At 74.4% G+C, this 57,671-nt stretch carries 43 protein-coding genes, 2 tRNA genes and 2 pseudogenes; 16 read left to right on the top strand and 31 right to left on the bottom strand.

Annotated features, from left to right (window positions below; all coding sequences use genetic code 11):
* The 9 genes and pseudogenes from GA0070558_RS21655 to GA0070558_RS21695 all read right to left on the bottom strand — a co-directional run.
* On the bottom strand, nt 1-1,066 hold a 1,066-nt coding region (locus tag GA0070558_RS21655), incomplete at its 3' end, for a sulfate adenylyltransferase subunit 1 (RefSeq protein WP_091283122.1).
* Nucleotides 1,066-1,977, bottom strand: a complete 912-nt coding sequence (gene cysD, locus GA0070558_RS21660) for a sulfate adenylyltransferase subunit CysD (protein WP_091283124.1) — start codon at nt 1,975-1,977, stop codon at nt 1,066-1,068. The genes GA0070558_RS21655 and cysD, both read right to left, overlap by 1 nt.
* A 78-nt stretch (nt 1,978-2,055) precedes the next feature.
* Entirely contained in the window at nt 2,056-2,874 is an 819-nt protein-coding gene (locus GA0070558_RS21665) for an inositol monophosphatase family protein (protein WP_077936058.1), read from the bottom strand.
* A 173-nt stretch (nt 2,875-3,047) separates the two neighbouring features.
* Nucleotides 3,048-3,638, bottom strand: a complete 591-nt coding sequence (gene pth, locus GA0070558_RS21670) for an aminoacyl-tRNA hydrolase (protein ID WP_091283127.1) — start codon at nt 3,636-3,638, stop codon at nt 3,048-3,050.
* Nucleotides 3,639-3,752: 114 nt separating this feature from the next.
* Complete coding sequence (locus tag GA0070558_RS21675; protein ID WP_043961799.1) at nt 3,753-4,445, bottom strand: 50S ribosomal protein L25/general stress protein Ctc; 693 nt, start codon at nt 4,443-4,445, stop codon at nt 3,753-3,755.
* Between the two features lie 298 nt (nt 4,446-4,743).
* Complete coding sequence (locus GA0070558_RS21680) at nt 4,744-5,724, bottom strand: ribose-phosphate diphosphokinase (protein ID WP_077936056.1); 981 nt, start codon at nt 5,722-5,724, stop codon at nt 4,744-4,746.
* A 54-nt stretch (nt 5,725-5,778) separates the two neighbouring features.
* Nucleotides 5,779-7,259: pseudogene (gene glmU / locus GA0070558_RS21685) on the bottom strand (bifunctional UDP-N-acetylglucosamine diphosphorylase/glucosamine-1-phosphate N-acetyltransferase GlmU).
* Between the two features lie 170 nt (nt 7,260-7,429).
* Nucleotides 7,430-7,501 (bottom strand) — tRNA-Gln (locus GA0070558_RS21690).
* Between the two features lie 29 nt (nt 7,502-7,530).
* The gene (locus tag GA0070558_RS21695; RefSeq protein ID WP_091283300.1) at nt 7,531-8,376 is read right to left on the bottom strand and encodes a helix-turn-helix domain-containing protein; all 846 of its coding nucleotides are present in this window, start codon (nt 8,374-8,376) and stop codon (nt 7,531-7,533) included.
* A 134-nt stretch (nt 8,377-8,510) separates the two neighbouring features.
* On the opposite strand from GA0070558_RS21695, the gene GA0070558_RS21700 reads away from it, so the two are divergent.
* Both GA0070558_RS21700 and GA0070558_RS21705 read left to right on the top strand, forming a co-directional pair.
* Nucleotides 8,511-9,485, top strand: a complete 975-nt coding sequence (locus tag GA0070558_RS21700; RefSeq protein ID WP_091283129.1) for an acyl-CoA desaturase — start codon at nt 8,511-8,513, stop codon at nt 9,483-9,485.
* Nucleotides 9,486-9,607: 122 nt separating this feature from the next.
* Complete coding sequence (locus GA0070558_RS21705) at nt 9,608-10,300, top strand: TetR/AcrR family transcriptional regulator (protein ID WP_091283302.1); 693 nt, start codon at nt 9,608-9,610, stop codon at nt 10,298-10,300.
* A 23-nt stretch (nt 10,301-10,323) separates the two neighbouring features.
* Here GA0070558_RS21705 and GA0070558_RS21710 read toward each other — a convergent pair whose 3' ends face one another.
* The 7 genes from GA0070558_RS21710 to GA0070558_RS21735 form a co-directional block, all read right to left on the bottom strand.
* On the bottom strand, nt 10,324-10,794 hold the full coding sequence (locus GA0070558_RS21710; protein WP_077936052.1) for a DUF4383 domain-containing protein: 471 nt from the start codon (nt 10,792-10,794) through the stop codon (nt 10,324-10,326).
* A 117-nt stretch (nt 10,795-10,911) separates the two neighbouring features.
* Nucleotides 10,912-11,367, bottom strand: a complete 456-nt coding sequence (locus tag GA0070558_RS21715; RefSeq protein ID WP_091283131.1) for a DUF4383 domain-containing protein — start codon at nt 11,365-11,367, stop codon at nt 10,912-10,914.
* A 95-nt stretch (nt 11,368-11,462) separates the two neighbouring features.
* Nucleotides 11,463-13,274, bottom strand: a complete 1,812-nt coding sequence (locus GA0070558_RS21720) for an ABC-F family ATP-binding cassette domain-containing protein (protein WP_091283133.1) — start codon at nt 13,272-13,274, stop codon at nt 11,463-11,465.
* A 117-nt stretch (nt 13,275-13,391) separates the two neighbouring features.
* Nucleotides 13,392-14,348: a 4-(cytidine 5'-diphospho)-2-C-methyl-D-erythritol kinase gene (locus tag GA0070558_RS21725; protein WP_077936049.1), complete on the bottom strand. Its 957-nt coding sequence runs from the start codon at nt 14,346-14,348 to the stop codon at nt 13,392-13,394.
* Nucleotides 14,345-14,473, bottom strand: a complete 129-nt coding sequence (locus GA0070558_RS34510) for a hypothetical protein (protein WP_256092059.1) — start codon at nt 14,471-14,473, stop codon at nt 14,345-14,347. The genes GA0070558_RS21725 and GA0070558_RS34510 overlap by 4 nt, the downstream gene beginning before the upstream one ends.
* Before the next feature lie 9 nt (nt 14,474-14,482).
* Nucleotides 14,483-15,355, bottom strand: coding sequence for a 16S rRNA (adenine(1518)-N(6)/adenine(1519)-N(6))-dimethyltransferase RsmA (rsmA, locus tag GA0070558_RS21730; protein WP_091283304.1), 873 nt, complete (start codon nt 15,353-15,355; stop codon nt 14,483-14,485).
* Nucleotides 15,352-16,266: a TatD family hydrolase gene (locus GA0070558_RS21735; RefSeq protein WP_091283135.1), complete on the bottom strand. Its 915-nt coding sequence runs from the start codon at nt 16,264-16,266 to the stop codon at nt 15,352-15,354. Before GA0070558_RS21735 ends, rsmA begins: the two co-directional genes overlap by 4 nt.
* Before the next feature lie 148 nt (nt 16,267-16,414).
* On the opposite strand from GA0070558_RS21735, the gene GA0070558_RS21740 reads away from it, so the two are divergent.
* Both GA0070558_RS21740 and GA0070558_RS21745 read left to right on the top strand, forming a co-directional pair.
* A complete protein-coding gene (locus GA0070558_RS21740) occupies nt 16,415-17,662 on the top strand; it encodes a hypothetical protein (RefSeq protein WP_091283306.1) in 1,248 nt (415 codons plus the stop codon).
* 125 nt (nt 17,663-17,787) lie between these two features.
* Nucleotides 17,788-18,639, top strand: a complete 852-nt coding sequence (locus GA0070558_RS21745) for an alpha/beta fold hydrolase (RefSeq protein WP_091283137.1) — start codon at nt 17,788-17,790, stop codon at nt 18,637-18,639.
* A 192-nt stretch (nt 18,640-18,831) separates the two neighbouring features.
* On the opposite strand, the gene metG is transcribed toward GA0070558_RS21745, so the two are convergent.
* A complete protein-coding gene (gene metG, locus GA0070558_RS21750; protein WP_091283139.1) occupies nt 18,832-20,634 on the bottom strand; it encodes a methionine--tRNA ligase in 1,803 nt (600 codons plus the stop codon).
* Between the two features lie 146 nt (nt 20,635-20,780).
* Here metG and GA0070558_RS21755 point away from each other — a divergent pair, with 146 nt between their 5' ends.
* Entirely contained in the window at nt 20,781-21,740 is a 960-nt protein-coding gene (locus GA0070558_RS21755; RefSeq protein WP_256092060.1) for a hypothetical protein, read from the top strand.
* 133 nt (nt 21,741-21,873) lie between these two features.
* On the opposite strand, the gene rsmI is transcribed toward GA0070558_RS21755, so the two are convergent.
* On the bottom strand, nt 21,874-22,713 hold the full coding sequence (gene rsmI / locus GA0070558_RS21760) for a 16S rRNA (cytidine(1402)-2'-O)-methyltransferase (protein WP_439709622.1): 840 nt from the start codon (nt 22,711-22,713) through the stop codon (nt 21,874-21,876).
* A 92-nt stretch (nt 22,714-22,805) separates the two neighbouring features.
* On the opposite strand from rsmI, the gene GA0070558_RS21765 reads away from it, so the two are divergent.
* The 5 genes from GA0070558_RS21765 (at nt 22,806) to GA0070558_RS21785 (ending at nt 29,019) form a co-directional block, all read left to right on the top strand.
* A complete protein-coding gene (locus GA0070558_RS21765) occupies nt 22,806-24,587 on the top strand; it encodes a dolichyl-phosphate-mannose--protein mannosyltransferase (RefSeq protein ID WP_091283143.1) in 1,782 nt (593 codons plus the stop codon).
* A 366-nt stretch (nt 24,588-24,953) separates the two neighbouring features.
* Nucleotides 24,954-26,282 carry a VWA domain-containing protein gene (locus tag GA0070558_RS21770; protein WP_091283145.1) on the top strand — a complete coding sequence of 443 codons (1,329 nt, stop codon included), beginning with the start codon at nt 24,954-24,956 and terminating at the stop codon, nt 26,280-26,282.
* 2 nt (nt 26,283-26,284) lie between these two features.
* Nucleotides 26,285-27,070 carry a peptidase gene (locus tag GA0070558_RS21775; protein ID WP_091283147.1) on the top strand — a complete coding sequence of 262 codons (786 nt, stop codon included), beginning with the start codon at nt 26,285-26,287 and terminating at the stop codon, nt 27,068-27,070.
* Between the two features lie 155 nt (nt 27,071-27,225).
* Complete coding sequence (locus GA0070558_RS21780) at nt 27,226-27,882, top strand: 4'-phosphopantetheinyl transferase family protein (RefSeq protein ID WP_091283149.1); 657 nt, start codon at nt 27,226-27,228, stop codon at nt 27,880-27,882.
* Nucleotides 27,883-27,963: 81 nt separating this feature from the next.
* A complete protein-coding gene (locus GA0070558_RS21785) occupies nt 27,964-29,019 on the top strand; it encodes a DUF4352 domain-containing protein (RefSeq protein ID WP_091283150.1) in 1,056 nt (351 codons plus the stop codon).
* 87 nt (nt 29,020-29,106) lie between these two features.
* Here GA0070558_RS21785 and GA0070558_RS21790 read toward each other — a convergent pair whose 3' ends face one another.
* Genes GA0070558_RS21790 through GA0070558_RS21810 form a run of 5 tightly spaced genes read right to left on the bottom strand, consistent with a single transcriptional unit; the run spans nt 29,107 to nt 40,721 of the window.
* Nucleotides 29,107-29,607 carry a nuclear transport factor 2 family protein gene (locus tag GA0070558_RS21790; protein ID WP_077936039.1) on the bottom strand — a complete coding sequence of 167 codons (501 nt, stop codon included), beginning with the start codon at nt 29,605-29,607 and terminating at the stop codon, nt 29,107-29,109.
* A 5-nt stretch (nt 29,608-29,612) separates the two neighbouring features.
* A complete protein-coding gene (locus GA0070558_RS21795) occupies nt 29,613-30,584 on the bottom strand; it encodes an SDR family oxidoreductase (RefSeq protein ID WP_091283154.1) in 972 nt (323 codons plus the stop codon).
* On the bottom strand, nt 30,581-32,152 hold the full coding sequence (locus tag GA0070558_RS21800; RefSeq protein WP_176734302.1) for a phthiocerol/phthiodiolone dimycocerosyl transferase family protein: 1,572 nt from the start codon (nt 32,150-32,152) through the stop codon (nt 30,581-30,583). The genes GA0070558_RS21795 and GA0070558_RS21800 overlap by 4 nt, the downstream gene beginning before the upstream one ends.
* Nucleotides 32,149-33,390, bottom strand: a complete 1,242-nt coding sequence (locus GA0070558_RS21805) for an FAD-dependent monooxygenase (RefSeq protein ID WP_091283156.1) — start codon at nt 33,388-33,390, stop codon at nt 32,149-32,151. The genes GA0070558_RS21800 and GA0070558_RS21805 overlap by 4 nt, the downstream gene beginning before the upstream one ends.
* Complete coding sequence (locus GA0070558_RS21810; RefSeq protein WP_256092061.1) at nt 33,387-40,721, bottom strand: non-ribosomal peptide synthetase; 7,335 nt, start codon at nt 40,719-40,721, stop codon at nt 33,387-33,389. The genes GA0070558_RS21805 and GA0070558_RS21810 overlap by 4 nt, the downstream gene beginning before the upstream one ends.
* A gap of 328 nt (nt 40,722-41,049) precedes the next feature.
* Here GA0070558_RS21810 and GA0070558_RS21815 point away from each other — a divergent pair, with 328 nt between their 5' ends.
* Nucleotides 41,050-42,357 (top strand): cytochrome P450, encoded by a 1,308-nt coding sequence (locus tag GA0070558_RS21815; protein WP_091283161.1) that lies wholly within the window; start codon nt 41,050-41,052, stop codon nt 42,355-42,357.
* 11 nt (nt 42,358-42,368) lie between these two features.
* Complete coding sequence (locus GA0070558_RS21820) at nt 42,369-43,712, top strand: glycosyltransferase (protein WP_091283163.1); 1,344 nt, start codon at nt 42,369-42,371, stop codon at nt 43,710-43,712.
* Here the strand turns inward: GA0070558_RS21820 and GA0070558_RS21825 are convergent.
* Nucleotides 43,689-46,607: an AfsR/SARP family transcriptional regulator gene (locus GA0070558_RS21825; protein ID WP_091283165.1), complete on the bottom strand. Its 2,919-nt coding sequence runs from the start codon at nt 46,605-46,607 to the stop codon at nt 43,689-43,691. The genes GA0070558_RS21820 and GA0070558_RS21825 overlap by 24 nt on opposite strands.
* 186 nt (nt 46,608-46,793) lie before the next feature.
* On the opposite strand from GA0070558_RS21825, the gene GA0070558_RS21835 reads away from it, so the two are divergent.
* From GA0070558_RS21835 to GA0070558_RS32940, 3 genes are all read left to right on the top strand, one after another.
* A complete protein-coding gene (locus GA0070558_RS21835) occupies nt 46,794-47,648 on the top strand; it encodes a hypothetical protein (protein ID WP_141722279.1) in 855 nt (284 codons plus the stop codon).
* Between the two features lie 150 nt (nt 47,649-47,798).
* Complete coding sequence (locus tag GA0070558_RS21840) at nt 47,799-48,557, top strand: class I SAM-dependent methyltransferase (protein ID WP_091283170.1); 759 nt, start codon at nt 47,799-47,801, stop codon at nt 48,555-48,557.
* A gap of 527 nt (nt 48,558-49,084) precedes the next feature.
* Nucleotides 49,085-49,621 carry a hypothetical protein gene (locus GA0070558_RS32940; RefSeq protein ID WP_141722280.1) on the top strand — a complete coding sequence of 179 codons (537 nt, stop codon included), beginning with the start codon at nt 49,085-49,087 and terminating at the stop codon, nt 49,619-49,621.
* Between the two features lie 4 nt (nt 49,622-49,625).
* On the opposite strand, the pseudogene GA0070558_RS21850 reads toward GA0070558_RS32940, so the two are convergent.
* Nucleotides 49,626-51,494: pseudogene (locus GA0070558_RS21850) on the bottom strand (AfsR/SARP family transcriptional regulator).
* Between the two features lie 171 nt (nt 51,495-51,665).
* Between GA0070558_RS21850 and GA0070558_RS21855 the strand changes: the two are divergent.
* Entirely contained in the window at nt 51,666-52,529 is an 864-nt protein-coding gene (locus GA0070558_RS21855) for an alpha/beta hydrolase (RefSeq protein WP_091283174.1), read from the top strand.
* 111 nt (nt 52,530-52,640) lie between these two features.
* On the opposite strand, the gene GA0070558_RS21860 is transcribed toward GA0070558_RS21855, so the two are convergent.
* The 6 genes from GA0070558_RS21860 to GA0070558_RS21885 all read right to left on the bottom strand — a co-directional run bounded on the left by GA0070558_RS21860 (nt 52,641) and on the right by GA0070558_RS21885 (nt 57,669).
* A complete protein-coding gene (locus GA0070558_RS21860; RefSeq protein ID WP_141722281.1) occupies nt 52,641-53,099 on the bottom strand; it encodes a hypothetical protein in 459 nt (152 codons plus the stop codon).
* A gap of 227 nt (nt 53,100-53,326) precedes the next feature.
* Nucleotides 53,327-53,400: transfer RNA gene (locus tag GA0070558_RS21865), tRNA-Ala, on the bottom strand.
* Nucleotides 53,401-53,677: 277 nt separating this feature from the next.
* Nucleotides 53,678-54,475 carry a divisome protein SepX/GlpR gene (sepX, locus tag GA0070558_RS21870; RefSeq protein WP_176734303.1) on the bottom strand — a complete coding sequence of 266 codons (798 nt, stop codon included), beginning with the start codon at nt 54,473-54,475 and terminating at the stop codon, nt 53,678-53,680.
* Nucleotides 54,476-54,654: 179 nt separating this feature from the next.
* Complete coding sequence (locus GA0070558_RS21875; RefSeq protein ID WP_091283309.1) at nt 54,655-55,296, bottom strand: GNAT family N-acetyltransferase; 642 nt, start codon at nt 55,294-55,296, stop codon at nt 54,655-54,657.
* A 61-nt stretch (nt 55,297-55,357) separates the two neighbouring features.
* Nucleotides 55,358-56,671: a molybdopterin molybdotransferase MoeA gene (locus GA0070558_RS21880; RefSeq protein ID WP_043961769.1), complete on the bottom strand. Its 1,314-nt coding sequence runs from the start codon at nt 56,669-56,671 to the stop codon at nt 55,358-55,360.
* Nucleotides 56,668-57,669 carry a UTP--glucose-1-phosphate uridylyltransferase gene (locus tag GA0070558_RS21885; RefSeq protein WP_091283177.1) on the bottom strand — a complete coding sequence of 334 codons (1,002 nt, stop codon included), beginning with the start codon at nt 57,667-57,669 and terminating at the stop codon, nt 56,668-56,670. Before GA0070558_RS21885 ends, GA0070558_RS21880 begins: the two co-directional genes overlap by 4 nt.
* Nucleotides 57,670-57,671 lie beyond the last annotated feature (2 nt).

Below are 57,671 nucleotides of genomic sequence, written 5' to 3' on the forward strand. Positions count from 1 at the left end.
CGGAGCGGGTGGTGTGTTTGATGGCGTAGCGGCCGCCGACGGTCAGGGGGCGGGTCTCGTCCATCCAGCAGACCATCGCCTCGATGTCCTGCGCGACCGTGGGGGCGTTGTGGGGGCGGCAGATCATGTCTCCGCGGGAGATGTCGATCTCGTCTTCGAGGCGGACGGTGACCGACATCGGGGGGAACGCCTCCTCGACCGGCCCGTCGGCGGTCTCCACCGCCGCGATGCGCGAGGTGAACCCCGACGGCAGCACCATCACCTCGTCACCGGCCTTCAACACCCCCGAGGCGACCTGACCGGCATACCCCCGGTAGTCCGTCACCGTGGTCGACTGCGGCCGGATCACGTACTGCACCGGGAACCGCACGTCCTGCAGGTTCCGGTCCGAGGCGATGTGCACCCGCTCCAGATGGTGCAGCAACGACGGCCCCTCGTACCACGGCATGTTCTCCGACCGGGACACGATGTTGTCACCCTGCAACGCCGACACCGGCACCACCGTCAGGTCCGGCACGTCCAACTTCGCCGCGAACGCCGTGAACTCGTCCGCGATCGCCTCGAACACCTCCCGGTCGAAGTCGACCAGGTCCATCTTGTTCACACACAACACCAGATGCGGCACCCGCAACAACGAACACAGAAACGCGTGCCGCCGCGACTGCTCCACCAGGCCCTTACGCGCGTCCACCAGGATCAACGCCAGGTCCGCCGTCGACGCCCCCGTCACCATGTTCCGCGTGTACTGGATGTGACCCGGCGTGTCCGCGATGATGAACTTCCGCCGCGGCGTCGCGAAATACCGGTACGCCACGTCGATCGTGATGCCCTGCTCCCGCTCCGCCCGCAAACCGTCGGTCAACAACGCCAGGTTCGTGTACTCGTCCCCCCGCGCCGCGGACACCGCCTCCACCGCCGCCAACTGATCGGTGAACAACGACTTCGTGTCATACAACAACCGGCCGATCAACGTCGACTTACCGTCGTCCACACTCCCGGCCGTGGCGAACCGCAACAGATCCATCGGCCGCGTCTCCACCTCGACCGGCGCCATGTCGATGCTCATCAGAAGTAACCCTCCCGCTTACGGTCCTCCATCGCGGCCTCGCTGACCCGGTCGTCGCCCCGCGTCGCGCCCCGCTCGGTGATCCGCGTCGCGGCCACCTCCTCGATCACCGCCGCCACCGTGCCGGCATCCGACCGCACCGCCGCCGTGCACGACGCGTCACCCACCGTCCGGTACCGCACCACCTCCACGAACGGTTCCTCACCCGCCCGCGGGGTGAAGAACTCGTTCACCGCATACAACATGCCGTCCCGCTCCACCACCTCACGCTCGTGCGCGAAGTAGATCGACGGCAACGGAATCCGCTCCCGGGCGATGTAGTGCCACACATCCAACTCGGTCCAGTTCGACAACGGGAACACCCGGATCGACTCACCCGGATGATGCCGACCGTTGTACAACGACCACAACTCCGGCCGCTGGTTCTTCGGATCCCACTGCCCGAACTCGTCCCGGAACGAGAACACCCGCTCCTTCGCCCGCGCCTTCTCCTCATCCCGCCGCGCCCCACCGAACAGCGCGTCGAACCGGTGCTTCTCCACCGCGTCCAACAACACCGGCGTCTGGATCCGGTTCCGCATCCCGTCCCCGGACTCCCGCACCAACCCCCGCGTCAACGCCTCCGGCACCGACGCCACGATCAACTGCAACCCCAACTCCGCCACCCGACGATCCCGATACTCCAGAACCTCGGGAAAGTTGTGCCCCGTATCCACATGCATCACCGGAAACGGCACACTCGCCGGCGCAAATGCCTTCTGCGCCAACCGCAACATCACGATCGAATCCTTACCACCCGAGAAGAGCAGCACCGGCCGCTCCATCTCCGCAACCACCTCACGCATCACGAAGATGCTCTCCGCCTCCAGGGCATCGAGGTGGGAGACCTGGTACGTGGCGGGGGCGGTCATGACCCGGCCTCGATCCGCTCGGCTGCGCTCATGGATTCCAGACCTTTCCGGTCGGACACGTGAAGAAGACTGCTCAGGCTACCCGGAATGCCTCTGCAGCGCTGCAAGCAACCGGCTGGCGAGATCCTTGCGGCAGACCAGCAGATCCGGCAGGCGCGGGTCGGCCTCGTTGTATTTCAGCGCAGAACCGTCGATCCGGGAAGCATGCAGGCCGGTGGCCGTCGCCACAGCCACCGGAGCGGCCGAGTCCCACTCGTACTGGCCGCCCGCGTGGACGTACGCGTCGACCTCACCCGTCACCACAGCGGCGATCTTCGCCCCCGCCGAGCCCATCGGCACCAGATGAGCGCCCACATCGTCCGCCAGATCGGTCAGGAAAACCGGCGGACGGCTACGACTGGCCGCCAACCGGATGGTCCTTCCGCCGCCCGAGGTCGCCGCCTCCAGGGTCATCGGCGGGTACGCCGGCGGATGGTCCGTGCCCAGCACCCGGTGCTGCGCCGGCAACCCCACCGCCCCCGCCACCAGGCGGTGCGGCGTCGACGCCGTACGCGCCCACAACGCCACGTGCACCGCCCAGTCCGAACGGCCCTCCTCGGAGAACTCCCGGGTCCCGTCCAACGGGTCGACGATCCAGACCCGGTCGGCGGTCAGCCGGGACACCGCCCCGGCGCTCACCTCCGCCGCCCACGCCAGCCGCGACCCCTCGTCCTCCTCCGAGAGAACCGCGTCCCCCGGCCGCCACTTCGCCAGCTCGGTGCGGATCAGGTCGTGCGAGACCTTGTCCCCGGCCGACCGCAACGCCCCCGGGTCGGCGAACCCCAGATCGGCCCGCACGCCCAGCAGCGCCTGCCCGGCCTGGGCCGCCAACCACCGGGCGAACGCGCCGTCGATCATCGGAGGACTGCCCACCACTTACTCCCGTCGCCTCGCCGCGACCCACCTCGCCGGCCGCGACCCACCTCGCCGGCCGCGGCCACCTGCCGACCACGCCCACCTGTCGGCCGTGGTCCGCCGGAAAGGCGCAGACTACCGGCCGTACGACCGTCAGCCGCGCCGCCCCGCCCGGCTCAGGCCCCGTGATAGAGGTTCTGGGTCGGCTCCACACCCCGGGTGACCACCGACTCGACCACGTCCGCCGCCCGGTCCACCAGGAACTCCAGCTCCTTGCGCTCCGCCGCCGAGAAGTCCGACAGCACGTAGTCGGCCGGGTCCTGCCGCCCCGGCGGCCGGCCGACGCCGAACCGCACCCGCACGTACTCCTTCGTCCCCAACGACTTCGACATCGAACGCAGCCCGTTGTGCCCGCCCTCGCCGCCGCCGCACTTCACCCGCAGCTGGCCGTAGCCGATGTCCAGCTCGTCGTGGACCGCGATCACCCGCCCCGGCGGCACCTTGTGGAACTGCGCCAACCCGGCCACCGGCCCCCCGGAGAGGTTCATGTACGTCAGCGGCTTCATCAGCACCAGCTTCGGCCCGCCCAACCCGAGCCGGCCCTCGGCCACCTCGGCCACCGCGCGCCGGTGCCGACCGAACTTCCCGCCCACCCGGGCGGCCAGCAGCTCGGCCACCATGAAGCCCACGTTGTGCCGGTTACCCGCGTACTCCCGGCCCGGGTTGCCCAGGCCGACCACCAGCCACGGCCCCGCCTCGTCCGTCACGCCACACCCCTCCCGCTCGCCCGCCGCACCCGGCGGCCGGCCCAGACCCGGTCCCGACACGACGACAGGCGCCCCCGGGGTCGGGGGCGCCTGTCGCACGGAAAGACGGACCGGTCAGGCCTCGGTCTTCGCCTCGGCCGGGGCCTCCTCGCCCTCGGCGGCCGGCGCCTCGGCACCCTCGGCGGCCTCCTCGCCAGCCTCGGCCTCGGCCTCCTCGGCGGGGGCCTCGACCTCGGGCAGCGTGGCCTCCAGCTGCTCGGCGGTCGGGGCCGCCGTCACGGCGGCGACCGGCAGCTCCGGGTCGGCGGCCAGCTCGACGCCCGACGGCAGCTCCACGTCGGCGGCGGTGACCTGCGTGCCGGCCTCCAGGCCCTCGATCGACGCCTCCAGGTGGTCCGGCACCTTGGTGGCGTCGGCGGTCACCGAGAGGGTGTCGTGGTCGTGCACGATCAGGGTGTCCTTCGCGGCCTCGCCGGTCAGCTGGACCGGGACCTCGACGGTGACCTTCTCGCCGCGGCGGACCAGCAGCAGGTCGACGTGCTCGAAGGTGTCCTTGATCGGGTCACGCTGGATCGCCTTCGGCAGCGCCAGCACCTGGGTGCCGTCGCTGACCTCGATCGCGAACAGCTGGTTGGCGCCGCCCTTACGGATCGCGGCGGCGAACTCACGCGCGGGCAGCGCGATGTGCTTCGGCTTCTCGGCGTGGCCGTACAGCACGGCGGGCACCATGCCGGCCCGGCGGGTACGACGGGCACCACCCTTGCCGAACTCGGTACGGGGCTCGGCGCTGATCTTTACCTCGGACACGGGGAAACTCCTGATGCTTTTCGCTGCGGCGGCTTGTCGTCTTGCGGTGCTGGGGCGAGGGGCTCGCTGGGGCTCATGCGTCATGAACGACTGCCCGGAGCACCGCGTCGATCACGGTGCCTCCGTGCGGTGCTTTTCAGCGGCCCGCCGGGCACCCTCGCCGTGGCAACCGCAACAGTCTACCCGAGCTGAATACGCGCCCGACGGCAGTCCCCGCCCCGCGCGCTGTCAGGAGCGAAAACGCCCAACACCGCCGTGCGCCGGCCGCCGCGACGACGGCCGGCGCACGACGATCACCTCAGCTCAGGCCACCGAAGAGGGTCGTCACCGAGCCGTCGTCGAAGACCTCCCGGATCGCCCGGGCCAGCAGCGGCGCGATCGACAGCACCGTGATCTTGTCGAGCTGCTTCTCCGGCGGCAACGGCAACGTGTTCGTCACCACGACCTCGGTGATCGGGCTGTTCTTCAGCCGCTCGGTCGCCGGATCCGACAGCAACGCGTGGGTCGACGCCACCACGATCTCCGCCGCGCCCGACTCCCGCAGGATGTCGGCGGCCTTGGTGATCGTCCCACCGGTGTCGATCATGTCGTCGACGATCAGGCACACCCGACCCTCGACCTCACCGACCACCCGGTTCGCCACCACCTGGTTCGGCTTCAACGGATCCCGCGTCTTGTGGATGAACGCCAGCGGGCAACCGCCCAGCCGGTCGGTCCACCGCTCCGCCACCCGCACCCGGCCCGAGTCCGGCGCCACCACCGTCATCGGCCGCCCGGCGAACTTGCGCTCCACGTACTCGGCCAGCACGTCCATCGCGAACAGGTGGTCGACCGGGCCGTCGAAGAAGCCCTGGATCTGCGCGGTGTGCAGGTCCACCGTGAGGATGCGGTTCGCCCCCGCCGTCTTCAGCAGGTCCGCCACCAGCCGCGCCGAGATCGGCTCCCGGCCCCGGTGCTTCTTGTCCTGCCGCGAGTACGGGTAGAACGGCAGGACCACGGTGATCCGCTTGGCCGACCCACGCTTCAGCGCATCGACCATGATCAGGGTCTCCATGACCCAGGTGTTGACCCCGTGCGTCACGGACTGCACCACGAAGGCGTCCGAACCACGCACCGAGTCCTTGAAACGCACGAAGATCTCGCCGTTGGCGAACTCGTACGCGTCGGCGGGCGTCGGCGCGATGCCGAGGACCTCACCGATCTCCCTGGCCAAGTCCGGGAAACCACGTCCGGAGAAGAGCATCAGGCTCTTGCGGTTTTCGGCGACGATGCTGCCCATGGGCCCGTCTGCTCCCGTTGGTCGGTTTGCCCGGCTGCGGTGTGGGGCCGGGGACTATCGGTTTGCAGTATCTCCCCCGCCTGGCGGCCCCCGAACCGCCTCGGCGCCCTCGTGGATTGCCTCACCTTCCCTTGCGCCCACTATGCCCCAGGCGCATCCTCCGCCGCAGCCCGCAAAGCCCGCTCCGCAGCCTCCGCCGACGCCGTGCCGGCCCGCCTCCGGGCCACCCATCCCTCGATGCTGCGCTGCGGCGCGCGGGTCACCCCGAGTGCCCCCGGCGGCACGTCCTGGCTGATCGCGCTGCCCGCCGCGACGTACGCGCCCGGCCCCACCTCCACCGGGGCGATCAGGCTGGTGTCGCAGCCGATGAAGGCCGCCTCCCCCACCGTCGTGCGGTGCTTGTTCACCCCGTCGTAGTTCACGAAGATCGTCGCCGCGCCGATGTTGGCCCGCGCCCCGATCGTCGCGTCGCCCACGTACGACAGGTGCGGCACCTTCGCGCCCGCCCCGACCTCGGAGTTCTTCACCTCGACGAACGTGCCGACCTTGGCCTTCTCGGCCAACCGCGCCGCCGGCCGCAGGTACGCGTACGGCCCGACGCTGGCCCCCGCGCCGACCTCGGCGTCGACGGCGTGGCTGCGCAGCACCGTCGCACCCGGCCCGACCACCGTGTCGATCAGCGTCACGTCCGGGCCCACCACCGCCTCCGCGCCCACCACGGTCCGGCCGCGCAGCTGCGTGTTCTGGTCGATCACCGCGTCCCGGTCCACCGCGACCGTCACGTCGATCCAGGTCGTCGCCGGGTCCAGGATGCTCACCCCGGTGCGCATCCACGCCTCGTTGACCCGGTCGCGCAGCAGCCGGCGCAGCGCCGCCAACTCGACCCGGTCGTTGCAGCCCAGCGTCTCGACGTGGTCGGTGGCCACGTGCACCCCGACCGGCTCACCGGCGGAGACCAGCAGGGCGAAGACGTCCGTCAGGTACTCCTCGCCCTGGTCGTTGTCGGTGGAGAGCTTGCCCAGCGCGTCCCGCAGCCGCACCGCGTCGAACGCGTAGCTGCCGGCGTTGATCTCCCGCAGCGCCCGCTGCTCGGCGGTGGCGTCGCGCTCCTCGACGATCTGCCGCAGCCGGCCCGCCTCGTCCCGGACGATCCGCCCGAGCCCGGTCGGGTCGGGCACCTCGGCGGCGAGCACGGTCGCCGCCGCACCGGCCGCCTCGTGCGCGTCGACCAGCGCGGCGACCGTCTCGGGGCGCAGCAGCGGCACGTCTCCGTTGATCACGACCACGGTCCCCGCGGCGTCAGCGACGGCGTCGAGCGCGATCCGGACCGCGTGGCCGGTGCCGCGCTGCTCGGCCTGGAGCACCGGCACGGCCTCCGGGGCGACCTCGGCCAGGTGCGCCCGGACCCGGTCCGCCCCGTGGCCGACCACGACGACGGTACGGTCCGCCCGCAGGGGCCCGGTGGCGGTGAGCACGTGGCCGAGCAGGGTCCGGCCGAGCAGGGGATGCAGCACCTTGGGCAGCGCCGACTTCATCCGCTTGCCCTCCCCGGCGGCGAGCACGACGACGGTGCGGAGGTGGGGCTGGGACACGACGTGGCTCCCGTCGGGACGGCGACAGTCTCGCGGCCATGCTAACCACGCAAGGGCGGCGATCCGCATCCGCCTGGCGAAAGCCGGCATTCCTCCAGCACGGAGAACGCGAGCTGGGGTGCCTGGATTCGAACCAGGAGCTCAAGGCTCCAAAGGCCTGCGGGTTGCCGTTACCCCACACCCCATCGCCCGCCCAGCCTAGCGGTACGTCGATCTAGTCGGGTGTACCGCCTGCCGTCCGGAACAGCTCGGCGATCATACCCTCGATCCGCCAGTAGAGCTCGCGACTGCGCGGCACGGTGATCACCAGGCAGCCTCGGTAGTCGTCGCCCGTGTTGCGGCGGACGGTGGCCGGATTGTGGCGCTTCAGCACCGACCGGCTGAACCGACCCACCGGCAGGCCCAGCCGGTCCGCCCACCATCGGACCGCCGCGTCCGCATCGGCCGACTCGTGGATGCTGACCCGGTAGTCGGGCACCTCCCGAGCGACCCCGCACTCGTCGAGAAAGCGGAGGAACAACGCGAGCAGGCCCGGATCACTGTTGATGAACTGAAGGCGGTCCTGCGCCCGCCACGGCTTGGACTTGGCACCTTCGCACCAGTAGATGGCCGCACCGAGGAGCAGACAGTCACGCCGGTCGAGGGAACCGACCACCCGTGCGGCGGCGACCATCGTCTCCGCCCGGGCGCGCTCGCGGGCCCGCCGTTGCTCCGCCCACCGGGCTTCGGTCATCCGTTGCGAGTGGGCCCGGCGGCGCTGCGCGGTCGCGTCGTCCGGGTCGAGCGGCAGGTGCTTCACCCACTCGTACGCCGTCGACTTCGCCACCCCGAGCTGCCGCGCGATGTCGTTCACCGACTGCCCCCGGGCGCGCAGTTGCGTCGCCTCGGCCCGGAGGGCGTCCTTGGCGTTGGGCCGGCGGGTCCGCTCCGGGGCGGGCACCCCGCGCAGCAGCTCCTGGACCCGGTTGCGGCCGAGGCCGGTGCGGGCCCTGATCTCGCGCACGCTGAGCTGCTCGACGGTGCGCAGTCGACGGACCTCTGCCGCCCGGGAGTCCTCCACGAACAGCAGGTTAGGAGGGACGTACGACAGCGGACGCATCCACGCCGGAAACTGTCCCGTGCGTTCCCCGACGGCCTAAGTTACGGTGACGTAGGCGTAACTTCGTGATCTCTGCCGTCCCGCTGCGAGGTGCCATGTCGACCGCTCTGACCGAGTCCCACTCCACCGGTCCGAAGCCGCTGACCCAGGGCCCGCAGTCGCGGGGCATCCTGGTCGCCCTGTGGGCGTTCGTGGTCGTCCCGTTCCTGGCCCTGGTCGCCGCGGTGCCGGTCGCCTGGGGCGGCTGGCTGGGCTGGACCGACGTGGCGGTGGCCGCGTTCTGGTACGTCGTCTCGGGGCTGGGCATCACGGTCGGCTACCACCGCTACTTCACCCACGGCTCCTTCAGGGCGCGGCCGTGGCTGCGGGTGGCGCTGGCGGTCGCGGGTTCCCTCGCGGTGCAGGGCGAGATCATCCAGTGGGTCGCCGACCACCGCCGGCACCACGCGTTCTCCGACCTCGACGGCGACCCGCACTCGCCGTGGCGGTTCGGGCAGAGCGTCCGGGGGCTGGTGAAGGGGCTGTTCCACGCGCACGTCGGCTGGCTGTTCGGCCGGGAACTGTCCAACCGGGAGCGGTTCGCCCCGGACCTGCTCGCCGACCGGGCGACGCGGAGGGTGGACCGGCTCTTCCCGGTGCTGGTGGTGGTCACGGTGCTCGGCCCGGCGCTGATGGGCGGCCTGCTCACCTGGTCGTGGCAGGGCGCCCTGACGGCGCTGTTCTGGGGTGGGCTGGTGCGGATCTCGCTGCTGCACCACGTGACCTGGTCGATCAACTCGGTCTGCCACGTCTACGGCGAGCGGCCGTTCGCGATGCGCCAGGGCGACCGGGCGACCAACTTCTGGCCGCTGGCGATCCTGTCGTTCGGCGAGAGCTGGCACAACCTGCACCATGCCGAGCCGACGAGCGCCCGCCACGGCGTGCTGCGCGGGCAGGTCGACATCTCGGCCCGGGTGATCTGGCTGTTGGAGCGGACCGGGGCCGCGTGGGCGGTGCGCTGGCCGAAGCCGGAGCGCATCGCGGCCAAGCTGGCCCACCCGGAGCCGCCGGGGCGGGGTCGGCTGCGGTAAACGGGTCGGTCGGGCCGGCCGCCACCTGGCAGGATGGCCGGATGACCGACGACGGCGGCGCGACCAACGACGGCGGCAGCATCCCACGACAGGGCGTCACGGCGCGCCGGCGAGGTGACGGCATGGCAGATGGTCCGGTCGGCGGAGGCGGGACGGGCGGCGGGCGGCGGCGCGCGGTGCCGGCGGCGGGCAAGCCGCCGTCGCGGGTGCGGATGTCGGCGGCCCAGCGGCGCGAGCAGTTGATCTCGATCGGTCGGCAGTTGTTCGCCGAGCGGGGCTTCGACGCGACCTCTATCGAGGAGGTGGCGGCCCGGGCGAAGGTCTCCAAGCCGGTGGTCTACGAGCACTTCGGCGGCAAGGAGGGGCTCTACGCGGTGGTGGTGGACCGGGAGGTCCGGGCCCTGCTGGACCGGATCACCACGGCGTTGACGGCCGGTCACCCCCGGGAGTTGCTGGAGCAGGCGGCGCTGACCCTGCTGAGTTACATCGAGGAGGAGACCAGCGGTTTCCGGGTGCTGGTCCGGGAGTCGCCGCTGATGTCGGCGACGGGCAACTTCAGCAGCGTGATGAACGACGTCGCGCACCAGGTCGAGCACATTCTCGGGGCCGAGTTCAAGACCCGGGGGTACGACCCGAAGCTGGCCGAGCTCTACTCGCAGGCGCTGGTGGGGATGGTGGCGTTGACGGGGCGCTGGTGGCTGGAGGTGCGCAAGCCGCGTAAGGAGACGGTGGCGGCGCACCTGGTCAACCTGGCCTGGAACGGGTTGTCGCACCTGGAGGCGAAGCCGACGCTGATCACGTTGCGGGGCCGCTGACGGCGCGGTCGGTCGGCGGCGGGTCAGCGGGTGCCGGGGACGGGGTCGCGGCGGCGCCGGTCCTCGGCCTCGGCGTGGTCGGCCGGGCCGACCTTGTCGTAGAGGCCGGTGGCGAGCAGCACCAGCCCGAACAGCAGCGACACGATGACGGTGGACATCGAGAAGTTGAGGAAGTTCGCGGGGGTCTGCAGGACGGCCATCATCAGGGTGCCGGTGACGAGGAAGACCACGCCGGCGGTGAGGTTCATGTAGTGGCCGAGGTTGGTGCGCCGGGACGCCCCGATCAGCAGCACGATGCCGAAGGCCACCGAGACGAGCGAGAACGCCAGGTTGGTGCGGAGCCCGAGGGCCCAGTGGCTGCCCCGGTCGAAGAGCCCTTCGCCCCAGGTCTCGGCGGTGCCCCACACGCCGAAGAGCAGGATGTAGAGCCCGACGAGCCCGGCGAGGACGCGGTAGAGCGGCCGGGCCGGGTGGTTGACCGGAAAGTGCGCCATGACCCCTCCGTCCGATTGACACCATTCGGAAGGATTGTCACCCCGCCGGCCGTCGGACGCGGGCCGAACCGCCGCAGCGGGGGCCGGCGCGTGCCGACCCCCGCTGCGGTGTGCGGGCTACAGGACGAGCCGGGCCTTCTGCCAGGCCTCGTTCTCCTCGTCCGTGCCGACCTTGCCGTACATGCCGGCCATCAGCAGGACCATGGAGAGGGTCAGCACCACGATGTCGGTGGTGATGGTGAAGTTGAAGATGTTGGCGTCGGTCTGGAGGAAGGCCAGCTCGGCGAGGCCGAGGACCATGAGGGCGTACGCCAGCCACTGGTTGATCGCGACGTCGAGGTTGCGGCCGATCACGGTGCCGGCGACGATCGCGATGCCGAGCACGATGCTCAGCAGCGAGAAGCCGAGGTTGGTGCCCTGCCCGAGCACCTTGGTGTCGTCCTGGGCGAGGAAGTCGTTGCCGGCGCTGGCGACGAGGCCGAGCACGCCGAAGACCAGGAAGTACAGACCAACGAGCCCGCCGATCGCCCGGTAGATCGGCCGCGCGGGGTGGTTGACGGGGGTGTGGGCCATGTCTGAGTCTCCAAGACCGTGCGGGTGAGGGGTCGCCTGCGATTGTCCCGCACGGCGGGCTGTGACGCCGCACACCCCCCGCCCGGTTGCCCTGGTCAGCTGCCGGGCACCTGCTCGGCGAGGGCCAGCCAGCTCTCCTCGACCTGCTCCCGTTCGGCCCGGACGTCCTTGAGCTGGGCGTCCAGCTCGGCGACCTTGGCGTAGTCGGTGGCGTTGGCGGCGAGCTGGTCGAGGAGGGTGACCTCCCGCTGGTCCAGCTTGGCGATCTGGCGTTCGAGCCGGGTGAGTTCCTTCTTGGCCTGCCGGGCCTCGGCGGCGGACATGCCGCCCGTGGCGGCGGCGGGCGTGCCGTCGGCGGTGGGCCCGGTGGGGGCGGCCGGGGCGGCGGGCTGCCGGTCGGCGGCGCGGGCCAGGTACTCGTCGACGCCGCCGGGCAGGTGCACGAGGCGGCCGTCGCCGAACATCCCGTACGCGACGTCGGTGACCCGTTCGATGAGGTACCGGTCGTGGCTGGCCACGATGATCGTGCCGGGCCAGGAGTCGAGGAGGTCCTCCAGCGCGGCGAGGGTGTCGGTGTCCAGGTCGTTGGTGGGCTCGTCGAACAGCAGCACGTTGGGCTCGGCGGCGAGCAGCCGGAGCATCTGCAGGCGGCGGCGTTCCCCGCCGGAGAGGTCGCCGACGGGCGTCCAGAGCCGGCGGTCGTCGAAGCCGAAGACCTCGGCGAGCTGGGCGGCGGAGACCTCCCGGTCGCCGAGCTGCACCCGGCGGGCGACCTCCTCGACGGCTTCGAGGACGCGCAGGTGGCCGGGGAGTTCGGCCAGCTCCTGGGAGAGGAAGGCCGGCTTGACCGTGGAGCCGGTGTGGAAGCGTCCGCCGTCGGGGCGGGTGATGCCGGCGAGCAGCCGCAGCAGGGTGGTCTTGCCGGCGCCGTTGCGGCCGAGGATGGCGATCCGGTCGCCGGGGCCGACCTGCCAGGTGGTGTCGTGCAGGATCTCCTTGGGGCCGGCGTGCAGCCGGACGTGCTCCAGGTCGTACACCTGCTTGCCGAGCCGGGCGGTGGCGAGCCGTTGCAGCGACATGGTGTCGCGCGGCGGTGGCACGTCGTCGATGAGCGCGTTGGCGGCGTCGATGCGGAACTTCGGCTTGGAGGTGCGGGCGGGCGGGCCGCGCCGCAGCCAGGCGATCTCCTTGCGGAGGAGGTTCTGCCGGCGGGCCTCGGTGGCGGCGGCGACGCGTTCGCGTTCGGCGCGGGCGAGGGTCCAGGCGGCGAAGCCGCCCTCGTAGGCCCGGACGGTCTGGTCGGCGACCTCCCAGGTGGTGGTGCAGACGGCGTCGAGGAACCACCGGTCGTGGGTGACCACGACGAGCGCGCCGCGCCGGCCGACGAGGTGCTTCGCGAGCCAGTCGACGCCGCCGACGTCGAGGTGGTTGGTGGGCTCGTCGAGGATGAGCAGGTCGGACTCGCGGACCAGCAGGGCGGCCAGGGCGACACGGCGGCGCTCGCCGCCGGACATGGGGCCGACGGGCTGGTCGAGGCCGAGGTGGGGCATGCCGAGGCCGTCGAGGATGGCGCGGACGCCGGCGTCGCCGGCCCACTCGTGTTCGGCGCCCATGCTCTGGTCGAGCCAGGCGGTGCCGAGGACCACGTCCCGGACGGTGGCCTCGGGGGCGAGGGCGAGGGCCTGCGGCAGCCACAGGACGCGCAGGTCGCGGCGGTGGGTGACGCGGCCGTCGTCGGGGTCCTCCTGCTTGGTGAGCATCCGCAGCAGGGTGGACTTGCCGGCGCCGTTGAGGCCCACGACGCCGATCCGGTCGGCGTCGTCGAGGCCGAGCGAGACGTCGGTGAGCAGCGGCCCGGCGGCGCCGTACCCCTTGGACACCCGGTCCAGGTTGACGATGTTGGCCACTGGCCCACCTTCCATGATCAAGGCGTCCCGGTGCCGGCGGGCACCTGGGGACGCCTGGCTCCCAGGGTACGCGGACGCGCCCGGCCCGCCCCGGGGGGCGGGTCGGGCGCGGGTGGGTCAGCCGATCCGGGCGCCGGCCACCGGGCCGTGGGCGGTGCGCGCCTCGCGGCACACCCCGGCCGCCTCCAGCTCGGCGGCGATCCGCTCGGCGTCGGCGGCGTCGGCGGCGAGGAAGACGCAGGTGGGCCCGGAGCCGGAGACGATGCCGGCGAGCGCCCCGGCGGCCTCGCCGGCCTTGAGGGTGGCGGCCAGCGACGGGCGCATGGCCAGCGCGGCGGCCTGGAGGTCGTTGCCGAGGGTGGCGGCGAGCACCCGGGGGTCGCGTTGGCGCAGCGCGGCGAGGAGCCCGTCGGTGCTGCCCAGCGGCGAACCGGCGGCGCCGGCGGCGCGGAGCCGGTCGAGTTCGGCGTAAGCGGCGGGGGTGGAGAGGCCGCCGTCGGCGATGGCGACCACCCAGTGCCAGGAGGTGGGGCGGGCCAGCACGGGGCTGACGGCCTCGCCCCGGCCGGTGCCCAGCGCGGTGCCGCCGTGGATCAGGAACGGCACGTCGGAGCCGAGGTCGGCGGCGATCCCGGCCAGCTCGTCGCGGGACAGGCCGGTGCCCCAGAGCGCGTCGCAGGCCACCAGGGCAGCCGCCGCGTCGGCGCTGCCGCCGGCCAGGCCCCCGGCGAGCGGGATCTGCTTGCGCAGGTGCAGCCGGGCGTGCGGCATGACGCCCGCGTAGCCGGCGAGGGCGTGGGCGGCCCGGATCACCAGGTTGGTGTCGTCGAGGGCCAGCTCGCCGGTGCCCTCCCCCTCCATGGTCAGGGTGAGGGTGTCGCCGCGGCGGGCGGTCAGCTCGTCGTGGATGGAGATCGCGTGGTAGACCGTGTTCAGCTCGTGGTAGCCGTCGCGGCGCAGCGGGCCCACCCCGAGGTGCAGGTTGACCTTGGCGGGGACCCGCACCCGGACGGGGCCGGCGGCCCCGCGTCGCTGCTGGTCGTCATCGTCGTCCGGTCGCCATGCCTCGGTCACGGGACGATGCCCCGCAGGCGCAGGCGGATGTCGAACGGCTCGGTCACGATCAGCTCCTCGGTGGGGTCGGTGGCCGGCGCGGAACGGCCGTCAACCAGGTCGTACGCGTTGCGGGGTCCGGGCACCGCGCCAGCCTACTGCGCGGTCGGCGTGCCGGTCGGAGCCGACGCGGCGACGGCGGCGAACTGCTCGACGGTGAGTGACTCCCCGCGTGCGCCGGGGTCCACCCCGGCGGCGGTGAGGGCGGTGGCGGCCCGGTCGGGGCCGCCGGCCCACCCGGCGAGGGCGGCCCGCAGGGTCTTGCGGCGCTGGGCGAACGCGGCGTCGACGACGGCGAAGACCCGTTCCCGGGGCACCTCGGGGCGGGGCGGCTCGCGGCGGGTGAAGGCGACCAGTCCGGAGTCGACGTTGGGCACCGGCCAGAACACGTTCGGCGGGACCCGGCCGGCGGCGCGGGCGTGCGCGTGCCAGGCGAGCTTGACCGACGGGATGCCGTACACCTTGGAGCCGGGGCCGGCGACGAGCCGGTCGGCGACCTCCTTCTGCACCATCACCAGGCCGTGGCGGAGGCTGGGCAGCGCGGCGAGCAGGTGCAGCACCACGGGCACGGCCACGTTGTACGGCAGGTTCGCCACCAGGGCCGTCGGCGCGGGGTCGGCCAGTTCCGCGGCGGTGACGCGCAGCGCGTCGGCGCGGTGCACGGTGAGCCGGTCGGCGTACGGGCCGGCATGGTGGGCGGCGGTCTGCGGCAGCGCGGCGGCCAGCGTCGGATCGATCTCGACGGCGTGGGTGTGCGCGGCGACGGGGAGCAGGGCGAGAGTGAGCGAGCCGAGGCCGGGGCCGACCTCCAGGGCGACGTCGTCGGCGGTGAGCGCGGCGGCGGCGACGATGCGGCGCACGGTGTTGGGGTCGTGCACGAAGTTCTGGCCGAGCTTCTTGGTGGGGCTGACGCCGAGGCGGGCGGCGAGGTCCCGGATCTCCGCCGGGCCGAGCAGGCCGGGGGTCACCACGGGCCGAAGGCGCGTTCGCCGTTGGCCGACAGGGCGGCGCAGAGCGCGTCGAGGTCCGCGCCGGTGGTCGCGGCCAGCGCGCGGACGGTGAGCGGGATCAGGTACGACGCGTTCGGCCGCCCCCGGTGCGGGGTGGGGGTGAGGTACGGGGCGTCGGTCTCCACGAGGAGCTGGTCGAGGGGGGTGAGCGCGGCGGCCTCGCGCAGCGCGGTGGCGCTGGCGAAGGTGACGGTGCCGGCGAAGCTGAGCAGGTAGCCCCGGCGGACGCACTTGCGGGCGAAGTCGGCGTCGCCGGAGAAGCAGTGCAGGACGACGGTGTCCGGGGCGCCCTCGTCGTCGAGGACGCGCAGCACGTCGGCGTGGGCGTCCCGGTCGTGGATGACGAGGGCCTTGCCGTGCCGCTTGGCGATGCCGATGTGGGCGCGGAAGCTCTCCTCCTGCGCGGCGCGGCCCTCGTCGCCGGTGCGGAAGAAGTCCATTCCGGTCTCGCCGATGCCGCGCACCCGGTCGCGGGCGGCGAGGGCCTCGATGGCGCGCAGCGCCTCGTCGAGGTCGGCGAGGCGGGGCGCCTCGTTGGGGTGCAGCGCGACGGTGGCGAGCACCGCCGGGTAGCGGTCGGCGGCGTCGGCGCTCCACGCCGAGGACGCGACGTCGACGCCGACCTGGACGAGCCGGTCCACGCCGGCCTCGGCGGCCACCGCGACGGCCGCCGCGACCGGGTCGTCGGCGGTGGCGTTGCCGCCCGCCCCGCCGGCCGGCACGCCGGCCTCGGTGACGGTGATGTCCAGGTGGGTGTGGCTGTCCGGCACGGGGCCGGGCAGCGGCTCGGGCGCGGGCGGGAACTCGCCGGCGCGGCGGGCGGCCCGCTGCCGGCGGGGTTCGGTCGACTCGGTCATCGCCGCCAGCATCACACACCGCCGGTCGGCCCGGTCCGCCACCCGGCCCCTTCCCGGGTGTCCCGGCGGTCGGGCGGGGAGCACGCCGACCAGGCACCGGTCATCGGGCCGTCACCAGCCGTTCACCCGCCCGGAACGCGGCGGGCCTAGCGTCGCCGGGGTGAGCGTCTCCCCCCAGGCCCGCGGCGCCGCCGAAGCGCGGGCGGGGCTGCGCGTCACGTGCGGCGGGATCGCCTACCCGGCGGAGGCGATCGCCCGGGGCGCGGCGTACGAGTTGTTCAGCGCCGAGGAGGCACCCGGCTTCGAGTGGTCGCCCCGGGCGGGGGCACCGCTGCCCTGGCGGCGGTTCGCCCACGCCAGCGAGGTCGACGCGGTGCACGGCGCGGCCGAGCCGACCGAGGAGCCGGACACGCCGCTGATGGTGCCGCTGCACCGCGAACGGGGCTGGTCGCAGGTGCAGCGGCTCAGCCAGCAGCCGGCCTCGGCCGGCGATCCGACGCTGGTGGCGGTGCGGGCGTCCGCGGTGGTCCGGCGGGGCACCCGGATGGTCAAGGTGCTCTCCGCGCGGCAGCTCGCCGGGTACGCCCGGGGTTGGCTGCCGCACGGCTTCTGCCACCGCGAGCACGACGTGGCGCATCTGCGTACCCCGGGGGCCCTGGCGGTGCTGCGCACCGACTCGCCGGGCGGCCGCGACGACCTGGAGGTGGCGTACGCGCTGCGCTGGCGGGCGGCGGACCCGGCCGACTACGTGCGGCCGGTCGGCGCGGAGCACCGGGGGTTGACGGCGCTGCCGCCCCGGGACCGGCTCGGCCCGCCGGTGCTGGGCACCGGGTTCGTGCCGAGCGAGGCGCAGCTGGTCCCGGAGTTCGTCACGCGGGACTTCGCCGACCTGCCGATGCCGGCGAACGCCACCCTGCTGGCCTACCCGGCGTCGGGCGAGGAGGTGGTGCTCTACAGCTACCAGGCCGAGCAGCGCGGCTGGCTGCGGATGGTCGGCCCGCAGTGGCGGCACCTGCTGGCCGGGGTGCCGGACCTCTCCCCCGACCAGGAGTGGCTGCCGACCGGGGAGGCGGCCCGGTCGACGCAGCTCGTCGGCGGGTACGCCGGCGCCGCGTACGAGGCGGTCGCCGACCTGCCCGGCGGGTTCCGGGTGCTGGCGATGACCCGGGCCGCGCGGTACCCGGTGGAGGCGGTGGCCCGCCGGTTGCGACACGCCGCCTGGCGGGGCGTGCCCTGGCTCGTCCTGCGGGAGGAGGCGGGCTGGCTGCGGCTGCGGCTGGTCCGGCCCGATCCGGACGCCGTGGCCGCGACCGGGGCGCAGTGCCAGGAACGGGGCGTCTACGAGGTGTGGGCCCCGGCGACCGAGGTGACCGACGACCGGATGGTCGACGTGTCCTATCCGCTCTGACCGGGCGGTCCCGGCGGGGCGGTCAGTGCGGCCCCGGCGGCGCGGTCCCGGCGGGGCCGCATATCGGGGGGCGGGTCGGGAATGCGCGGGGCGTCCGACGACCCGACCCCGCACCGGGAGACGAGATGCCCTTCATGACCGTCGGCGCGGAGAACACCGCGCCCATCGACCTGTACTACGAGGACCACGGCGCCGGCCAGCCGGTCGTGCTGATCCACGGCTTCCCGTTCAACGGGGCGACGTGGGAGAAGCAGACCAACGCGCTGCTCGCCGCCGGCTACCGGACCATCACGTACGACCGGCGGGGCTTCGGCAACTCCAGCCAGCCGGCCGCCGGCTACGACTACGACACGTTCGCGGCCGACCTGGACGTGCTGATGACCGAGCTGGACCTGCGCAACGTGATCCTGATCGGGCACTCGATGGGCACCGGTGAGGTCACCCGCTACCTGGGCACGTACGGGTCGAACCGGGTGGACCGGGCGGTGCTGCTCGCCCCGATCGCGCCGTTCCTGCTGAAGACCCCGGACAACCCGGAGGGGGTGGACCGCAGCCTGTTCGACGGCTTCCAGCAGGCGATCCTCGCCGACCGGTTCGCGTTCCTCACCAGCTTCTGCGACAACTTCTTCAACTACGCGGACAACAAGGGCAGGCTGGTCAGCGAGGAGGCGTACCGGGCGCACTGGGACATCGGCGCGCGGGCCTCGGCCATCGGCACGTACCAGTGCGTGGACGCCTGGCTGACCGACTTCCGGCCCGACGTGCCCCGGATCGACGTGCCGGTGCTGATCGTGCAGGGCGACCAGGACCGGGTCCTGCCGTACGGGGTGACCGGCCAGCGGTTGCAGCCGATGCTGCCCGACGGCCGGCTGGTGACGCTGAAGGGCGCGCCGCACGGCATCCCGTGGACGAACGCCGACGAGGTGAACCGGGCGATCCTGGAGTTCGTGGTCGCCCCGGCGATGGCACGGCGCTGAGCCCTTCCGCACGCCGAGCTTTCGCACGCCGAGCCTTCCGCAGGCCGAGCCTTCCGCAAGCTGAGCCTTCCGCACGCCGATGTCGGCGACATGGCGGTGTCCCGGGGCCGGGATGCCGCCATGTCGCCGTCATCGCGGGCCTTCGTGGTGGGCCGGCGGGGCGGGCCCTTCGTCGGGGGCCGGCGGGGCGGGTCAGCCGGCGAGCCGGGCCAGCTCCTCCTCGACGATCGACGGGTCGAGCTTGCGGAACACCGGCTTCGGCGCCGCGAGTGGCCGGCCCGCCTCCAGCGGCACCGACTCCCAGCGCGCCCCGACCGTGTAGTCGCCGGTCAGCACCGGGTACGCGGGCCCGCCGTCGAGGTCGTCGACCTCCTCCAGCACCGGCATCGGGGCGTGCACGCCGGTGCCGCCGAGCAGCTCGTGGATCTGCTGCGCGGAGTGCGGCAGGAACGGCGTGAGCAGGGTGTTGGCGTCGCTGACCACCTGGAGGGCGACGTGCAGGATGGTGCCCATCCGGGGCTTGTCGGCCTCGGCCTTGAGCTTCCAGGGGGCCTGCTCCGACAGGTACTTGTTGGCCTCGGCGACGACCCGCATCGCCTCGCCGATGGCCTGCTTCTGCCGGTGCCGGCCGATCAGGTCGCCGACGGTGTCGAAGCCGGCGCGGGCGGTGGCCAGCAGCGCCTCGTCGGCCTCCGTGAGCCCGGCGGGGTCGACCGGCGGGATCGCGCCGAAGTTCTTCGCCGCCATCGACACCGACCGGTTGACCAGGTTGCCCCAGCCGGCGACCAGCTCGTCGTTGTTGCGGCGGAGGAACTCGGCCCAGGTGAAGTCGGTGTCGTTGCTCTCCGGCCCGGCGACCGCGATGAAGTAGCGCAGCGCGTCCGCGTCGTAGCGTTCGAGGAAGTCCCGCACGTAGATGACGACCTTGCGGGACGAGGAGAACTTGCGGCCCTCCATCGTCAGGTATTCGCTGGAGACGACCTCGGTGGGCAGGTTGAGCCGGCCCAGCGCGCCGGGCTCGCCGTCGTGGCCGCCCGCGCCGGAGTAGCCACCGAGCAGCGCCGGCCAGATCACCGAGTGGAAGACGATGTTGTCCTTGCCCATGAAGTAGTAGCTGCGGGCGTCCCTGCCCTCGGCGTCGGAGGACCACCACCTGCGCCACGCCTCCGGGTCGCCGGTGCGGCGGGCCCACTCGATGGACGCCGACAGGTAGCCGATGACCGCGTCGAACCAGACGTAGATCCGCTTGTCCGGGCGGTCGCGCCAGTCGTCGAGGGGGATCGGCACGCCCCACTCCAGGTCCCGGGTGATGGCCCGGGGCTGAAGGTCGTCGAGGAGGTTCCGCGAGAACCGCAGCACGTTGGGCCGCCAGCCCTCGCGGCCGTCCAGCCATTGCCGCAGGGCGTCGGCGAGGGCGGGCAGGTCGAGGAAGAAGTGCTCGGTCTCGACGAACTCCGGCGTCTCGCCGTTGATCTTGGACTTGGGGTTGATCAGGTCGACCGGGTCGAGCTGGTTGCCGCAGTTGTCGCACTGGTCGCCGCGGGCGCTGTCGTACCCGCAGATCGGGCAGGTGCCCTCGATGTACCGGTCGGGCAGGGTCCGGCCCGTCGACGGCGAGATCGCGCCGGTGGTGACCCGGGGCACGATGTAACCGTTGCGGTGCAGCCCGGCGAACAGCTCCTGCACCACCGCGTAGTGGTTGCGGGTGGTGGTGCGGGTGAACAGGTCGTACGACAGCCCCAGCGCCCGCAGGTCCTCGGCGATCACCCGGTTGTAGCGGTCGGCCAGCTCGCGGGGGGTGACCCCCTCGGCGTCGGCCTGCACCTGGATCGGGGTGCCGTGCTCGTCGGTGCCCGAGACCATGAGCACGTCGTGGCCGGCCATCCGCATGTACCGGGCGAAGACGTCGGAGGGAACGCCGAAACCGGAGACGTGGCCGATGTGGCGCGGGCCGTTGGCGTACGGCCAGGCTACCGCCGCGAGAACGTGACTCATGACCAGCAAGCCTAGTGACCGGCGCGGGGCCACCGCGAACCAATAGGCCGGCTCGCCACGAGCACCCCGGGCTTCTCGCCCGATTTGTCGCCGACACGCGGCCTGACCTGCACTGCCGCCCTCACCTGCCGGTGTCCAATGAAACCGTGACTGGCAGACGAGCCGCCCAGGGGCACGAGGAGCCGCCCGGCGGATCGGCGCCCGCGCCGCCCGCGCAGGCGGCCCGGCCCGCCCAGGCGGGCCCGACCACGCAGCCCGGCCCGCCCGTCCAGGCGGGCCCGCCCACCCAGCCCGGCCCGCCCGCGCTGCCCGGGCAGGCGGTCGGCCCCGACCAGCCGGTGGAGGTGGAGCCGACCACCGGCGCCCCGGTCGACGCGGTGCCGCGCCGGGTCCCCGTCCGGCAGCCCGGCGGCCGGCTCCGCCGGGCCCCCGCCCCCGCCGAGGACGCGCAGGGCGACGACGACGGGCTGTTCTGGGCCCCGATCGAACAGGTGCACTGGGACGGCACCCCCCTGCGCGAGGAACACGGCCGCCGCCGCTGGTGGCGGCGCGCCGCCGACGCGGACCCCCGGGGCGGCACCCGCCGTCGGCGCGCCGCCGACCGGCCCGCCCACCCGCCGGACCCCTGGCAGGGCCTCTCCGCCCTGCTGGCGCTCAGCCTGCTCGCCGCCTTCTTCGCCTGGGTGAGCGTCGGCCCGTTCTGGCTCGCCCTCGGGCACGCCACCACCGGCACCGTCGTGATCGGCGAGTGCACGGGCGCCGGGTTGACGCAGCGCTGCCGGGGGGTCTTCACCGCCGAGGGCGAGCGGTTCATCGCCTTCGGGGTACGGGTCAGCGGGGTGCCCGCCGAACGCACCGCCACCGGCTCCACCCTGACCGCCCGGATGACCGGCCCGTCGGGCGACACCGCGTACGCCGACACCGGCGCCGGTCGGCACCTGCGCTGGCTGCTCGGGCTGCTGCTGGTGCTGGCCTGCGGCGCGGGGATCGCCCGGTACACCGGTGCGGCCCGGCTGGCCGACCGGCGGGCCCGCCGCTGGGCGGTGGCGGTCGCGGTGGCCGGCCCGCTCGTGATCAGCGCCGGCTTCCTCGCCGCCGCCTGGTAGGCGCGCCCGCCCCGGCCCCCGCCGGCCGGTTCGCCGCCCGCCCGCTGCCCCGCCGGCTGCGCTCGCCCGCCCGCCGGTTAGGAAGGGGCCCTTCCTATACAGAATGCGTTAACAAGGTGCCCTTCCTTGCACCTCAGGCGTGGACGGTGGTGTAGACGTCGCGGCGGCGCAGGCCGTACTCGGTGGCGACCTCGGTGATCGCGTCGCGCCGGGACAGGCCGGCGGCCTCCCGCTCGGCGACGGCCGCGCGGAGGGTCTCGTCGTCGGGGCGCTGCGCGGCGGCCGGCGGCGCGCCGGCCACCACGAGGGTGATCTCGCCGCGCGGCTCGTGCTCGGCGGCCCAGGCGGCCAGCTCGCCGAGGGGGCGGCGGACCACCTCCTCGTACGTCTTGGTCAGCTCGCGGCAGAGCGCGGCCGGGCGGTCGGCGCCGAACCCGGCGGCCAGGTCGGCGAGCGCGCCCGCGATGCGGTGCGGGGCCTCGAAGAGGACCAGGGTGCGTTCCTCGCCGGCCAGGGCGCGCACCCGGGACCGCCGCGCGCCGGGGGTGCGGGGCAGGAAGCCCTCGAAGCAGAACCGGTCGCTGGGCAGGCCGGACAGGGCCAGGGCGGTGGTGACGGCGCTGGGCCCGGGTGCGGCGGTCACCGGGACCCCGGCGTCGAGGGCGCCCCGGACCAGCCGGTAGCCGGGGTCGGAGACGCTGGGCATGCCGCCGTCGGTGACCAGGGCGACGACGTATCCCTCGCGGAGGACCTCGACGAGTTCGGGGGTGCGCCGCTCCTCGTTGCCCTCGAAGTAGGAGACGATCCGGCCGCCGACGGTGACGTCGAGGTCGCGGGCCAGCCGGGTGAGCCGCCGGGTGTCCTCGGCGGCGACCACGTCGGCGACGGCGAGCACCTCGCGGAGCCGGGCGGACGCGTCGGCCGGGTTGCCGAGCGGCGCGCCGAGGAGGATCAGGCGTCCGGATTCGGACATTTCACCCAAGAGAAGCGCTCCTTCATCGACAGTTGTACCGATATCGGGGACGACGGGCGCCACCGGGCACCTCCGCAGCCTACGATCGCTGCGTGACGAGTGCGTCGACAGCGCAGAGCGCGAGCGCGGGCCAGGCGGGACCGGAGCAGGCCGGGTCCGCCGGCGACGCGACCGAGGAGTCCGGGCCTCCCCCCACCCCAGACGCCGGCGGCGGGGGCGTCCCCGCGATCGTGCGGCGGCGGCTCGCCACCGTCGACGCCCGGCTGGACGTCAACTCGTGGATCGCCACCGCCGTGGTGGTGGCGATCGCCGCGATCCTGCGCCTGGTCGGCCTCAGCTACCCCAAGGGCAAGATCTTCGACGAGATCTACTACGCCCGCGACGGCTGGGGGCTCGTCGACAAGGGCGTCGAGTGGAACTACAAGGACAACGGCCCGTCGTACGTGGTGCACCCGCCGCTGGGCAAGTGGCTGATCGGCCTCGGCGAGTGGGCGTTCGGCTACTCCGACGCCGAGCACAACATCTCCGTGCCCGGGCACCTGATGACGACCGCACCGGAGTTCGGCTGGCGCTTCGGCGCGGCGCTGGCCGGCATCGTCTCGGTGCTGCTGCTGGTGCGCATCGGCCGCCGGCTGTTCCGCTCCACCACGCTCGGCTGCGCCGCCGGCCTGCTGCTCGCCCTCGACGGCTTCCACCTGGTGCTGTCCCGCACCGCCCTGCTCGACATCTTCCTGCTGCTGTTCGTGCTGGCCGCGTTCGGCGCGCTGGTCCTCGACCGGGACTCCCGGCGTCGCCGGTGGAGCCGGGCGCTGGACGCCGGCCTCGACCCCACCGCGCCCGGCCGCGCCGGCCGGCCCGCCGGCGGCTGGCGGAACTGGCCGTGGTGGCGGCTGGCCGCCGGGGTGCTGCTCGGCCTCGCCTGCGCGGTCAAGTGGAGCGCCCTCTACTTCCTGCCGGCCTTCGCGCTGCTGGCCCTGCTGTGGGAGGTCGGCGTCCGCCGCTCCGCGGGGGTGCGCCGGCCGTGGCGCGACGCGCTGCTCGACGAGCTGCCCTGGCTGGTGCTGGCCGGCGTCCTCATGGTCGTCGCCTACGTGGCGACCTGGTCGGGCTGGCTGCTGACCGACGACGGCTACTACCGCCTCGCCGCCAAGTACCCGAACGTGCCGGGCCTGAGCGACACCCCGATCATCGGGGCGCTGAACAACCTGTGGGAATACCACAAGGCGGCGTACGGCTTCCACAAGCAGCTCGACGACCCGCACAAATACCAGTCCTGGCCCTGGCAGTGGCTGCTGCTGGGCCGGCCGGTGGCGTTCCACTGGTCGGGTGAGGGCGCCTGCGGCGCGCCGAGCTGCGCCTCGGAGATCCTGTTGCTGGGCACGCCGCTGCTGTGGTGGTCGTTCCTGCCCGCCCTGTTCGGGGCAGCCTGGATCGGCCTCGCGCGGCGGGACTGGCGGGCCGGGGCGATCCTGCTCTGCGTGGCCGCCGGGCTGCTGCCCTGGTTCTGGTTCGCCCTCGACGGCCGGACGATGTTCTCCTTCTACACCGCGCCGGCCCTGCCGTTCCTGGTCCTCGCGGTCGTCTACGTGCTGGGCGCGATCGTCACTCCGGCCACCGACGGGGCGCGGGCGCCGGCCACCGACGGGGCGCGGGCGCCGGCCACCGACGGGGCGCGGGCGCCGGCCGCCAAGGGGGCCTCCGCCGACGGCGAGGACGAGGCGGCGGAACGCCGGCTGGTGGGTGGCGTCATCGTGGGCGCGTACGTGCTGCTGGTGGCGCTCTGCTTCGCGTACTTCTATCCGATCTTCGTGGGCAAGCTGCTGCCGTACGCGGAGTGGTCGGCCCGGATGTGGTTGGACGGCCGCTGGATCTGACGCGCTAGCCGTCGGATATCGGACAACCGGGCCCCGGGGCGGGCCCGGTTGTCGGGCCACCGGAACGGGGAAACGGCTCCTGGGCGCAAAGACGCGCGCCCCGATCGCCTGCCACGGGGGAAGCGGGCGATTGGGGCGCGCAATAGGAGCTTAACCACCCGGCACCACCGGCACAACGGGTGGACTCGGGTCAGATTTCCGACGGAGCAACACCAGCCTAATGGTTTACATGCGGCAGCTAACCGTCAGTCATCCGGCGGGGACCTTACGGAGCTTTCCGGCCGCGCCGAGGGTCCGGCCCACCCCTCCGCCGGGCGCCTGAGGGCCGCCTGAGCCTCCAAAGTGGATCTCACTACACTCGCCCCGGTGATCAACAAGAGACGATGGACAACCGTCTTCCGCGGACTGCTGGCGGCAACCGTCCTGGTCGGTCCGGCGGTCGCGCTGGGTGGTCCCGCACCCGCGCGGGCGGACGAGGAAAACCCCGCCACCGAGCCGCCCCGGGTCGAGTTGGTGCTCGACGTCAGCGGCTCGATGCGGGCCCGGGACATCGACGGGCGCAGCCGGATCTCGGTGGCGCAGCAGGCGTTCAACGAGGTCGTGGACGCGCTGCCCGAGGAGACCCAGCTCGGCATCCGGGTGCTCGGGGCCACCTACAAGGGCAAGGACAAGAAGGTGGGGTGCCAGGACACCCAGCAGATCGTGCCGGTCGGCCGGGTGGACCGGGCCCAGGCCAAGGCGGCCGTGGCCACCCTCCGGCCCACCGGGTTCACCCCGGTCGGGCTGGCGCTGCGCTCGGCCGCCGCCGACCTCGGCACGGGTGCCACCGCCCGCCGGATCGTGCTGATCACCGACGGCGAGGACACCTGCGCCCCGCCGGACCCGTGCGAGGTGGCCCGCGAGCTGGCCGCCCAGGGCACCAAGCTGGTGGTGGACACCCTCGGGCTCGCCCCCGACGAGAAGGTGCGCAGGCAGCTGCTCTGCATCGCCGGCGCCACCGGCGGGACGTACACGGCCGCGCAGAGCGCCGAGGAGCTGACCGGCCGGATCAAGCAGCTGGTGGACCGGGCCCGGGACACCTACACCGCCGCACCGACCGTGGTGGGCGGCTCCGCCCGTTGCCCGGACGCGCCGCTGCTCGCCCCCGGCGTCTACACCGACCGGGAACAGTTCTCCGAGCACCGCTGGTACCGGGTGCCGGTGCGCCCGGGTCAGGAGCTGCGGGCCTCGGTGAGCATCGCGCTGGACCGCCCGGTCAACCCCGACCACGCGGTGCTGCTGCGGGCCACCGCCCCCGACGGCCGGGAGCTGGTCCGGGGCGTGGACGCCGGCAGCGGTCGCACCGACGTGGTCTCCGCCGGCCTGCGCTGGTCGGCCGCCGCCGACGACGACGCGGACGACGACGACGGGGACGGGGAGACGCCGAGCCCGGCGGCCGGCGACACGGCGGCCGCCCCGACCACCGTCTGCCTGGTGGTCAGCAACGCGTTCGCGCCGCGCCCCGGCACCCGGGCCAGCCCGGGGATGCCGATCGAGCTGACCGTCGACGTGGTCGCCTCGTCGCCGGACCCCGGCGGGCCGGACCTGGGCCGGGGCTGGGTGCTGTTGCTGCTGCTGACCCTGGCCGGCCTGGTCACCGGGCTCGTCGCCGGGCTGCTCACCCGCTGGTGGGTCGCCACCTGGAGGGAGAACTGACGATGCGTACCCCGTTGATCCGGTCCTCGGCGGCGCTGGTCGCCGCCGCCGCGCTGACGCTCCCGGCCGCCCCCGCGCTGGCCGCGCCCACCCCCTCGCCCGGTGCCGCGACGGTCACCAAGGCCGGCACCTCGTTCCTCACCGCCACGCCGATCACCGCCGGCCAGCCGGTGCGGGTCGGCGCGTCAGGCGGCGACTACCTCTACTGGTCGTTCTCGGCCAGCGCCGGGCAGGTCCACGAGATCGCGGCGACGGTCACCTTCCCGAAGGGCCGCACCGGCGACTCCACCTGGACCGTCGAGGTCTTCGACGGCCTGCGCCGCCGGCAGGCGTGCACGACGGGGGCGCAGACCCCGACCGCCGGGGCGTCGGCGACCAGCGTGGCGCTGGGCTGCACCCTGCGCCGGGTCCGGTCGTGGGCCGAGCCGTGGTCGGCCGACCCGCTGCCCGGCACGTACTACGTGCGGCTCTCCGTCGTGGAGCTGCCGGAGCCGGACCTCGGCCTGCCGGTCGACGTGGACCTGCTGGTCGCCGAGGTCGGCGACGGCGACGCCCCCGCCGACGACGGGGAGCTGAAGGCCCCGCTGGTGCCCAACACGAAGGCCGGGACGGTGCTGACCGGTGACCCGGCGGCGGCCCCGGCCGACGAGGAGGACGACGGGAGCCTCCTCGCCGGGTGGCTGCCGGACCTGTCGTCGCGGTGGGTCTGGACCACGGTCGGCGGGGTGCTCGCGGCGGTGGCCGGCGTCGTCGGCTTCGCGCTGACCCGCCGTCCCCGCCGGCCCTGACCCCCGCCGGCCCGCCCCTGCCGTGGGCCGTGGGATCGGCGCGTGCCGACCGCCGATCCCACGGTCCGCCGGCGCGGGGACGGGTGCGGTACGTTCGACGGCGATGAGCGGCGTGCGGGGCGGTCGGGGCCGCGACGGGGGCGGCGGGGGCCGGGATGCGTGACCTGCTGCCGCCCGAGGTCGCGGTGGCCGTCGCCGGTGGGGACGACGGGGACGGCGAGCTGCTGCCCGCCGAGCGGGCCTGCCTGGGCGAGCGGGCGGTCGAGCGCCGCCGGCGCGACTTCACCGCCGGGCGGGTCTGCGCCCGGCGGGCGCTCGCCCGGCTCGGCGTGCCGGCCGTCGCCGTACCCGCCGCGCCCGACCGCTCCCCGGTCTGGCCGCCCGGGGTGGTCGGCACCATCACCCACACGCCGGGCTACTGCGCCGCCGCCGTGGCCCGCGCCGACGAGATCCGGTCGGTCGGCATGGACGCCGAACGGCACCGGGAACTCAACCCGGGGGTACGCCGGCTGGTCGGCCTGCCCGAGGAGTGGGACGACTGCGCCCGGCTCCCCGACACCGCACCCTGGCCCGTCGTGCTGTTCAGCGCCAAGGAGACCGTCTACAAGGTGTGGCACCCGATCGTCGGCACGTGGCTGGACTTCCACGATGCCCGCATCGAGCTGGACCCGGACTCCGGCCTGTTCACGGCCCGGATCTCCCCCGCCAGGCTGGCCGCGGCCCCGGTGCCCGACCCGCCCGCGACGGTCACCGGGCGGTTCGCCGTCGACGCCGACGTGGTCCGTACCGCCGCCATCCTGTTACCCCGATGAGACGGTCGGGGCGATCCCCGACTTGGCCAGGAGCGATACCGTCAGGGCGTTCGAGATCGCGATGAGGTGCCGAGGAGTACGGTGAGCCACCCCCAGGACCCATACGGGCCGCCGCAAGACCCCTACCAGCAGAACCAGGATCCAGCGACGGCACCCGTGCCCCCGTGGCCGGCCGATCCGACCGCCCCGCCGCCCCTGCCGCCGACCACCGCCCAGCCCCCGGTCTCGGGCGCGGGGTACCCGCCGCCGCCGGTCTCGGGTGCGCCCTATCCGCCGCCGGTGTCCGGCGCGCCGTACCAGCCGACCTCGGGATCGCCGTACCAGCCCACGTCGGGATCGCCGTACCAGCCGGGTGGGTTCACGCCGCCGCCCACCCCCGACCCGACGTACCAGCCGGGCGTGGAGGCGGCCTACCCGCCGCCGCCGGGGCCGGCCTACCCGCCGCCCCCGGGTGGGTCGTACCCGCCCGGCCCGGGCTACGCGCCGGGCCCGGGTTACCCGCTCGGCCCGCCGGCCAGGAAGAGCAGCAAGAAGCCGATCGTCATCATCGTGGTCATCGTGGTGGTGCTCGCGCTGCTCTGCTGCGTCGGCGGCATCGTGGCGCTGGTCACCGGGGCCAACGAGGCGGCGAAGGAGGCCGAGCGGCAGTTCCCGGACCTGCCCCGGGTCACCACCGCACCGAGCGGCCTGCCGAGCGCCGGCCCGACCTCCTCGTCGTCGTCCGCACCGGCCGACGGTGAGACCTTCAACATGAAGGCCGGCGACAGCCTGGTCATCACCGACGACGACGGCACCCTGGAGATCACGGTGCTGCGGTTCCGCACCTCGACGAAGGGCTGCAAGTCGTACTCGCCCGACCCCGACAAGGGGCTCTACCTGATCGCGGACGTCACCGCGACGGTGAAGAGGGGCAACATGTCGATCAACCCGTTCTACTTCCAGTGGGTGGCCGAGGACGGCACCACCGCGAACGGGATCGCCGGCGCGCTGGCCGGCTGCGGCGACCTGCTCGACTCCGGGGTCAACCTGCGGGAGGGCAGCAAGCGCACCGGCAGCGTCACCTTCGACGTGACCAACAAGAACGGCGAGCTGGAATACCGGCACAAGCTGGAGACCGCCGGCTCCTGGAAGCCGTAGGCGCACCACCTCGCGTACGTGGGGGCCGGCCCGCCGCCGCGGGCCGGCCCCCCGTCCGTCCCCACCCCACGGGTGGCGGGGCCACGGTCACCCCCGACCGGGGCCCGGCCCTTTCGGGCGGCGGCGTGTGGCGGGCCGCAGGAGGTCGACCAGGCCACGCCAGGCGTGCCCGATCGTCAGCCCGGCCCGGATGGTCGCCAGGGGGTTCCAGAAGTCCCGGAAGTGGACGATCCGCCCGTCCCGGAACCGCACCACCGAGATGTAGACCTGGTGGAACGGCCGGCCCGTGACGACGCCCCGGCCGGCACCGACGAACTCGGCGATCACCAGCTCCGGGTCGGTGGTCTCGTGGAAGGTCAGGCCGGAGAAGCGCACGTCGAACTGCTTCGGGAAGTCCTTCATGTGCTCGTACAGCTCACGGTGGCCGGTGAACCGCGCGGGGATGCCCGGCAGGGGGTAGGGGAACTCCAGCACCCCCTCGGGGTCGAACAGCTCCACCCATTCGGTGATCCGTCCCTCGGAGATCAACTCCAGGTTGCGGGCGAACCGGGCCTGGGCCTGGGTCCGGGCCTGCTGGTCGGCGTCCATGCTGGTCAGTCCTCACTGCTGGTCGGGGCGACGGGCACGGGCCCCGGGTCGCCGGATGCGGGACCCGGGTCGCCGGTCGGGGGTCGCCTGTCGGGGCGGGGCCGCACGAGCGGGGCGAAGTTGCGGTCGAGCAGGGCGTCGGGCAGCAGCCGGGCGGCCAGGCTGCCCAACCGCACGTCGCCGCCGACCGGATACCGGGTCCTCGGCCGCGCGGCGGTCAGCGCCCGGGCGACCGCCCGCGCGAAGTCCGCCGGGGTGGTCCCGCTGCGCCGGGCCTGCGCGGCCAGCCGGGCGAGGAAGCGGTCGAACGGCTCCGCGTACAGGTCGCCGGCCCGCCCCGCAGCCCGGGCCATCGTCTCCGCCCCGGCGTCGGCGACCTTGTCCCAGATCGGCGTCTGGATCGCCCCCGGCTGGACCACCGACACCGCGATCCCGAACGGCCGCAGCTCGCGCCGCAGGCTGTCGCTGACCGCCTCCTTGGCGAACTGGGCCGCCGCGTACGCGCCCAGGTAGGGCAGTGCGACCCGGCCCAGGCCGGAGGTGACGTTCACGATCCGGCCCCGGCCGGTGCGCAGCAGCGGGAGGAAGCCCTGGATCACGGCGACCTGGCCGACCACGTTGGTGTCGAGCTGCCGCCGCAGCTGCTCCGGCGGCACGCACTCCAGGGGGCCGGGCAGGCTGATGCCGGCGTTGTTGACCAGCCCCCAGAGGCCACCGGCCCCGACCTGCCGGGCCACCTCGTCGACGGCGCCCCGGATCTGGTCGGCCCGGGTGACGTCGAGGCGCAGCGGGGTGAGCCGCCCGGCCGTGGCGGCGGCGGCCAGGTCGTCGGCGGCGGCCCGGTCACGCACCCCGGCGAAGACCCGGAAACCGGCCCGCTCCAGGTGGAGCGCGGCCTCCCGGCCGAGCCCTGACGAGGCGCCGGTGACCACCACGGCCCGGCCCCGCGCGTCGATCCGCCGTCCGGCCCCGATCATGTTCCCGCCCCTCTGTCGGTTCCGGCCGGCACCGCCGCGACCCCCGTCGCCGTTGCGTCGTTCCCGGCCGCTGTCTCGTCGATCCCGGCCGCCGCTCCCTCGGCCCCCGCCGCCGTTGGCTCGATCCCGGCCGCCGCTTCCCCGGCCCCGGCCGCCGACTCGCCGATCTCGGCCAGCACCGCGTCGACGCAGGCGGCGACGAGGCGGGCCGCCCTGGCGTCCGGGACCGCCTCCGGCACGTGGACGAAGTTCCAGGCCAGCTCCCCGTGGCTGGTGTTCGCCGTGGCGACGAAGTAGCCGCAGACGGAGAGCCCGGCGACGAACTGCGCCCCGCCGAGCCGCCAGGCCCCGATCCGGTCCGGGAAGTCGTACCGGCCGAGGTTGGACAGGCAGAGGTTCACCGGCCCGGTCCGCTCGGTCAGCTCCACGAACCGGCCGCTGGCCCCGACCGACGGCGGGCAGGAGAGGCGGACGAGGTCGACCATGGCGAAGTGGCTGCCCCGGCGGCGACGGCCCGCGAGGTCGCCGCTGATCGACCGGGCGACCTGCCACAGCGACACGCCCGGCCGGTAGGGCACGAACGAGGGGACGGTGGCGACGTACGCGCCGACGGCCCGCTCGGGCACGGGGGGCGTCAGCACGGCCCGGAAGTCCACCGGGGAACCGATCGCCACGTGCCCCGGGGCGGGCGGGGGTGTCTCGGCGGCGACCGCGAGGACCATGGCGGCGGCGAGCGCACCGTGCACCGTGGTCCGTTCCCGGCGGCACGCCCGGGCCAGCGCGGCGACCTGCTCGGCGGTGAGCGTGCGGTGCAGCAGCCGGCTCCGGCGCTCGGTGAACGGCACGAACCGGCTCGGCGTCACCCGGGTCGGCCGGTGCCGGCGCACCGCGTACAGGTCCCGCAGCAGTTGCCCGCCGAGCCGCAGCGCGCCGGTGACGCCCCGGTACCGGCGGGGGAACATCCGCTCGGCCGGTGGCAGGGCCGGCTCGGCGCTGACCGGGGTTCGGGCGTCCGGGCCGGGCGGGCCCTGGGCGGCCAGCCGGTCGGCGTGCTCGATCCACTGGCGCAGCAGCGACAGGGCGGTCGTGCCGTCGGCCACGCAGTGCGGCAGGGTCAGGATCAGGTCGTGCGCGTCCCCGGGCGCAGCACCCGTCGTCAGCACGACGGCCCGGCAGAGCGGGCCGGCCCGCCAGTCGACCCGGTCGGCCAGCTCCCGCTCGTTGACCTCGCGCAGCCAGCCTGCGTCGGGATCGGCGGGCACGCCGGGGGCGGCGGGCAGCCCGGCGTCGGCGGCACCGTCGGGGCCGGGCGCGGCCCGCCGCAGCGGGATCGGCCGGTCCGTCGGCACGAACCGGGGTCGCCGGCCGTCCGGCCGGGTCGCGATGGCCACCCGCAGCAGCGGATGGCGGGCCTGGAGGTCGTCCAGCGCCGCCCGCAGCAGCTCCGGCGGCAGGTGCCCGCGCACCCGGACGCGGGCGATGACGTTGAGCGGGGAGACCTGGTCGGCGATCCAGTACCAGCGTTCCAGCGGGCTGAGCGCCCGGTGGGCCCCACGCGCGGGGCTCACCGCCCGGCCGCCGGCAGGACGTCGGGGAAGGTCAGGTCCGCCAGGTTGCGGCGGTCGACCAGACGCGTGGGCAGCCACCGCAGGTACGCGCGGCGGGCCAGGTCCCCGGCGGGGCTGGCGAGCTGCTCGATCCGGCTCAGCGAGTGCGCCTGGCGGATCATCCGCCGGGTGCGGTCACGGCGGGCCGCCTCGTAGCGGCGCAACGCGCCCGGCAGGTCGGTGGCCCCGGCCAGGCACCGGGCCAGCACCACCGCGTCCTCGACCGCCATCGCCGCGCCCTGGCCGAGGCTCGGCAGCATCGGGTGCGCCGCGTCGCCGAGCAGGGTGACCGCGCCGTCGCCCCAGCGTCGCAGGGCGGGGCGGTCCCGGGCGGGGACGCTGATGACCGCCGCGTCGGCGGTGGCGGCCACGGTTTCGACCACCTCGTCGGCCCAGCCCGCGTACGCGCGGAGGATCTCGTCCCGGCCGCCACGCCAGTCGCGGGCCGCCTCCGGCGGCATGTTGCGGGTGCCCCACCAGTAGACGTTGTCGCCGCCGAGGTGCACCAGCCCGAACCGCTGGCCCCGCCCCCAGTAGTGGGCGGCGTACCCGTCGCGCACCAGGTGATGCCGGTACGCGACGGTCGCCAGCCAGCACACGTACCCGGGTTCCCGGGGGCGCTCGGGGCCGACGAGCTGCCGGCGTACCGCCGACCCGAAGCCGTCCGCGCCGATCAGCAGGTCGCCGTCGGCGCTGGTGCCGTCGGCGAACTCGACCCGGATGCCGCCGTGGTGGCGGTGGAACCGGCGGGCGGCGGACCCGAGCCGGATCGGCGGGTCCCCGGCCTCGGCGAGCAGGGCCCGGTGCAGTTCGGCGCGGTGGATGGCGACGTTCTGCGCGCCGACCCGGTCGCCGAGGTGCGCGAACCGGACGGTCCTGATCGGCCGCCCGGCGGCGGTGCGGAAGTGCAGCTCCGGGTAGACCTGGCCGCGCCGCTCCACGTCGAGGTCGATGCCGAGGCAGCGCAGCGCGACGCGGGCGTTGGCGGTCAGCGAGAGCGCCGAGCCGGCCGCCCGCAGCTCCGACGCCTGCTCGTGGATCTCCACGTCGACCCCGACGCGGCGCAGCGCGCCGGCCGCCGCGAGGCCGCCGATGCCCGCGCCGACGATGATGGCCTTCGGCCGGCGGCGGCCCGAACCGGCGGCCTGCACCGAGCCGGCGGCGCGGGCCGGGCCGCCGGAGCCGGCGGGGGCGATCATCGCGCGTCCCCGACCGGCCGGCGGGCCGGGGCGTCGTCCGCCAGCAGCCCGGTGATCCGCCGCCCCACCTCGGCCACGTACGGCTCGTCCATCAGCACCAGGTGGTCACCGGGTACGTCGATCACGTCGACCCGGCCGGTGGTCAGCTCGCCCCAGCCGTTGCGCGGGTCGAGGTGCAGGGTGCCGGCGAGATCGTGCATGGGCTTCAGCACGGCGGGCAGCGGGTCGGCGGCCCGCAGCAGGGTGAGGTCCTGGTCGACGACCTCGGGCCGGTAGGAGATGATCGCCTCCCAGTTGGCCCGGAAGACCGCGAAGAGGCGGCGCACCGAGCCGCGCGGGCTGCCCGGGCGCAGCACCCCGCTCTCGCCGGCCCGACCCGCGATGAAGTCGAGCTTCGCCTCGGGTGTGGTCAGCTCGGTCGGCACGCCGCGCGTCGGCACCCCGTCGTGGCCGAGCCGCATCAACTCCCAGAAGAACCAGTCGAGCAGGACGTCGTCGGCGACCGGCACCGGGTCGCCGGGCCGGCGGGCGATCGGGTCGAGCAGGATCAGCCGGTCGACCCCGGCCCCGCCCTCGCGAAGCTGTCGCGCCATCTCGAAGGCGACCACCCCGCCGAACGACCAGCCGCCGATGGCGTACGGGCCGTCGGGCTGGACCCGGCGGATCGCGTCGAGGTAGGCGCGGGCCAGCTCGGGAACGGTACGCAGCGGCTCGGTGCCCGCGTCCACCCCGGCGGCCTGCAGCGCGTACAGGGGCTGGTCGGGGCTGAGGTGGCGGGCCAGCGGGACGTAGCAGAGCACGTTGCCGCCGAGCGGGTGCACCAGGAACAGCGGTGGCCGGTCGCCCCGGGCCCGGATCGGCACCAGCGGGTCGAACGTGAGGTCCGCCCCGCCGGAGCGCAGCAGCGTGGCCACGCCCGCCACGGTCGGCGTGGCGACGAACGCCGAGACGGGCACGGCCACCCCGAACCGCTTCTCCAGCATCACCACCAGCCGCATCGCGGTCAGCGACGTGCCGCCCAGCTCGAACAGGTTGTCGTGCGCCCCGACGGCCGGCAGGTGCAGCAGGTCGGCGGCGATGTCGGCGACGACGCGCTCGTACCGGTCGCGGGGGGCGACGCGGGGCGCCTCGGCCAGCTCCAGCGGCAGCTCCCGCAGGGCGCGGTCGTTGCGCTTGCCGCTGGGGGTCAGCGGCATCGCCGGCAGCCACTGCCAGCGCGCCGGCACCAGGTGCTCGGGGAGGGTGGCGCGCAGCCGGCCGCGTACGTCGGCCAGATCGACCGCGTCCGGGTCGCCGACGAGGAACGCGGCGAGGTAGGAGTCGACGCCCTCCCGGCGGCGGGCGACGACGGCGGCCTCCCGGATCCCCGGGTACTCCGCGGCCAGCTCCATGACCGCCATCTCCACCTCCAGGGGTTCCACCCGGAAGCCACGGATCTTGGTCTGGGTGTCGGTGCGGGCCACCCAGATCAGGTCCCCGTTGGGCAGGTAGCGGGCCAGGTCGCCGGTGCGGTAGAGCCGGCTGCCCGGCGGGCCGAACGGGTTGGGCACGCAGCGCTCGGCGGTGAGGCCCGGCCGGCCGTGGTAGCCCCGGGTGACCTGGATCCCGCCGTAGTACAGCTCGCCGGTCACCCCCGTCGGCACGGGCCGCATCCGCTCGTCCAGCAGGTGCATCTCGACCCCGTCGATGGCGGGCCCGATCGGCGGCAGGTTGGGCCACCGCGCCGGGTCGCCGGTCATCGGGTACGCGGTGACCAGGTGCGTCTCGGTCGGCCCGTACTGGTTCTCCAGGACCGCGCCGGCCGGCAGGGCGGCCAGGAAACGCCGGATCTCGGCGGTCACCCGCAGCTGCTCGCCGGAGGAGATCACCACCCGCAGCGCGCGGGGGTGGATGCCGAGCAGCTCCGCGGCCTCGGCGAGCTGCTGCAACGCGACGTACGGCAGGAAGATCCGCGCGACGGACTCGCGGTCGAGCAGCCGCAGCAGGGCCGGCACGTCCCGCCGGAGGTCCTCGTCGATGATCCGCAGGGTGCCGCCCGCGCTGATCGTGGTGAGGATCTCCTGGAACGACACGTCGAAGCTGAGCGGGGCGTACTGCAGCGTGGTGCCGCCGGCCGCCGCGCTGGCCGCCCGGATCTGCCACGCCTGGTAGTTGTCGAGCGCGCCGTGCGTCATCGCCACGCCCTTGGGCACCCCGGTCGAGCCGGAGGTGAACAGGACGTAGAGCAGGTCGTCGGCGGTGACCCGGGGCAGCGCCACGGCCTCGTCGGTGACTGCGGGCCCCGCGACGATGCCACCGGTCGCCGGGTCCGCGACGAGGTCGGCCACGTCGAGGACCGTCGCCTGGTCGCCCACCAGGCCCCGGTGCCGCCGATGCGTCACGATCCGTGCCGGCCGGGCCTGCTCGACCATCGCGGCGATGCGCTCCGCCGGGTACGTCACGTCCAGCGGGACGCAGGCGGCCCCGGCCCGCGCGATGCCGTAGATCGCGGCGATCATCTCCGGCGACCGGTCCAGGGCGATCCCGACGAGCTGGCCAGGCCGTACCCCGGCGCACAGCAGCCCGACGGCGATCCGGTCGACCATCTCGTCGAGCCGCGCGTAGGTCCACCGCTGCGGCGGGCCGCCGGAGGCAGCCTCGGCGTCGAAGGTGATCGCGACGGCGTCCGGGGTGCGCCGGGCGTGCGCGGCGAGGCGGCGTCCCACGTCGCCGGGGGTTTCCAGGGGCGGGCCGGCGGGCTGCGGCGCGGCGGCGAGGAAGCCGAAGTCCGGCTCGCCCTGCGGGTCGGCCACGATCCGGGCGAGGATGCGCAGGTACGCGTCGATCAGCAGGTCGGTCTGCGCCGGGGTGAGGGTGCGCCCGTCGGCGTCGACGCGCAGCGACACGCGCCGGTCGGCGGGGCTGACGAACACGTTCACCAGCAGGGTGAAGTTGGTCTCCTCCCAGGTGTCGAAGCCGAGCAGCTCGACCTCGGGCAGCTGGAGCAGCGGGGTCAGCACGTGCATGTGGACGTAGTTGAAGGCCGTCTCGAAGACCGGCTCGCCACCCCGGTCGCCGACGATGGCGTGCAGCGGGTAGCGCCGGTGCGGGTGGCACTCCCGCTCCTGCCCGTGGACCTGCCGGACCAGCTCCAGCCAGGTACGCGCGCCGGGGGTGACCCGCAGCGGCACCGTGTTGAGGAAGAGCCCCGCGACGAGTTCCGCCCCGGGCCGGTCCGGCCGGCCGTGGGTGACCAGGCCGGTGGTGACGTCCGCCGCACCGGAGTACAGCCGCAGCAGCAGGCAGTGCGCCGCGAGCAGGACCGACTTCACCGGCAGCCCGTGTGCGGCGGCGAAGCCGCGTACCCGGTCCTGGAGGTCGTCGGGCAGCGGGACGTGCCGGATGATCGTCCCCTCGTCGCCGGGCGGCTCGTACTGGCGGCAGCCCTCGATCTGGGTGAGTTCCGCGCCGTCGAGCCGGGCCCGCCAGAAGTCGCGGGTGGCGACGGAGTCGACCGCGCGGCGCTCCTCGACGACGTACGCCGCCGGGGAGGGCAGCGCGGCCGCCCGGGGCGGGTCGATGTCGACGCCCACCAGGCGCAGGTAGGTCCGCAGCAGGTCACCGACGACGGTGGCCACGCTCCAGCCGTCGAGGAGCACGTGGTGGAAGCTGAACACCAGGTCGACGGCCCCGGACGGCAGCAGGTGCACCCGCATCAGGTGCAGCGGGGCGCGGTCGAACGCGTAGCGGTGGCGGCGCCGCTGCCGCATGTGCGCCAGCACCTCGGCGTCGGCCGTGGCGGCGTCGAGGTCGCGCAGGTCGGCGACGTCGAGGCCGCCGGTCACCCGGGCGTGGACGACCTGGAGCGGCTCGGAGTAGCCGCCCAGGTCGAACGAAGAGCGCAGGGCCGGGTGGCGGTCGAGGAGGCGGGCGTGGGCGGCGCGGAACGCGACCTCGTCCCACGGCAGCCGCAGCGAGTAGCGGAACACGTCGTGGTAGGCGGTGGCGTCCTCGCGTTCGCTGCCGTGGAACAGCAGGCCGAGCTGGAGCCGGGTCGCCGGGAAGGCGTCCTGCGCGTCGCCCAGCGCGGCCCGGTCCAGGTGCGACACCAGCCCGAACGGCTCCGGCGGGGCGTCCTGCCCACCGGCGGGCGGCGCGGCGGCGCGGGTGTGGGCGGCCAGCGCCGCCACGGTGGGCCGGGCCACCAGGTCGGCGACGGTGACGTGCAGGCCGTGTCGGGCCGCCTCGGCGCCGACCCGCAGGGCGAGGATGGAGTCGCCGCCGACGGCGAACCAGTCCTGGTGGATGCCGACGGACGGCACCCCCAGCACCCGTGCCCAGATCGCGGCGAGGGTGCGTTCCACCTCGTCGCGGGGGCCCGGCCCGGTCCCGGCGTCGGCGCGGGCGGCACCGGCGGGCGGGCCGCCGTCGACGGGCCCGGCGGCGGACCCGGCGGCCGGGTCGGGCAGGGCCGCCTGGTCGAGCTTGCCGTGGGCGGTGAGCGGAATCCGGTCGAGGCGGCGGAAGAGGGCGGGGACCAGGTAGTCGGGCAGCCCGTGCAGGAGCTGGGCGCGCAGCCACGCCGGGTCGAGGTCGGCGTCGGCCCGGTAGTAGCCGACGAGGTGGGTGCCCCGGGCCGGGTCGGTGCGGGCCACCACGACCGCCTCCCGCACGCCGGGCACGGCGGCGAGGGCGTGCCGGGCCTCGCCGGGTTCGACCCGGTTGCCCCGGATCTTCACCTGGTCGTCGAGGCGGCCCAGGTATTCGACGGTGCCGTCGGCCAGCCAGCGGGCGAGGTCGCCGGTGCGGTACAGCCGGCCGCCGGTGACCGGGTCCACGCCGAACCGCTGCGCGGTCAGCTCGGGCTGGCCCAGGTAGCCCCGGGCGACGCCGATCCCGGCGATGCACAGCTCGCCGGGCGCGCCGACGGGCTGCGGCTCGTCGCCGGGGCCGAGCACGTAGAGCTGGATGTTGTCGATCGGGCGGCCGATCGGCACGCGGGCGGTCCGCCCGGCCGGGTCGGGCCGGCACTCGAAGTGGGAGACGTCGACCGTCGCCTCGGTCGGCCCGTACAGGTTGACCAGCCGGGGTCCATGCGGCCCGGCGGGCAGCAGCCGGTGGAACCGGTCGACGTGCGGGGGCGGCAGTTCCTCGCCGCTGGCGAAGACCAGCCGCAGGCCGGCGGCGTCCGCACGGGCCGCGGGGTCGTCGGCGAGCAGGTCGAGGAAGGGCCCCAACATCGACGGTACGAAGTGGACGACGCTGACGCCCTGCCGGGCGACCGTACGTCTCAGCGCGGCCGGGTCCCGCCGCACCTCCGGCTCGGGCAGCACCAGCCGGGCCCCGGCGAGCGCCCACCAGAACAGCTCCCACACGGAGACGTCGAACGACACGGGCGTCTTCTGCACCAGCGCGTCGTCGCCGGTCAGCGGGTAGTGCCGCTGCATCCAGGCGAGTCGGTTGACCACCGAGCGGTGCTCGATCAGCACCCCCTTGGGCCGGCCGGTGGAGCCCGAGGTGTAGCACACGTACGCGAGGTCGGCACCGTCGGCGACCGGCGTCACGGGCGTCGTGGGCCGGTCGGTCATGGCCTTGAGGTGGCAGACGGCGACCCCGGGGCCGACCGGCGGCGGTGGCGTGTCGCCGGTCACCACGAGCACCCGGGCCCCGCTGTCGGTGAGCAGGTGCCGCAGCCGCGCCTGGGGATGGTCGGGTTCGATCGCGACGTACGCCCCGCCCGCCTTCAGCGTGCCCAGGATCGCGGTGAGCAGCCCCGGCCCCCGGTCGGCGAGGACCGCGACCCGGTCGCCCCGGACGATGCCGGCGTCGCGCAGGGCGTGGGCCACCTGGTTGGCGCGGGCGTCGAGGTCGGCGTAGCTGACCGTCTCGTCGGTGCCGTCGACGACCAGCGCGGTCCGGTCCGGGGTGCGGGCGGCCTGCCGGGCGAACAGGCCGTGCACCGTCAGGTCGTCGGGCAGGTCGGCCCGGGTGTCGTTGAGCCCCCGGGTGAGCCGGTCCCGTTCGACCTTGGGCAGCATCGGGGTCTGCGCGAGCGGCCGGTCGGGTCGGTCGAGGGCGTTGCGGAGCAGCGTGACGACGTGCCGGCCCAGGGCCTCGATCGGGAAGTCCGCGTCGAACACGTCGGGGGCGTAGTCGAGGTCCACCGTCAGCGGGCCGTCGTCGAAGTCGTTGACGAGCACGGCGAGGACGTGCCCGTCGTGCAGCCGGCTGCGCACCATCGTCCGCTGCGCGACGCCGGGGACCGGCTCCGGGCGGGGCCAGCGCATCCACGACAGGGTCACGTCGTAGAGCTGCCGCCCGCCGTCGGGCAGGGCCACGCCGCGCAGCAGCTCGCCCCGGGACAGTCCCTGGTGGGCCCAGAGCGCGCGCAGGGTCGTCTGCACCTCGGCGGCCAGGTCCGCCAGCGGTCGCGCGCCGTCGATCCGGACCGGCAGGGGCAGTTCGTTGGCGAAGTGGCCGACGGTGCGGCGTTCGACGTGGGTGCGGCGGTTGAGCAGGGGTACGCCGAGGACGACCCGGTCGGTGCGGTGGATCCGGGCGAGGTAGGTGGCGAGGGCAGAGGCGACGACGGTGAACGGGGACTCGCCCCGGGCGGTGATCCGGTCGACCAGGGCCCGGTCGACGGAGAAGCTGTGCCGCCCGCTGGTGGCGGGCCTGCTGCCGACCGAGCGGGTGCCGCCGGTCGAGGCGCTGTCGCCGGTCGGGCGGTCGGCGGTCGCGCGGCGCGGGAACAGGGCCGGCGCGATGCCCGCCAGCGCGGCGCGGTAGTGCTCGCGGTCCCGTTCGCCGGGGGCCGGTCGCGGGCGCTCGGCGCGGGCGCGGGCCACGGCCAGGTACGACGACGGCGGCGGCTCCTCGGCGCTCGCCCCGGCGCGCAGCAGGCGGGCGTAGTCCTCGCTCGCCTGCTGCAGCAGCAGCCGCCCGCCCCAGCCGTCGGTGACGAGGTGATGGGCATTGAGGTACGCGTAGGTGACCGATTCGCTCTCCACGAGCAGGGCCAGTTCGTACATTCGACTCCGGCGCAGCGGAAACGGGCGGTCGAACGACCGGGCCATCCAGGAATGGCAGGCCGCGCGGGGGTCGGCGTCTTCCGAGAAGTCGATGGTGGCAATTACCGGTGGTTCGTCCTCGACCCACTGATAGGGCTCACCGTTCGCTTCCTCGAAACGCAGCCGCAACGCGTCGTTCCGCAGGACGGCCCGATTCATGCAGGTACGCATCAGGTCGAGGTCGACGGGCCCGGTGAACCGCAGGTATCCCCCGACGTTGAACTGGGGCAGCTCCGGACATAGTCGACCAGCTACCCAGATGTCGGCCTGAACTGTGGTCAACGGTGCCCGGTCGACATTCTTCACTGCTCACCCCTCACGACCGAACCGCACGACCGACGCGCCGTCACATGACAATATTGATCGACTTTCGTCGCTGCCATGGCGCTGGACAGTACCGGAGTTACGACGTTTACGTCAGCGAGTTCGGCACCTTCACATCGAATTCTCATGCAAAGAAAGAGGTCGTTGCGCCGACGTCTCCGGCTGGGGTATAAGTTCTTTTCGAGATCACCTCGGCAAATCCCCCGCGCCGATAGGAATTGACGCGCGCCATGGCCATGATGGGAATTGCACGGGCGTCCGACATGGCTGATGGCGGGAGGTTCGGGTGGAGCTGACCAGACCGGGGACCCTCGTGCGCTGGGTCGACCGGCACGGCCTGGCCCGGCTCGGCATCAGCGCCGCCGCCCGCCGGGGCGACGCGCAGGCCCGCCTCTTCTTCGACCCGGCGATCCGCGACGACCCGTACCCGTTCTACCGGGAGGTCCGCGAGGCCGGCGCGCTGGTCCGGGGCCGGCTCATGTGGAGCACCACCCGGCACGACGCGGTCGTCGCGGTGCTGCGCGGCGAGGCGTTCAGCACCGACCCCGGCTCGCTGCCGGCACCCGGCCCGCTCGCGGTGCTGCGCCGCCTCGGCCGCAGCGGGCGGCCCATCGGGCCGGCCGACCCGCCCTCGATGCTGGTCGTCGACCCGCCGGCGCACACCCGCTACCGCCGCCTGGTCGCCAAGGTCTTCACTCCCCGGGCCATCGAGGGGCTGCGGCCCCGGATCGAGCGGCACGCCTCAGCCCTGCTGGACGACCTCTCCCCGGACGCGGCCGGCACCGTGGAGGTGATCGGGCGCTACGCGAGCCTGCTGCCGCTCACCGTGATCGCGGAGATCCTCGGCGTGCCGCAGCACCTGCGGCAGCGGTTCCTGGCCTGGGGCGAGGCCGCCACCCCGACGCTCGATCTCGGGCTGACGCTGCGGGAATACCGTGCCGCCGAGGCCGCCATCGGGCAGCTCAACGGGTGGCTGCGCGCGCACTTCGCCCGGCTGCGCGCCGACCCGGGCGACGACCTGCTCAGCCGCCTCGTGCACCTCGACAGCGACGGCGAGCGGCTCACCGAGGAGGAGCTGCTGGCCATCGCCGGCCTGCTGCTGGTGGCCGGGTTCGAGACCACGGTCAACCTGCTCGGCACCGGCATCCACCTGCTCATCCGCCACCCCGACCAGCTCGCGGCGCTGCGCGGGCGGCCCGACGGGTGGGCCAACGCGGTGGAGGAGATCCTGCGGTACGACTCGCCCGCCCAGACCACCGTCCGCTACTGCCTCGCCGACACCGAGGTGGCCGGCGCACGGGTGCGCGCCGGGGAGGTCGTGGTGCCGATGATGGGCGGCGCGAACCGGGACCCCGCCGTCTTCGCCGACCCGGACCGCTTCGACGTCACCCGCGCCAACGCCCGCGACCACCTCTCGTTCTCCAGCGGGGTGCACTACTGCCTCGGCGCGGCGCTCGCCCGGCTGGAGGGCCAGCTCGGGCTGCGCGCGTTCTTCGAGCGCTACCCCGACGCGGCGCTGGCCGGGGAGCCGCGCCGCCGCCCGACCCGGGTGCTGCGCGGGTACGACCAGCTGCCGGTACGGCTCCGGCCGTAGGAGGGACACCCATGCGCTCCGTCCTCTTCGCCAGCCCCGCGCACCCGGGGCAGCTCAACCCCCTGCTCGCCATCGCCGGGGAGCTGTCCCGGCGCGGCGAGCCGGGCCTGTGGTTCGCCGCCGAGGAGGAGGCGCGGGACCGGGTGGCGGCCCACGCCACCGGCAGCCCGCTGCGCTTCCGCTCCACCGGCGACACCGTGCTCCGCGTCGACGACGAGCTGTACGCCGCGATGACCCGGGGGCCGATGACCACCGCCGGCCTGGTCGCCCTCGCCCGGCAGATCCGGATCCCCGAGGTGGCCGACCGGGTCCGGGCGCGGACCCTCGAACAGATCGACGAGATCCGGCCCTCGCTGATGGTGATCGACATGCTGAACCTGGGCGCGCTCGACGCGGCGCTGGCGCGGGGCGTGCCGTACGTGCTGAGCCTGGCGTTCCCGCCCAGCAACGTCTACCTGAGCCGGCTGCCGTGGGACTATCCGACGCCCACCTCGGGGCTGCCCCGCCGGCTGGGCCCCCGGCAGCGGTGGACCAACCTGACCTTCCGCGCCCGCCTGCGGCTGTCGCTGCTGCGCGCGCTCGCCGGGCAGGCCCGGCACCGCCGCGCCCAGCGGATCGACAACGCCTTCGGCGACCCCGAGAAATACAGTGCCGCCGCGACGGCCGTCTTCGGCTACACGGTGTTCGGGCTGGAATATCCCTTCCCCGCGCCGGAGCACCTGCACCTGCTCGGCCCGATGGTGCCGCCGCGCGAACCCGCCCCGGGCGATAGCGCGTCGGGCGGTCCAGGGCAGGGCGCGGAGCTGATCGGCTGGCTCGACCGGCAGACCTCGGTCGTCTACGCCTGCCTGGGCACCCTGGCCCGGCTCACCGGCCCGCAGGTGCGGGCGTTCGCCGAGGCGCTGGCCGCGATCGGGCCCGAGCACCAGGTGCTGTGGAAGCTGCCCGCCGGGCAGCGGCACCTGCTGCCCGGCCCGCTGCCGCCCCACGTGCGGATCGAGGAGTGGATCCCGTCGCAGCTCGACGTGCTGGCCCACCCGAACGTCCGGGCGTTCGTCTGCCACGGCGGGGCCAACGGCTTCCACGAGGGCGTCCACTTCGGGCAGCCGATGCTGATGACCCCGTTCTGGCTGGACTGCTACGACATCGCGGCCCGCGCCGTCGACGCCGGCGTCGGCCTGGCGCTCGACCGTCCACCGCACGTCGACGCGGGCGAGGTGGCCGCGAAGCTGCGCCGGCTGCTCACCGAGGAGAGCTTCCGGGAACGCAGCCGGCACTGGGGCGAGCAGTGCCGCCGGGCCGGCGGGGTGGGGCGGGCCGCCGACCTGGTGCTAAAGCTCGCCGCCAGCCACTGACGCCGCCGGGGCCGGGGCGGCGAGCTTGGCCCGGGGCCGGTCGGCGTCCGGATGACGCAGCTCGTCGAAGATCGCCAACGCCTCCCGCCACGCCCGGCGCGCGGCGTCCAGGTCACCGGCGGCCCGCAGGCTGTCACCCAGGTTGTCCAGCACCTCCGCCTCGTCGTACCGGTCGCCGAGTTCCCGGTGCAGCGCCAGCGCCCGCCGGTAGCAGTCCGCGGCCCGGTCGTGGTCGCCGAGGCCGTGCCGGACGTAGCCGAGGCTGTCCCAGGTCAACGCCGCGCCGTGCCGGTCGCCGGTCTCCTCGTGCAGGCGCAGGGCCGCCCGGCAGCAGCGCAGCGCCGGCACCGGCTCGCCCAGCCTGGCGTGCATCCAACCCAGGTTGTTGAGCGCCTTGGCCTGCCCGACCCGGTAGTCGGCGGCCCGGTACAGGTCGAGGGCCAGTCGGGTCTCGGCCAGGGCGGCCCGCAGCCGGCCCTGCCGCGCCAGCACCCAGCTCACCCCGAGGTGCGTGTGCGCCCGGCCGGTGTCGTCGCCCAACTCCCGGTAGAGCTCCAGGTCGCGGCGGTAGTGCCGGTGCGCCGCCTCGTGGTCGCCCGACCAGGTGCAGGCGATGGCCAGGCCCCGGTGCGCCAGGGCCTGCCCGGCCAGGTCACCCCGGCGCAGCGCCGCCGCCAGGGCGGTCCGCTGCGCGGCGGCCAGCTCGGGCCAGTGCCCGCTGCGGTCGAGGTACGTGGTGAGGGCCGCCGCCAGCGTCCACGCGTGCCGGTCCAGGCCGGTGGCCGCCGTCTGCTCCACGCAGGCCAGCAGGACGTGGTGCTCGGCGGCGAACCACCCGGTCGCCCACGCGTGGTCCGGCCGGTCGCCCACCGTCACCCCCTGCTGCGGCGGCGGCAGCGCGGCGGGCCGGGCCAGCCGGTACGGATCGAGCAGGTGGTCCGCCGCGTGCGAGGCGTGCAGGTAGTGGTCGAACAGGCGACGCCGGGCGGCCTCCCGCTCCGCCTCGGGGTCGAGCCCGTGGCACAGCTCCGACGCGTACGCGCGGAGCAGGTCGTGCATCGCGTACCGGCCGGGGGTGCGCTCGGTGAGCAGGTGCACCCGGGTCAGCCCGGCCAGCAGCGGGCCGACCCGGGACGGCGGCAGGCCGGTCAGGCTCGCCACGGCCGGCCGCGCGGCGTCGGGGCCCGGGTGCAGCCCGAGCAGCCGGAACAGCCGGGCCGAGTCGGCGTCCAACGCCCGGTACGACCAGGAGAAGACCGCCCGTACGTCGGTCGCGGGGTCGCCGGTGGCCAGCGCGGTCAGCCGGTCCGGGTCGGTGTCCCGCAGCTCGGCGGCGAGGGCCGCCAGCGGCGCGGCGGGCTGCCCGACGGCCCGCGCCGCCACGATGGCCAGCGCCAGCGGCAGGCCGGCGCAGCGACGGACGATCTCGTCCCGCGCCGCCGGCTCGCGGTCGGCGCGGCCCCGGCCGAGCCGGCGGCCCAGCAGTTCCCGCGCCTCGGCCGGCGGGAGCAGGTCCAGCGCCACCGGGTGGGCCCCGTCGGTGACCATCAGGCCGGTGAGCCGGTTGCGGCTGGTCACCACGACGAGGCTGCCCGGCGAGCCCGGCAGCAGGGGGCGCACCTGCTCGTCGTCGCGGGCGTTGTCGAGCAGCACCAGGACCCGCCGGTCGGCGAGCAGGGTCCGGAACAGGGCGGCCTGCCCGGGCAGGTCGGTGGGCACCCGCTGGGGCGGCACGTGCAGCGCCTCCAGGAAGCCGCGCAGCGCCTCGCCCGGCGGCACCGCCCGGCCGTCGAGGTCGAACCCGCGCAGGTTGACGTAGAGCTGCCCGTCGGGGAAGCGGTGCGCGATCCGGCGCGCCCAGTGCACCGCCAGGGTGGTCTTGCCGACCCCGGCGGTGCCGGCGATCGCGGAGATCACCACCGCCCGGCCCGCGCCGCCGCCCGGGTCGGCGTCGGCCGCGTCGGCCGGCAACAGGGCGTCCAGCTGCCGCAGCGCCGCCGCCCGCCCGGTGAACCAGGCGGGCTGGCCGGGCAGTTGCGTCGGGGGCGGCCCGGCGGCGGATGGCGTGGGCTCCGGGGGCGCGGTCCCGGCGGGCGGCGGTTCCGGGGCTGCGGGCCCGGCGGGCGGCGGCGGTTCCGGGGGTACGGGCCCGGGCGGCCACTGTCCCCGCAGGACCCGCAGGTGGGCCCCGCTCAGCTCGGGGCCGGGCTCCACGCCCAGCTCGTCGACGAGGCGACGCCGGGTCTCGGCGTATACCCGCAGCGCGGCGGCCCGCTGGCCGCAGCCGGCCAGGGCGAGCAGGTACCCGGCCACCAGCGGCTCCCGCAGCGGATGCTCGGTCAACAGGGGGCGCAGGATGTCCGCGACCGCGGCGAACCGGCCGAGGCCGAGTTCCACGGTGGCCAGCCGCTCGCAGGCGAGCAGCCGCTGCTCGTCCAGGCCGGCGGCGGCGGTGTCGACGAAGGCCCCGGCCGCGCCGGCCAGCGCCGGCCCGCGCCACAGCGCCAGGCCCGCGCGCAGCAGCCGCGCCGCCTCCGCCGGCCGCCCCGCCGCCTCCTCGGCCCGGGCCCGCTCGACCGCCTCCGCGAACTCGGTCAGGTCCAGCTCCGTCCCGCGTACGGTGAGTCGGTAGCCCCCGCCCTGGGTGACCAGGAGGTCGCCCGCGCCCGCGTCCCGCAGGGCCGAGCGGATCCGGGAGACGCAGACCTGCACCTGATTCCGGGCGCTGGCCGGCGGGTCGTCGGCCCAGAGCGCCGCCACGAGCTGCCCGGCGGGGAGCAGGCGGTCGGCGTTGAGGAGCAGCAGCGCGAGCACGGCACGTTGCTGGGGGCGGTCGATGGGAAGGACCCGCCCCCCGGCGGTCACCTGGACGGGGCCGAGGAGGGACCACCGCATGGCTTTCCTCGTCAGTCGTGATTGGACGACCACATTCTATGGACGGCGGGGGCGGCGCGGCCGGCGACAAGCGGTCGGATAGCGGACGACAAGCGGCCCCGCCCAGGCTCTCCCCATCCGCCGGCCCACGGGTGCGGCGAGAGACGGGCCGGCACGACGCCGGCCACGGTGGACAGGGAGAGCGACATGCGAGTAACCAGGGCACAGGGCGCGCTGACGGTCGTCGCGTCGACGGCGGCCGTGATCGCCGCCATGGGCTGGGCGGCGCCGGCCTCGGCGACGCCGGCCGGGCTGGAGACGGTCACCCAGTCGGCGGCCGAGAGCAGCGTGGACAAGTCGGCGCTCGCGTCCTGCCCGGTCGGCAAGGTGGTCACCGGGGGCGGCGGCTTCCTCCCCGCCGGCTCGTCGGCCGCCGGTCGGGTCGGGCTGGACCGGCTGGAGCCGCTGGCGAACGGCACCGGCTTCATCGCGACGATGCGGGAGGTCGGGCCGGTCAACTTCGCCGGCGACTGGGGGCTCCAGGCCCTCGCCCAGTGCGCCACCGCGCCGGCCGGCTACCAGGTCGTGGCCACGACCGGGGCGGCCGGGACGGAGTACGTCACGGCGAGCTGCGGGACGAAGAAGGTCATCGGGATGGGCGGGCGGGTCAACAGCGGCCTGGGCGACGTCGTGCTCGACCAGGTGGTGCCGTCGTTCGACCTGACGTCGGTGACGGTCCGGGCGGTCGCCGTGCAGGGCACCTCGCCGGCCGGCTGGAGCGCCACCGCGATCGCGGTCTGCGCCACCGCGCCCGCCGGGCTGGAGCGCGTCGTGGTGACGGGGACGAGTGGGAGCGACCCGTCCGACAGCCACCTCAAGGTGTGCCCGGCCGGCAAGGGGCTCTACAGCGCGGGCGCGGACATCAACGCCGGCAACGGCCAGGTGCTGCTCACCGCGATCAACATCACCGGGGGCAACACGGTCCGGGTGGGGGCCGACGAGGACGCCGACGGCTTCGCCGGCTCGTGGAGCCTCAACGGGTACGGCATCTGCGGTAGCTGACCCGGGCGGGTCGGGGCCCACCGGGGCCGGGCAACCGCCCTCCCCGGCGGGCCCCGCCCCGCCGCCCATGGCCCTCTCGCGCGCTCCCTAGTATCGTGCCGATGTATCGAAGCGATACATCGGCACTGGCTCGACGAGCGGGGACGGCGGATGAGGCGGGTCGACTACGACCGGGAGCAGCACCAGCACTACGCGCGCGGCCGGGCGCTCACCGAGCCGCAGTTGGGGGCGTGGCTGAGCGCGTTCGCCGCCGCGCTGCCGCAGCGGCGGCCACTGGTGGGGCTGGACGTCGGGTCGGGCACCGGCCGGTTCACCCCCGCGCTGGCGCGCGCGTTCGGGCCGGTCACCGGCGTCGAACCCTCGGTACGCATGCGCGAGGTGGCACAGGCGCAGCCCCCGCACCCCGGCGTGCGCTACCTGGCGGGCTCCGCCGAGGACCTGCCCGTGCCGGACGGCAGCGCCGACTACGCGCTCATGTTCCTGTCCTGGCACCACGTCCAGGACAAGCCCCGCGCGGTCCGGGAGCTGGCCCGGGTGCTCAGGCCGGCCGGGCGGCTGCTGCTGCGCGGCAACTTCAGCGACCACCACCCCGAGCCCTGGTGGCTCGGCCACTTCCCGCGCGGCCTCGAAGCGGACCTCGCGCAGTTCCAGCCGCTGCACGAGGTCATCGAGATGTTCACGGCGGCCGGCTGGCGGGTCACCGGCTTCGGCACGGTCACCCAACCGTCCGAGGGCACCCGGGCCGACGTGCTCGACCGGCTGCGCCTGCGCGCGCTCTCGTTCTTCTCCCAGCTCGACCCCGACGAGGTGGAGGCCGGCCTGCGCAGCATCGAGGCGGCCGTGGCCGCCGACCCCGACGCGCCGTCGCCGCCGCTGTCCGAGCCGCTGCTCACGCTCGAACGGCGCTGACCGGCGTGGCCCGACCCGCCGACCCGCTGGCCGGGCTCGACCGGGCCCCCGGCGTCCCCGCCGATGCGCGCGGCGCGGCTTCGACGCCAGGGCGCCCGGCCGGGACCGGTCGGTGCGCGGGTCCGTGGCGCCCGCCCTGCGCCGGCTCGGCCTCGGCTGACGCGTGCGTCGACGCGGCGGGAGTTGCGATTCCCGCAATACCGGCGACGCCCTTCCCACGCACCGCAATTACAATCCGAAACAACCAATCAATTAGCTCGGACAGAATTGCGACAATCGAATCGGCGGGCGGGCCGCATTCTTGCGCGACGGTCGGGGCCACTGCGAGACTCTGACCGGGCGGGTTCGACGTCGCCGCACATTAGCCGACCATCCATTATGCCCCTTTTCCCGCGCACGCCCGCACATCCGTGTGCCCACCATCGGCCGCCACGGCAAAGAGCGGCCGATCTGCGGTATTCGTCGAACCCGGCCGGCTCCAGCACCTCCCCGACCTGCTCGTTCACGACGCACAGAAGGACACGTAGATGACGAAAGCACGTCCAAGCTGGACCCTCCGGGCGTTCGCAGCGCTGCCCACCGTCGCCCTCTCGGCGGCACTGCTCGCGGTGGCCGCGCCAAGCCAGGCCGCAAGCGCCGAAAACGGTCAGCACTCCCCCCTTTCCGCCGGCACCGCGACCTATTCCGCGAAGTCCACGGCGGTTCGCGGTCCGATCGTCGCCACCGCAAAGGTGGGCGCGTTGGACATCACCTGCACGCTGACCCCGTCCAAGCCCTTCGTCTACTACGGCGGCCCGTACGGCGGCGGCGAGGAAGGCATCGCGACCGTGCGCTGCACCCAACCCGTGTACGCGATCCAGGTCGAGGTCGCCCTGTTCCGCTACAGCAGCCAGGTCACGTACAACACCCACACGACCTACAGCACCACCACGGCGAGCGCCGACACCGAATACCCCCGGATGTCCGGCGAGTACCGGACCGGCGCGGACGCCTACATCACCTGGACCTACGGCGGTCCCACCAGCTTCATCCCGCTCACCTTCAGCGAGATCGCCTACCTCTGACGGGTCAGCCGGGTCGCAGCGCCGCGTCCAGCGCCACCAGCTGATCCGCGACGGGGCCGACCGTCAGTGCCCCGCTCGACGCGCCGGCCCACTCGGCCGCTGCCGGGGCGAGCGCCCGCCTGGCCCGCACCATGGCGGCCCGGTCGGCTGCGGCGATCGCGGCCCGCCCGAACAGGCACCACAGCGCCTCGGCGAGCAGGTCCGCAGGTGGGTCCGGCACGTCGGCGAGCGCGGTTCGACCCGGTTCGAGCAGGGGATGCACCCACGGCTCGTAAGGCCCCCACTGGTCGTCCGCGGAGGCGAGCGGCAGGCCACGGCGCAGGCGCAGGCCGAGCAGCGCCAGCGGCAGCAGGCCGTCGCGCATGCCGGGCATTCCCGCCTCGTCCAGCCGGGCCGCCGCACCACGGTACAGCGCCTCGGCCCGCGCGACCGACGCCCGCTCGGCGACGTCGGCGCGCAGTGCCCGATACCACTGGGTGAACACGCCGACCAGGGGACGCTCGTGCCGACCGGCCAGGTCGTCGGCGGCCTCCGCGTGCCGGTCGGCCCGGTCGAACGCGGCCGTCGCGCAACTGGACTGCAGCCGAATCAGGTGGCCGAGTACCTCCGCGGAGGCCAGGCCGTGCCGGTGCGCCAGGCGCACCAGCTCGGCGCCGATCCGATCGCGATGCACGGAGCCACCGGTGTCGTGGCAGCTCTGCATGAACACGCCGTTCAACGCGAACGCGAGCAGCGCGGGGTCGTCCAACTCGCGGGCGATCGCTTCGGCCTCCTGGGCGTACTCGCGTGGCCGCAGGTCACGGGTGCCGCGCGACTCGATCGCGATGGTGGCCAACAGCCGGGCCCGGACGGGGTCGGGGCCGCCCGGGGGGAGGACCGCGAGGGCCCGTTCAGCGGCGGCGACGATGCCGGCGGCATGCGCGGGGTCGTCGGCGCGCGGCCAGTTGGCCGGCACGTCGTACGCGCCGATCACCCGCGCGGTCAACGTCGGGTCGCCGAGCTGCTCGGCGGCGGCGATCGTCGCCGCGCGCTGCTCCCGGGCCGCCACCAGGCCACCCGCTCCGGTCACCGCGAGGTTGCGCAGCAGGCCGACCGCCGACTCCAGCCGAACCCGGGCACCACCGGAGAGCACCCGGTCGTAGGCGGCGACGGCCCGCATCAACACCTCGCCGGCCGGATCGGGTCGGGCGGGCCCGGCCAGGCGCGGCTCCTGCCGCAGGATGTCGGTCTCCAGCTCGCGCAGGGCCGGGCCGGGCTCCACGCCCAGGTGGCCGGCGAGCAGCTCACGGGCCCGACGCAGGACGGCCAGGGCATCGCCCTGCCGACCCGACCGATACAGGGCCAGCGCCAACAGCCGCCACCCCTGCTCCCGCCACGGATGCGCGATGACATGCTCGTCGAGGTCGGGGACCGCCTCGGCGGCCCGCCCCAGGTCAAGCCGGGCCTGGGACCGCCCTTCGACGGCCTACAGGCGCAGTTCGGCGAGTCGGGAGCGGTCGGCCCGCGCCCAGGCGGCGTCCGGGAAGTCGGCGTACGCGGGACCGCGCCACCAGGCGAGCGCCTCGTCCAGCCGGACCAGCGCTGTGGCCGCGTCCATGGTGCCGGCGTCGGTGACGGCCCGCTCGAACCGCCAGGCGTCCACCTGGTCGGGCTCGCATCGCAGCGCGTACCCGATGCCCTGGGTGACCAGCAGCGTCGCCGGCGCCCGCGGCGGGCGGTCCGGCTCGATCGCCCTGCGCAGCGCCGCGACGAAGGTCCGCACGGCGGACACCGCGCCGTCCGGAGGCGACACCCACAGATCATCGACGAGATCACTGACGGGTACGACCCGGCGGCGGGCCACCAGCAGTCGGGCCAGTACCGCGCGGTGCATGGGGCCCTTCAACGCGACGGGACGCCCCTGTTCGTCCTCGGCGACCACCGGGCCGAGAACGCCGAACGTCACAGGCCCACGGCGCACGGAGCCACGCTATCCCGGCGCTCATCCGCTGCTCATCCGAACCTCGGACAGTGGTTGTCGACCCGCGAGCGAGAGGTGCGAATCATGAAGTTCGACTACGTACGCGTCCCCGTCGCCGACGGCGTGGAACTCAACACCGCCGTGGCCGGCTCGGGCAGCCCGATCGTCCTGCTGCACGGCTTCCCGCAGACCCACCTGATGTGGCGGCACGTCGCCGCCGACCTGGCCGTGGAGCACACCGTGATCTGTCCCGACCTGCGTGGGTACGGCGCCAGCGACAAGCCGGCCGAGGACGGGCCGGACACCTACTCCAAGCGGACCATGGGCGCCGACGTGGTGGCCGTCGCGAAGGCGCTGGGCCACGACCGGTTCGCCCTCGTCGGGCACGACCGGGGTGCGCTGGTCGCGATCCGTACCGGGCTCGACCACCCGGAGCACGTCACGCACCTGGCGTCGCTGGACGTGCTGCCGACGCTCGACATGTGGAACGTCATGCACGGAGTCAGCGCGCAGGTCGGCTTCCACCTCTATCTGATGGCCCAGCCGCCCGGCCTACCCGAGAAGATGATCGCCGGGGCCTCCGACGACTTCTTCGGCTACTTCCTCGATCTGTGGGCCAACGACCCGCAGGCCATCCCCGCCGACGTCCGCCGCGTCTACCTCGACGCCGCCCGCGCCGCCGTCCCGTCGATCGTCGCCGACTACCGGGCCTCGGCCGGCATCGACATCGAACACGACCAGGCCGACCGCGACGCCGGTCGCACCCTGACCATGCCGGTCACCGTGCTCCAGCAGGACTGGGGGTCCATGCTCGGCTTCGACGCCGCCGGGCTGTGGAAGGCGTGGGCCCCGGACCTCCACCACGTCCCGGTCACGTGCGGCCACTTCATGGCCGAGGAGGCGCCCGGCCTGGTCGCCGGGGAGATCCGCGCGTTGCTGACCCGCTGAGCGAGCGCCCGCACCCGGGCCCCGGCTCCCGTCGACCACCCGGCTTCACCGGAGGGTCGTCGGGGAGCCGGGGGCCTCGGCTACGGCCAGCGGGCCGATCCGGTCCGCCACCTACGAGGTGTGGCCGTTGTCCCGGTACTCCGCCTCGCACTTCAGCGAAGGGCCGAGGTCGACGCAGACCTGCAGCCCGGCCTTCATGATGTCGCGGGAGGTGTTGAGCTCCTTGCCGTCGTACGGGCCCCAGGCGTCGCTGTCGCAGGTGCCGTCGTCCTCGTGCCAGGTGCCGTTGGCCCACGAGCCGTCCCGGAGCTGGGCGCGCGCCCGCGCGATGACGCGGTAGTTGTCACCGGGGCAGATGTCGTTGATGGTCCAGTTGTTGTACGTCACCGAACGTGCCGAGGTGAAGTTCAGGTCCGCCCGCGTCTCGCCGCCCTCGCCGCTGCCGCCGGACGGGTACGTCCACACCCGCGCGTAGACGGAACCGTCCTCGGCCATGGCGGGCATCGGGCTGGCGACCAGCAGCGCGGCCGAAGCCACCCCGACACCGAAGATCCTGACAGAAACGCGCATACCGGAGCCTCTCCTCACGCAACGATGCCCTTATGCTCACGGACGGCGTTCATGCTTCCGGTCCGGAGCTGCGGCGTCCAGCCACAGATCGAAACCGGTCAAACCCCGATCGCCGTCGGGGAAGGTTGCTCGACCGCGATACGCACCCTGGGCACCGCCGGAGGCGGACGCGATGCACAAGATCAAAAAGACCGTCTCCGAACTACGGAGACGGTCTTTGAACTGGGTGGAGCTGAGGGGATTTGAACCCCTGACCCCCTCGATGCGAACGAGGTGCGCTACCGGTCTGCGCCACAGCCCCTCCGCCGGCTAACCGGCTTCGGTCCCACCTGGCTTGCACCAGGCGGGCCGGCGACAAGACTAACAGCACACCCGCCCGCCAGGCGAATCCGCCCCGCCCACCCGGCCCGTGCCTGCTCACGGACCTGGTCGACGCTCGCCATGTCGGCGACATGGCGGCATCCCGACCCCTCGGACCCCGCCATGTCGCCGACATGGAGTCGATCAAGCGCGAGCCGGACGAGTCGATCAAGCGCGAGTCGATCAAGGCCGCGCCGACGTGGAGCCGATCAAGGCGGTCAGGCCGAGTGGGAGGTGCGGCCCGACTGGTACGGGCGGCCCCGCAGCCCGCCTGCCCGCCGGTACGACACCGAGCCGCCGCCGCTGGCTGCTGGCGGCAGGTCAGCGGGACGGTCCAGGCCCATCGCCGTGCGGCGTACCGCCTCGCGCTGAGCGGCCAGGCGGCGCTGGGCCTCCCGGCGGGCCGCTGCGCGGCGAGCCTGCTCCCGGCGCACCTCGGCCTGCCGGGCGGCCAGCCAGGCGGCCTCCCGGGCGTGGGCGCGTCGGCGGCGGCGCTCGGCGAGGGCCCGCTTGCGCAGGTGCACCACGTACGTCACCAGGAGGGTGGCCGTGACGGAGAAGCCGATCCAGAAGCCGGGGCCGACGACGGCCACCCCGATCAGTTCGACGACGTTGAGCAGCAGCAGGGCGGCGAGCACCCGCCGCCTGCGGTAGATCGCCGGGGTGTGCGGCCGGCGGCGGGGCGCGGCCCGTCGACGGGACTTCGCGGCCGGGGGCACGGCGCGCAACCGGCCCCGCCGCCGCGTCGGGGCAGGCGGGGCGGAGACGGGGGCGGAGAGACCGCCCGTACTCGCGTCTTCACTGAGGGTGACAACAAGGGAGCGGGAGGGGTTGACCGGCCGGCGCCCGGGGACAGTGCGTCGCCGCCGGCGGCGCTGGAGCACCCGCGCCGTCGACTGCGCCCGCTCCGCCACCAGCCGCTCGGTGGCGTCGTACCGGCGAACGAGCGCCGGCGCGAGAGCGAGCAGACCGGCGGCGGCGAGGACGGCGAGGAGCACCGAGGTCGGCACCCTCACCCCTCCCGTCACCAAGTTCGGGGCAACCACCGTACGGCCGCAGGATCTTCGACGGACCCCGTTCCGGGCGGTCGAACATGCGGTCGTGCAGCGCTTGCCGCAGCTTGCAGTTACTTGAGGTTACGGGCCGCCGACCACGTTGATTGTGCGCCGCGCCGATCAGGCGGGGGTGGGACGGTTCACCCCGCGGTGGCGCGCAGCCGGTGCCAGCGGGCCAGCAGGCCGCCCTCGGCGGCGACTTCCTCGCTGGTCATGGCGTATCCGATGTGGTCGCGCCACGCACCGTCGATATGCATGTAACGCACGTGGTACGACTCCTCGCGGAAGCCGAGCTTCTCCACCACCCGGCGGGACGGCTTGTTCTCCGGCCGGATGTTCACCTCGATCCGGTGCAGCCCGCCGGGGCCGAACGCGTGGTCCACGGCGAGCGCCAGCGCGGTGGGGATGACGCCCCGGCCGGCCACCCGGGAGTCCACCCAGTATCCGACGTACGCCGAGCAGAACGCCCGCCGGACGATGCTGCCGACGTTGAGGTGCCCGACCAGTCGCTCCCCGCCGTCCTCACGCAGGCAGACGGCGAACGGCATCCCCTCGCCGGTGCGCGCCGAGCGGCGCTGGTCCTTGTGGACCCAGCGGAACGCCGCCGGGGAGTTCAGCTCGTCCCAGTTGCCGGGCAGCGCCGACTCCCACGGGGCCAGCCAGGCCCGGTTGGTGCGGCGCACCTCCGACCAGGCCGCCGCGTCCGAGCGTCGGTAGGGTCGCAGCAGCACCGGGCCGTCCGCGAGCACCACCGGCCACCCCGGCGACCGCCCCGACCACAGTCCACTCACCGGGCCGACCTTCCGCTCGCGGCTGCGGGGCTCGCAAGCTCACTCCTCGCGCTCACCGGCGCCGGTCCAGCAGGAGGACGTCCACGGTGGAGCCGGCGGCGGCCGTGGTGACCCGCTCGCCGAGCACCATCAGCCCGTTGGCCTCGGCCAGGCCGGACAGGGTGAACTTCCCGCCCGGCAGCGGCTGGACGGTGTAGCCGCCGCCACGCCGCTCGGCGACGTGCGCGGGGCGGAACTCGCGCAGCCCGCCGGGCGAGGTGATGGTCTCCAGCAGGTGCGCGCGCACGCTCGGCCGGAACACGGGCTCGGCCCCGGCCAACAGGTTGATGGCGGGCCGGGCCAGCACCTCGAAGCCGATCAGCGCCGCGCCGGGTTCACCAGGAAGACAGACCACCGGCACCTCCTCGGCGCCGACCGTACCGAACCCGAGAGCGGTGCCGGGATAGAGGGCCACCTCGGTGAAGGTGACCGGCCCGGCCCGGCCGCCCTCCCGGCGGGACAGGATGCGGCGCACCATGTCGCCCGGCCCGGTGCCGGTGCCGCCGGTGGTGATGATCAGGTCGGCCCGCAGGGTCTGGTCCTCCAGCAGCCCGCGCAGCCCTTCCGGGTCGTCGTCGCAGATTCCCACCCGGTACGCCAGCGCGCCCACCTCGGCGGCGGCGGCGGTCAGGGCGTGCGAGTTGGCGTCCACCACCTGGCCGGGCTGGCTGCCCCGGCCCACGTCGACCAGCTCGTCGCCGGTGGCCACGATGACCACCCGGGGGCTGGGCCGCACCACCACGTGCCCGATGCCGGTGGCGGCGAAGACGGCCACCAGGGCCGGGGAGACGTACGTGCCGGCGCGGGCGAGCAGCGTGCCGGCCGGCAGTTCCTCACCGGCGCGGCGCACCCCGTACCCCCGCTTGGGGGTGCGGAAGATCTCCACGGCGGCCATGCCCTGGTCGGTCCACTCCACCGGCACCACCACGTCGGCGGCGATCGGCAGCGGGGCGCCGGCGGCCACCGAGAAGCAGGCCCCCGGGGTGAGCCGCACCGGCCGCCAGCTCGCCGCGCCGAGGTCGCCGACCACGTTGAGCCGCACGGTGCGGGACCCGGACGGGCCGGAGCGGCCGGCGTATCCGCCCGCCGCCCGGCCCGCGCCGGAGAGGTCGTCCCAGCGCGCCGCGTACCCGTCGACGGCCGCCTGGTCGAAGGCCGGGTAGGAGTGCGGCGCGACGACGTCCTCGGCGAGGACGTTGCCGTACGCCTGGGTGAGGTCGAGGTCGAGCGGAGGCAGCGCGCGTAACCTGCGCAGCACGCTGCCCAGGTAGTCGGCGAGCGGCGTCAACTCGTTCGCGGCCGCCTCGGCGTCGGCCGTCGCGGTCATGTATTAGGACCGCCCGACGAGTCGCGCATGCCGTTGAGGATCGCCTCGGTGACGGTCTCGTCGCCGTTGTTGACGAACTCGGCGAGCCACTTGCGGAACTCCGCGCCGAGGTCCTCGCGCTCGCAGGCGAGCTGCACCACCGTCTGGAGGTAGCCCAGCGGCATCCCCGTGTCGTAGCGGGTGCCCCGGTAGACGATCGCGTGCACCGGGACGCCCTCGGTGCGCAGCAGCTCCATCGCGTCGGTGAGCTGGATCTCGCCGCCGCTGCCCGGCTCGGTGCGCCGGATCGCGTCGAAGATCCGCCCCGGCAGCACGTACCGGCCGAGGACGGCGAGGTTGCTGGGGGCCTCCTCCGGCTTGGGCTTCTCGACCATGCCGGTGACCTTCACGACCTCGCCGATGTCGGTCAGCTCCGGCTCGGCCGGCTCGACGGAGGCGATGCCGTACCGCTTGGTCTCGGCCGGGTCGACCTCGAAGAAGGCCAGCACGATGCCGCCGGTGCGGGCCTGCAGCTCCAGCATCGCCGGCAGCAGCGGCTCGGACGGCTTGACGAACTCGTCGCCGAGCAGCACCGCGAAGGGCTGGTCGCCGACGTGCGACTCGGCATAGCCGACGGCGTGGCCGAGGCCGAGCTGCTCCGGCTGCCGGCACGTGTAGATCTCGGCCAGCTCGCTGGGGCGGCGCACCGCGGCCAGCCGCTCGGCGTCGCCCTTGGACTCCAGCCGGGCCTCCAGGTCGGGCCGGCGGTCGAAGTGGTCCACCATCGATGTCTTGCCGCGCCCGGTGATCAGCAGCACGTCGCCGATGCCCGCCTGGGTGGCCTCCTCGACGATGTACTGCAGGACCGGCCGGTCGACGACCGGCAGCAGCTCCTTGGGCACCGCCTTGGTGGCCGGCAGGAACCGGGTGGCCAGGCCGGCGGCCGGGATGACGGCCTTGACCGCGCGGGAACGACCGGTTGCGGTGGCCGCTGAGGGGTTCGCTGAGTGCTCCGACATGT

Origin of the sequence: Micromonospora haikouensis, from assembly GCF_900091595.1 — a bacterium.
Taxonomy (GTDB): Bacteria; Actinomycetota; Actinomycetes; order Mycobacteriales; family Micromonosporaceae; genus Micromonospora; species Micromonospora haikouensis.

Coding starts and splice junctions, on each gene's coding strand:
- GA0070558_RS21790 (WP_077936039.1), bottom strand. CDS start 29,607: ATGGACGCCGACCAGCAGGCCCGGACCCAGGCCCAGGCCCGGTTCGCC.
- GA0070558_RS21855 (WP_091283174.1), top strand. CDS start 51,666: ATGAAGTTCGACTACGTACGCGTCCCCGTCGCCGACGGCGTGGAACTC.
- GA0070558_RS21880 (WP_043961769.1), bottom strand. CDS start 56,671: ATGACCGCGACGGCCGACGCCGAGGCGGCCGCGAACGAGTTGACGCCG.
- GA0070558_RS21710 (WP_077936052.1), bottom strand. CDS start 10,794: ATGGCGCACTTTCCGGTCAACCACCCGGCCCGGCCGCTCTACCGCGTC.
- GA0070558_RS32940 (WP_141722280.1), top strand. CDS start 49,085: ATGACGAAAGCACGTCCAAGCTGGACCCTCCGGGCGTTCGCAGCGCTG.
- GA0070558_RS21775 (WP_091283147.1), top strand. CDS start 26,285: ATGCGTACCCCGTTGATCCGGTCCTCGGCGGCGCTGGTCGCCGCCGCC.
- GA0070558_RS21680 (WP_077936056.1), bottom strand. CDS start 5,724: ATGGGCAGCATCGTCGCCGAAAACCGCAAGAGCCTGATGCTCTTCTCC.
- GA0070558_RS21835 (WP_141722279.1), top strand. CDS start 46,794: ATGCGAGTAACCAGGGCACAGGGCGCGCTGACGGTCGTCGCGTCGACG.
- metG (WP_091283139.1), bottom strand. CDS start 20,634: ATGAGTCACGTTCTCGCGGCGGTAGCCTGGCCGTACGCCAACGGCCCG.
- GA0070558_RS21700 (WP_091283129.1), top strand. CDS start 8,511: ATGTCGACCGCTCTGACCGAGTCCCACTCCACCGGTCCGAAGCCGCTG.
- GA0070558_RS21795 (WP_091283154.1), bottom strand. CDS start 30,584: ATGATCGGGGCCGGACGGCGGATCGACGCGCGGGGCCGGGCCGTGGTG.
- GA0070558_RS21745 (WP_091283137.1), top strand. CDS start 17,788: ATGCCCTTCATGACCGTCGGCGCGGAGAACACCGCGCCCATCGACCTG.
- GA0070558_RS21780 (WP_091283149.1), top strand. CDS start 27,226: ATGCGTGACCTGCTGCCGCCCGAGGTCGCGGTGGCCGTCGCCGGTGGG.
- GA0070558_RS21805 (WP_091283156.1), bottom strand. CDS start 33,390: ATGATCGCCCCCGCCGGCTCCGGCGGCCCGGCCCGCGCCGCCGGCTCG.
- GA0070558_RS21735 (WP_091283135.1), bottom strand. CDS start 16,266: ATGCTGGCGGCGATGACCGAGTCGACCGAACCCCGCCGGCAGCGGGCC.
- GA0070558_RS21705 (WP_091283302.1), top strand. CDS start 9,608: ATGGCAGATGGTCCGGTCGGCGGAGGCGGGACGGGCGGCGGGCGGCGG.
- rsmI (WP_439709622.1), bottom strand. CDS start 22,713: ATGTCCGAATCCGGACGCCTGATCCTCCTCGGCGCGCCGCTCGGCAAC.
- cysD (WP_091283124.1), bottom strand. CDS start 1,977: ATGACCGCCCCCGCCACGTACCAGGTCTCCCACCTCGATGCCCTGGAG.
- GA0070558_RS21665 (WP_077936058.1), bottom strand. CDS start 2,874: ATGATCGACGGCGCGTTCGCCCGGTGGTTGGCGGCCCAGGCCGGGCAG.
- GA0070558_RS21840 (WP_091283170.1), top strand. CDS start 47,799: ATGAGGCGGGTCGACTACGACCGGGAGCAGCACCAGCACTACGCGCGC.
- GA0070558_RS21860 (WP_141722281.1), bottom strand. CDS start 53,099: ATGCGCGTTTCTGTCAGGATCTTCGGTGTCGGGGTGGCTTCGGCCGCG.
- GA0070558_RS21820 (WP_091283163.1), top strand. CDS start 42,369: ATGCGCTCCGTCCTCTTCGCCAGCCCCGCGCACCCGGGGCAGCTCAAC.
- GA0070558_RS21885 (WP_091283177.1), bottom strand. CDS start 57,669: ATGTCGGAGCACTCAGCGAACCCCTCAGCGGCCACCGCAACCGGTCGT.
- GA0070558_RS21715 (WP_091283131.1), bottom strand. CDS start 11,367: ATGGCCCACACCCCCGTCAACCACCCCGCGCGGCCGATCTACCGGGCG.
- GA0070558_RS21825 (WP_091283165.1), bottom strand. CDS start 46,607: ATGCGGTGGTCCCTCCTCGGCCCCGTCCAGGTGACCGCCGGGGGGCGG.